The organism is Glutamicibacter sp. PAEs-4, from assembly GCF_051161755.1.
In the GTDB taxonomy this organism is placed as follows: Bacteria; Actinomycetota; Actinomycetes; order Actinomycetales; family Micrococcaceae; genus Glutamicibacter; species Glutamicibacter nicotianae.
The window spans coordinates 922747-977744 of the sequence record NZ_CP195017.1 but is presented as its reverse complement, the minus strand read 5'-3'; the positions used below and the strand labels follow the sequence as shown (position 1 = coordinate 977744).

At 62.6% G+C, this 54998-nt stretch carries 56 protein-coding genes, 1 tRNA gene and 1 riboswitch (2 of these 58 only partly in view); of the genes, 24 read left to right on the top strand and 33 right to left on the bottom strand.

Features of this window, described 5'->3' with window-relative positions:
* The 4 genes in view from bioA to bioD are tightly spaced (each overlapping or abutting the next) and all read left to right on the top strand, a layout consistent with a single transcriptional unit that may run on beyond the window.
* A protein-coding gene (gene bioA, locus ACR9WD_RS04575) for an adenosylmethionine--8-amino-7-oxononanoate transaminase (RefSeq protein WP_434922831.1) crosses the window boundary here: on the top strand, positions 1-797 show its 3' portion. 565 nt of this gene lie to the left of the window's left edge; 797 of the gene's 1362 nt are visible here — the last part of the coding sequence; its start codon lies off the left edge, out of view; its stop codon occupies positions 795-797.
* A complete protein-coding gene (locus ACR9WD_RS04570) occupies positions 790-1959 on the top strand; it encodes an aminotransferase class I/II-fold pyridoxal phosphate-dependent enzyme (protein WP_434922830.1) in 1170 nt (389 codons plus the stop codon). Before bioA ends, ACR9WD_RS04570 begins: the two co-directional genes overlap by 8 nt.
* Positions 1956-3134: a cytochrome P450 gene (locus tag ACR9WD_RS04565; protein ID WP_190264761.1), complete on the top strand. Its 1179-nt coding sequence runs from the start codon at positions 1956-1958 to the stop codon at positions 3132-3134. The genes ACR9WD_RS04570 and ACR9WD_RS04565 overlap by 4 nt, the downstream gene beginning before the upstream one ends.
* Positions 3131-3847 carry a dethiobiotin synthase gene (gene bioD, locus ACR9WD_RS04560; RefSeq protein ID WP_434922829.1) on the top strand — a complete coding sequence of 239 codons (717 nt, stop codon included), beginning with the start codon at positions 3131-3133 and terminating at the stop codon, positions 3845-3847. The genes ACR9WD_RS04565 and bioD overlap by 4 nt, the downstream gene beginning before the upstream one ends.
* Here bioD and map read toward each other — a convergent pair.
* The gene (gene map / locus ACR9WD_RS04555; protein WP_038989739.1) at positions 3844-4617 is read right to left on the bottom strand and encodes a type I methionyl aminopeptidase; all 774 of its coding nucleotides are present in this window, start codon (positions 4615-4617) and stop codon (positions 3844-3846) included. The genes bioD and map overlap by 4 nt on opposite strands.
* Before the next feature lie 46 nt (positions 4618-4663).
* Here map and ACR9WD_RS04550 point away from each other — a divergent pair, with 46 nt between their 5' ends.
* The 4 genes from ACR9WD_RS04550 to ACR9WD_RS04535 all read left to right on the top strand — a co-directional run bounded on the left by ACR9WD_RS04550 (position 4664) and on the right by ACR9WD_RS04535 (position 7304).
* The gene (locus ACR9WD_RS04550) at positions 4664-4957 is read left to right on the top strand and encodes a helix-turn-helix domain-containing protein (protein WP_058255293.1); all 294 of its coding nucleotides are present in this window, start codon (positions 4664-4666) and stop codon (positions 4955-4957) included.
* A gap of 52 nt (positions 4958-5009) precedes the next feature.
* Positions 5010-6032, top strand: coding sequence for an LLM class flavin-dependent oxidoreductase (locus ACR9WD_RS04545; RefSeq protein WP_190264759.1), 1023 nt, complete (start codon positions 5010-5012; stop codon positions 6030-6032).
* A gap of 355 nt (positions 6033-6387) precedes the next feature.
* Positions 6388-6825 carry a 6,7-dimethyl-8-ribityllumazine synthase gene (locus ACR9WD_RS04540; protein ID WP_073706713.1) on the top strand — a complete coding sequence of 146 codons (438 nt, stop codon included), beginning with the start codon at positions 6388-6390 and terminating at the stop codon, positions 6823-6825.
* A gap of 104 nt (positions 6826-6929) precedes the next feature.
* Positions 6930-7304 (top strand): PH domain-containing protein, encoded by a 375-nt coding sequence (locus tag ACR9WD_RS04535; protein WP_038989752.1) that lies wholly within the window; start codon positions 6930-6932, stop codon positions 7302-7304.
* A 9-nt stretch (positions 7305-7313) separates the two neighbouring features.
* Here ACR9WD_RS04535 and ACR9WD_RS04530 read toward each other — a convergent pair whose 3' ends face one another.
* From ACR9WD_RS04530 to ACR9WD_RS04510, 5 genes are all read right to left on the bottom strand, one after another.
* Positions 7314-8540, bottom strand: a complete 1227-nt coding sequence (locus ACR9WD_RS04530) for a glycerate kinase family protein (protein ID WP_190264758.1) — start codon at positions 8538-8540, stop codon at positions 7314-7316.
* A 57-nt stretch (positions 8541-8597) separates the two neighbouring features.
* Entirely contained in the window at positions 8598-10157 is a 1560-nt protein-coding gene (locus ACR9WD_RS04525) for an SLC13 family permease (protein ID WP_434922828.1), read from the bottom strand.
* Positions 10154-11674 carry an ATP-binding protein gene (locus tag ACR9WD_RS04520; protein WP_434922827.1) on the bottom strand — a complete coding sequence of 507 codons (1521 nt, stop codon included), beginning with the start codon at positions 11672-11674 and terminating at the stop codon, positions 10154-10156. The genes ACR9WD_RS04525 and ACR9WD_RS04520 overlap by 4 nt, the downstream gene beginning before the upstream one ends.
* Positions 11667-11894, bottom strand: coding sequence for a hypothetical protein (locus ACR9WD_RS04515; RefSeq protein WP_434922826.1), 228 nt, complete (start codon positions 11892-11894; stop codon positions 11667-11669). The genes ACR9WD_RS04520 and ACR9WD_RS04515 overlap by 8 nt, the downstream gene beginning before the upstream one ends.
* Positions 11895-12199: 305 nt before the next feature.
* The gene (locus ACR9WD_RS04510; RefSeq protein ID WP_434922825.1) at positions 12200-13009 is read right to left on the bottom strand and encodes a DUF4352 domain-containing protein; all 810 of its coding nucleotides are present in this window, start codon (positions 13007-13009) and stop codon (positions 12200-12202) included.
* A gap of 229 nt (positions 13010-13238) precedes the next feature.
* Between ACR9WD_RS04510 and ACR9WD_RS04505 the strand changes: the two genes are divergently transcribed.
* Positions 13239-14066 (top strand): hypothetical protein, encoded by an 828-nt coding sequence (locus tag ACR9WD_RS04505; protein ID WP_434922824.1) that lies wholly within the window; start codon positions 13239-13241, stop codon positions 14064-14066.
* A gap of 128 nt (positions 14067-14194) precedes the next feature.
* Here the strand turns inward: ACR9WD_RS04505 and ACR9WD_RS04500 are convergent.
* The 4 genes from ACR9WD_RS04500 to dusB all read right to left on the bottom strand — a co-directional run bounded on the left by ACR9WD_RS04500 (position 14195) and on the right by dusB (position 18777).
* Positions 14195-14267 (bottom strand) — tRNA-Asn (locus tag ACR9WD_RS04500).
* Between the two features lie 53 nt (positions 14268-14320).
* Positions 14321-16204 carry a DNA primase gene (gene dnaG / locus ACR9WD_RS04495; RefSeq protein ID WP_190264756.1) on the bottom strand — a complete coding sequence of 628 codons (1884 nt, stop codon included), beginning with the start codon at positions 16202-16204 and terminating at the stop codon, positions 14321-14323.
* 9 nt (positions 16205-16213) lie between these two features.
* On the bottom strand, positions 16214-17497 hold the full coding sequence (locus tag ACR9WD_RS04490) for a deoxyguanosinetriphosphate triphosphohydrolase (protein ID WP_149596538.1): 1284 nt from the start codon (positions 17495-17497) through the stop codon (positions 16214-16216).
* A 77-nt stretch (positions 17498-17574) separates the two neighbouring features.
* Complete coding sequence (gene dusB, locus ACR9WD_RS04485; RefSeq protein ID WP_066139460.1) at positions 17575-18777, bottom strand: tRNA dihydrouridine synthase DusB; 1203 nt, start codon at positions 18775-18777, stop codon at positions 17575-17577.
* A gap of 85 nt (positions 18778-18862) precedes the next feature.
* Between dusB and ACR9WD_RS04480 the strand changes: the two genes are divergently transcribed.
* A complete protein-coding gene (locus ACR9WD_RS04480; RefSeq protein WP_141358677.1) occupies positions 18863-19327 on the top strand; it encodes a hypothetical protein in 465 nt (154 codons plus the stop codon).
* Positions 19327-20976, top strand: coding sequence for a DUF5671 domain-containing protein (locus tag ACR9WD_RS04475; RefSeq protein WP_434922823.1), 1650 nt, complete (start codon positions 19327-19329; stop codon positions 20974-20976). Before ACR9WD_RS04480 ends, ACR9WD_RS04475 begins: the two co-directional genes overlap by 1 nt.
* Here the strand turns inward: ACR9WD_RS04475 and chrA are convergent.
* The 4 genes from chrA to ACR9WD_RS04455 all read right to left on the bottom strand — a co-directional run bounded on the left by chrA (position 20973) and on the right by ACR9WD_RS04455 (position 25651).
* Positions 20973-22178: a chromate efflux transporter gene (chrA, locus tag ACR9WD_RS04470; protein WP_434922822.1), complete on the bottom strand. Its 1206-nt coding sequence runs from the start codon at positions 22176-22178 to the stop codon at positions 20973-20975. The two genes, ACR9WD_RS04475 and chrA, sit on opposite strands and share 4 nt — an antisense overlap.
* A gap of 57 nt (positions 22179-22235) precedes the next feature.
* Positions 22236-23249, bottom strand: coding sequence for a DMT family transporter (locus ACR9WD_RS04465; RefSeq protein ID WP_434922821.1), 1014 nt, complete (start codon positions 23247-23249; stop codon positions 22236-22238).
* An 80-nt stretch (positions 23250-23329) separates the two neighbouring features.
* Positions 23330-24259: a GNAT family N-acetyltransferase gene (locus tag ACR9WD_RS04460; RefSeq protein ID WP_038989766.1), complete on the bottom strand. Its 930-nt coding sequence runs from the start codon at positions 24257-24259 to the stop codon at positions 23330-23332.
* 6 nt (positions 24260-24265) lie between these two features.
* Positions 24266-25651, bottom strand: a complete 1386-nt coding sequence (locus tag ACR9WD_RS04455; RefSeq protein WP_434922820.1) for a glycine--tRNA ligase — start codon at positions 25649-25651, stop codon at positions 24266-24268.
* A gap of 180 nt (positions 25652-25831) precedes the next feature.
* On the opposite strand from ACR9WD_RS04455, the gene ACR9WD_RS04450 reads away from it, so the two are divergent.
* Positions 25832-26062 carry an RNA-binding S4 domain-containing protein gene (locus tag ACR9WD_RS04450; RefSeq protein ID WP_073706704.1) on the top strand — a complete coding sequence of 77 codons (231 nt, stop codon included), beginning with the start codon at positions 25832-25834 and terminating at the stop codon, positions 26060-26062.
* Here the strand turns inward: ACR9WD_RS04450 and ACR9WD_RS04445 are convergent, their stop codons facing one another.
* Complete coding sequence (locus ACR9WD_RS04445) at positions 26063-26713, bottom strand: alpha/beta hydrolase (RefSeq protein WP_190264752.1); 651 nt, start codon at positions 26711-26713, stop codon at positions 26063-26065.
* A 334-nt stretch (positions 26714-27047) separates the two neighbouring features.
* Here ACR9WD_RS04445 and ACR9WD_RS04440 point away from each other — a divergent pair, with 334 nt between their 5' ends.
* Both ACR9WD_RS04440 and ACR9WD_RS04435 read left to right on the top strand, forming a co-directional pair.
* Positions 27048-27446, top strand: a complete 399-nt coding sequence (locus ACR9WD_RS04440) for an SHOCT domain-containing protein (protein WP_038989774.1) — start codon at positions 27048-27050, stop codon at positions 27444-27446.
* Positions 27447-27513: 67 nt separating this feature from the next.
* On the top strand, positions 27514-28371 hold the full coding sequence (locus ACR9WD_RS04435; RefSeq protein ID WP_038989775.1) for an SGNH/GDSL hydrolase family protein: 858 nt from the start codon (positions 27514-27516) through the stop codon (positions 28369-28371).
* An 80-nt stretch (positions 28372-28451) separates the two neighbouring features.
* On the opposite strand, the gene metX is transcribed toward ACR9WD_RS04435, so the two are convergent.
* On the bottom strand, positions 28452-29597 hold the full coding sequence (gene metX, locus ACR9WD_RS04430; RefSeq protein WP_423299743.1) for a homoserine O-acetyltransferase MetX: 1146 nt from the start codon (positions 29595-29597) through the stop codon (positions 28452-28454).
* Positions 29598-29599: 2 nt separating this feature from the next.
* Positions 29600-30943: a bifunctional o-acetylhomoserine/o-acetylserine sulfhydrylase gene (locus ACR9WD_RS04425; RefSeq protein WP_434922819.1), complete on the bottom strand. Its 1344-nt coding sequence runs from the start codon at positions 30941-30943 to the stop codon at positions 29600-29602.
* 92 nt (positions 30944-31035) lie between these two features.
* Positions 31036-31155, bottom strand: a riboswitch (SAM riboswitch).
* A 172-nt stretch (positions 31156-31327) separates the two neighbouring features.
* On the opposite strand from ACR9WD_RS04425, the gene ACR9WD_RS04420 reads away from it, so the two are divergent.
* Complete coding sequence (locus ACR9WD_RS04420; RefSeq protein WP_038989778.1) at positions 31328-31972, top strand: VOC family protein; 645 nt, start codon at positions 31328-31330, stop codon at positions 31970-31972.
* Positions 31973-32069: 97 nt separating this feature from the next.
* Here the strand turns inward: ACR9WD_RS04420 and ACR9WD_RS04415 are convergent, their stop codons facing one another.
* Positions 32070-32852 carry a CPBP family intramembrane glutamic endopeptidase gene (locus tag ACR9WD_RS04415; RefSeq protein ID WP_434922818.1) on the bottom strand — a complete coding sequence of 261 codons (783 nt, stop codon included), beginning with the start codon at positions 32850-32852 and terminating at the stop codon, positions 32070-32072.
* 96 nt (positions 32853-32948) lie between these two features.
* Here ACR9WD_RS04415 and ACR9WD_RS04410 point away from each other — a divergent pair, with 96 nt between their 5' ends.
* On the top strand, positions 32949-33794 hold the full coding sequence (locus ACR9WD_RS04410; protein WP_141358663.1) for a phosphotransferase family protein: 846 nt from the start codon (positions 32949-32951) through the stop codon (positions 33792-33794).
* A 110-nt stretch (positions 33795-33904) separates the two neighbouring features.
* Here the strand turns inward: ACR9WD_RS04410 and tpx are convergent, their stop codons facing one another.
* Positions 33905-34402 (bottom strand): thiol peroxidase, encoded by a 498-nt coding sequence (tpx, locus tag ACR9WD_RS04405; protein ID WP_066139500.1) that lies wholly within the window; start codon positions 34400-34402, stop codon positions 33905-33907.
* Positions 34403-34500: 98 nt separating this feature from the next.
* On the opposite strand from tpx, the gene ACR9WD_RS04400 reads away from it, so the two are divergent.
* The gene (locus tag ACR9WD_RS04400; protein WP_190264749.1) at positions 34501-35127 is read left to right on the top strand and encodes a class I SAM-dependent methyltransferase; all 627 of its coding nucleotides are present in this window, start codon (positions 34501-34503) and stop codon (positions 35125-35127) included.
* Between the two features lie 181 nt (positions 35128-35308).
* Here ACR9WD_RS04400 and hutI read toward each other — a convergent pair whose 3' ends face one another.
* From hutI to tdh, 7 genes are all read right to left on the bottom strand, one after another.
* Positions 35309-36508, bottom strand: a complete 1200-nt coding sequence (gene hutI, locus ACR9WD_RS04395; RefSeq protein ID WP_190264748.1) for an imidazolonepropionase — start codon at positions 36506-36508, stop codon at positions 35309-35311.
* 135 nt (positions 36509-36643) lie between these two features.
* The gene (locus ACR9WD_RS04390) at positions 36644-37591 is read right to left on the bottom strand and encodes a carbohydrate ABC transporter permease (RefSeq protein ID WP_038989785.1); all 948 of its coding nucleotides are present in this window, start codon (positions 37589-37591) and stop codon (positions 36644-36646) included.
* Positions 37588-38727, bottom strand: a complete 1140-nt coding sequence (locus ACR9WD_RS04385; RefSeq protein ID WP_038989787.1) for a carbohydrate ABC transporter permease — start codon at positions 38725-38727, stop codon at positions 37588-37590. The genes ACR9WD_RS04390 and ACR9WD_RS04385 overlap by 4 nt, the downstream gene beginning before the upstream one ends.
* Before the next feature lie 68 nt (positions 38728-38795).
* On the bottom strand, positions 38796-40154 hold the full coding sequence (locus ACR9WD_RS04380; protein ID WP_434922817.1) for an ABC transporter substrate-binding protein: 1359 nt from the start codon (positions 40152-40154) through the stop codon (positions 38796-38798).
* A gap of 134 nt (positions 40155-40288) precedes the next feature.
* A complete protein-coding gene (locus tag ACR9WD_RS04375) occupies positions 40289-41305 on the bottom strand; it encodes a LacI family DNA-binding transcriptional regulator (RefSeq protein WP_434922816.1) in 1017 nt (338 codons plus the stop codon).
* A gap of 70 nt (positions 41306-41375) precedes the next feature.
* Positions 41376-42575 (bottom strand): glycine C-acetyltransferase, encoded by a 1200-nt coding sequence (locus ACR9WD_RS04370; RefSeq protein ID WP_434922815.1) that lies wholly within the window; start codon positions 42573-42575, stop codon positions 41376-41378.
* 31 nt (positions 42576-42606) lie between these two features.
* Positions 42607-43659 (bottom strand): L-threonine 3-dehydrogenase, encoded by a 1053-nt coding sequence (gene tdh, locus ACR9WD_RS04365; protein WP_038989792.1) that lies wholly within the window; start codon positions 43657-43659, stop codon positions 42607-42609.
* Positions 43660-43793: 134 nt separating this feature from the next.
* Here tdh and ACR9WD_RS04360 point away from each other — a divergent pair, with 134 nt between their 5' ends.
* Positions 43794-44699 (top strand): LysR family transcriptional regulator, encoded by a 906-nt coding sequence (locus ACR9WD_RS04360; protein WP_073706693.1) that lies wholly within the window; start codon positions 43794-43796, stop codon positions 44697-44699.
* Positions 44700-45552: 853 nt separating this feature from the next.
* On the opposite strand, the gene ACR9WD_RS04355 is transcribed toward ACR9WD_RS04360, so the two are convergent.
* Positions 45553-46074 (bottom strand): GNAT family N-acetyltransferase, encoded by a 522-nt coding sequence (locus ACR9WD_RS04355; protein ID WP_434922814.1) that lies wholly within the window; start codon positions 46072-46074, stop codon positions 45553-45555.
* Between the two features lie 81 nt (positions 46075-46155).
* On the opposite strand from ACR9WD_RS04355, the gene ACR9WD_RS04350 reads away from it, so the two are divergent.
* Both ACR9WD_RS04350 and ACR9WD_RS04345 read left to right on the top strand, forming a co-directional pair.
* Positions 46156-47343: an MFS transporter gene (locus ACR9WD_RS04350; protein ID WP_434922813.1), complete on the top strand. Its 1188-nt coding sequence runs from the start codon at positions 46156-46158 to the stop codon at positions 47341-47343.
* Between the two features lie 92 nt (positions 47344-47435).
* Positions 47436-48044, top strand: coding sequence for a GNAT family N-acetyltransferase (locus ACR9WD_RS04345; protein WP_434922812.1), 609 nt, complete (start codon positions 47436-47438; stop codon positions 48042-48044).
* Positions 48045-48104: 60 nt separating this feature from the next.
* On the opposite strand, the gene ACR9WD_RS04340 is transcribed toward ACR9WD_RS04345, so the two are convergent.
* Positions 48105-48935, bottom strand: a complete 831-nt coding sequence (locus tag ACR9WD_RS04340) for an aldo/keto reductase (protein ID WP_073706690.1) — start codon at positions 48933-48935, stop codon at positions 48105-48107.
* A 45-nt stretch (positions 48936-48980) separates the two neighbouring features.
* Positions 48981-50162 carry an MFS transporter gene (locus ACR9WD_RS04335; protein WP_434922811.1) on the bottom strand — a complete coding sequence of 394 codons (1182 nt, stop codon included), beginning with the start codon at positions 50160-50162 and terminating at the stop codon, positions 48981-48983.
* Positions 50163-50276: 114 nt separating this feature from the next.
* On the opposite strand from ACR9WD_RS04335, the gene ACR9WD_RS04330 reads away from it, so the two are divergent.
* Together ACR9WD_RS04330 and ACR9WD_RS04325 are read left to right on the top strand one after the other, a co-directional pair.
* Complete coding sequence (locus ACR9WD_RS04330) at positions 50277-50723, top strand: MarR family winged helix-turn-helix transcriptional regulator (RefSeq protein ID WP_038989796.1); 447 nt, start codon at positions 50277-50279, stop codon at positions 50721-50723.
* A 30-nt stretch (positions 50724-50753) separates the two neighbouring features.
* Positions 50754-51437, top strand: a complete 684-nt coding sequence (locus tag ACR9WD_RS04325; protein WP_434922810.1) for an HAD family hydrolase — start codon at positions 50754-50756, stop codon at positions 51435-51437.
* A gap of 169 nt (positions 51438-51606) precedes the next feature.
* Here ACR9WD_RS04325 and ACR9WD_RS04320 read toward each other — a convergent pair whose 3' ends face one another.
* Complete coding sequence (locus ACR9WD_RS04320; protein WP_190264740.1) at positions 51607-51909, bottom strand: hypothetical protein; 303 nt, start codon at positions 51907-51909, stop codon at positions 51607-51609.
* A gap of 168 nt (positions 51910-52077) precedes the next feature.
* Positions 52078-52959, bottom strand: a complete 882-nt coding sequence (locus ACR9WD_RS04315; RefSeq protein WP_434922809.1) for an aminoglycoside phosphotransferase family protein — start codon at positions 52957-52959, stop codon at positions 52078-52080.
* 278 nt (positions 52960-53237) lie between these two features.
* Between ACR9WD_RS04315 and ACR9WD_RS04310 the strand changes: the two genes are divergently transcribed.
* Together ACR9WD_RS04310 and ACR9WD_RS04305 are read left to right on the top strand one after the other, a co-directional pair.
* Complete coding sequence (locus tag ACR9WD_RS04310; protein ID WP_190264738.1) at positions 53238-53666, top strand: hypothetical protein; 429 nt, start codon at positions 53238-53240, stop codon at positions 53664-53666.
* Between the two features lie 166 nt (positions 53667-53832).
* Positions 53833-54306 (top strand): DUF664 domain-containing protein, encoded by a 474-nt coding sequence (locus ACR9WD_RS04305; RefSeq protein WP_434922808.1) that lies wholly within the window; start codon positions 53833-53835, stop codon positions 54304-54306.
* A gap of 17 nt (positions 54307-54323) precedes the next feature.
* Here ACR9WD_RS04305 and ACR9WD_RS04300 read toward each other — a convergent pair whose 3' ends face one another.
* On the bottom strand, positions 54324-54863 hold the full coding sequence (locus ACR9WD_RS04300) for a GNAT family N-acetyltransferase (RefSeq protein ID WP_190264736.1): 540 nt from the start codon (positions 54861-54863) through the stop codon (positions 54324-54326).
* 96 nt (positions 54864-54959) lie between these two features.
* Positions 54960-54998 carry the 3' end of a GNAT family N-acetyltransferase gene (locus tag ACR9WD_RS04295; RefSeq protein WP_190264735.1) on the bottom strand. Its footprint extends 549 nt past the window's final position, so 39 of the gene's 588 nt are visible here — the last part of the coding sequence; its start codon lies off the right edge, out of view; its stop codon occupies positions 54960-54962.

The following is a 54998-nucleotide window of genomic DNA, read 5'->3' as shown; positions in this document are numbered from 1 at the left end:
GCCGCGACGCCGCCGGCGGCTGGGAGTATTCAGCCGCCGAATTGGCGCAATGGGAACAGGAAACGCACGAGCTGATCGCGGCCCACGCCACCACGCTGGCCGGGATCGTCTTCGAGCCGGTGCTGCAGGGAGCCGGCGGGATGCACATCTATCCCCCCGCGGTGCTGCGCACCCTGCGCGAGCTGGCCGACCGCCACGGCCTGGTGCTGATCGCCGACGAAATCGCCACCGGCTTCGGGCGCACCGGGCTGCTGTTCGCGGTGCAGCATGCCGGCATCGAACCGGACATCATGTGCGTGGGCAAGGCGCTGACCGGCGGGTATCTGACCCTGGCGGCGATGCTGTGCTCTTCGCGGATCGCTTCGGCCCTGTCCGGCAGCGGGGACTCGGAGGGCGCGGCATTGCTGCACGGTCCGACGTTCATGGGCAACCCGCTGGCCTGCGCGGTGGCTTGCGCTTCGCTGGATCTGCTCGCCGGGGAACCGGGCACCTCGGCAGAGCGCGCTCCGTGGCGGCAGCAGCTCGCCACCTTGGAATCCGGGTTGCGCACCCATTTGGCACCGGCCGCTGATCTGGCCTCGGTGCAGGAGGTGCGGGTGCTGGGCGGGGTGGGGGCCATTGCGCTCGCCTCCCCGGTCCAGGTGGCCGCGGTAACCGAAGCTGCCGTCCAGCGCGGGGTCTGGATCCGTCCCTTCCGGAACCTGGTCTACGTGATGCCGCCGTATATCAGCACCCCCGAACAGCTCGCGGTCCTGGGCCGCGGCGTGGTGGGCGCCGTGGAGCAGGTCCATGGCTGAGCCGGGTTGGGACTCCTGGCTGGCCACGCGCGCCACCGTGCGCCAGCGGCGGGGGCTGCAACGCAAGGACTCGTCCGCGGCGGGGCTCTTCGACTTGTCTTCCAACGACTATTTGGGGTTGTCCGGGCACCGCGATATCCGGCAGGCCGCCGCTCAGGCCGCCCTGGATTACGGCGCCGGAGCTTCGGCCAGCCGGGTGGCCGCCGGAACCCTGCCGGTGCATCGCGAGCTGGAAGCCGGGCTCTGCGACTACGCCCAGCGCCAAGCCGCCCTGGTGTTCTCCAGCGGCTACACCGCCAACCTCGGGGTGCTCGCCGCCCTCGGCGGTCCGGGGAGCCTGTTCATCCTCGACGCGCATGCCCACGCCAGCCTGATCGACGGCGCCCGGCTATCGGGTGCCGAAGTCGCCACCGCAGCGCATAACGACCTGGCTGATTTCACCCGCCTGCTGGAAGCCAACTGCAGCGCCCCAAGCCCCAAGCCCCGCGTCCTGCTGGTGGTCGAATCCGTCTATTCGGTATTCGGCGACGCCGCGCCGCTGCCCGGGCTGGCGGCACTGTGCGCCAAGTTCGACGCTTTGCTGCTGGTGGACGAAGCGCATTCGCTGGCCGCCACCGGCCAAGGCTCTGCAGTGCTGGCCGCCGGACTGGCCGGCCACGGGCGGGTAGTCTCCACGGCGACCTTGTCCAAGGCCCTGGGGTCGCAGGGCGGCGCGGTGCTCATGGGCGGGCCTGGCGCGGCGGCACTGCGCGATCATCTGGTCAACACCGCCCGCACCTTCATCTTCGATACCGCGCTATCCCCTGCCGCGGCAGCCGGAGCGCTGGCGGCCTTGCGCTTGGCCGGGCCGCAACGCCGTGGCGCACTGGCGGAGAATGCGCTGCTGATCCGCGACCAGCTGCAAGCCCACCCGGCCCTGGCCGGCCGCGTGGAAGCCGGGGCCGGAGCCGTGCTCTCGGTGAAGATGCCCAGTGCCGGCGCCGCAGCCCGGGCGGCCGAAACGCTGGCCGTCCAGGGCATCTCGGTAGCCTGCTTCCGACCGCCCAGCGTGCCCGATGGCATCTCCCGCATCCGGCTCACCGCCCATGCCCACCACGGGCACCCGGAATTGTCTGTAGCCATCCACGCGGTAGCCCGCGCCATCATCCAGGAGGATTCATGAGCTGCCCTTTCGCCACGACGGCGAGCGCTTTGGACCTGGCACCGCTCGCCGGGCCGCTGTCCGAGGCCTACCCGGACGTTGTCAACGCGCGCTATCGGAGCATCGAGGATCCGGACACCGTCCGCGCCATCCTGGCGCGGCCCGATGAGTTCTCGCCGGCCAATGCCCTGTCCACTGCGGTGGAGCCGGAACCTGCGGCGCTGCGGGTCCTTGCCCGGGCGCGCTTCGCGCTTCCCGAGGTGCTGGCCAGCGCTTCGGGCCCAGAGCATCTGGAAGTGCGCCGGATTGTCGCTGGATTCTTCAGTCCCGCCAAGGTCCGTGCCCAGCGCGAGCCGATCCTGGACCGGGTGCGCGGGATCTGCGCGGAGCTCGAGCCCAGGCTGCGCAAGGGGGAATCGGCGGATCTGGCCACCGAATTGGCAGCGGTGATCCCGGTGGAAGCCATGGCCCGGCTCACCGGGGTGCCGGTGCCCGAGCTGGGGACGCTCAAGGCCTGGAGCCGGGACTCGCTGGAGCTGTTCTGGGGTTGGCCCGATGCGCAGCGGCAGCTGGTGCTTGCCCGCAGCGCGGCGCAATACTTCGGCTGGCTGGATGATTCGGTGCACCAGGCAGTGCAACGCGACGATGGGAATCTCTACGCCGCATTGCACCGGGCCGGGGTATCCGAACCACAGATCCGCTCGCTGGCTTATTTCCTGGGCATCGCCGGACAGGAAACCACTTCGATGCTCATCCAGACGGCGTTGCATGCGGCGTTGCATGATCATCGCTGGGAAGCCCTGGCCCAGGCGGGCACGGAAGAGGCCGCGGCCCAGGGGCTGGTGCGCGAGGTGCTGGCCCGGGCCTCCTCGGTGCCGACCTGGCGGCGCATTGCCCTCAAGGACACGCGGATCGGGGACCTGGAATTCGCCACCGGGGAGCAGCTGGTGCTGCGCTTGGCCGGTGGCGAGCTCGGCGCCGCCGGCGATGATTCACTGGCTTTCGGCTACGGGATCCACCGGTGCCTGGGCGCTTCCCTGGCCAGGATGGAAACCGAGCTGGTGCTCTCCGAAACCGCACGCTGCCTGCCGCTGGCCGTCGCCGATGGGCCGCCCGTGCCCTTCGGCCATCTGCTGTCATTCCAGGCGCCACCCGCAGTGCCCATCACCTACCCTGCAGAGAGGATGCTGGAATGATCCATGCAATGACCGGAACCGATACCGAGGTCGGAAAGACCGTAGCCACCGCGGTGGTGGCCGCCCGCTCACTGTCCCACGGGCACAGCGTCGCCATCTACAAGCCGACGCAGACCGGCCTGGGCAAGTCAGAACCCGGGGACGCCCAGGATGCGGCACGCTGGCTGGGCAATCCCGGCCAGCTCTCGGCCTTCGAAGGGGTGCGCCTGCGCCACCCGATGGCACCGGTGGATGCAGCGCTGTGCGCTGGGCTGGATCCGGCTGCTGTGCTGCCCACCTTGGCCCAGCACGTGCAGCAGGTCGGCGAGCTCGATGCCACGCATGATGTGGTGATCATCGAGGGGGCCGGCGGCTTGCTTGTGGAGCTGACAGCGGCCGGGGAAACCATCGCCGATCTGGCGCAGGCCGTGGGGGCCAGCCTCGTCGTCGCCGCCCGCCCGGATCTGGGAACGCTGAACCATACGGCATTGACCCTGGAGGCCTGCAGTACCCGCGGTTTCACCCGGGGCACGTTGCTGCTGGGCAGCTATCCGGAACACCCCGAGCCGCTGCACCAACGAAATCTGGCGAATCTGCGGAACATGGCCGCCGGCCATGGCTGGGATTTTGCCGGGGCGCTGCCAGCTGGCCTGGTCCGCGATCCTAGCCGGTGCCGCGCCGCCCTGCATGAAGCGGCCGCGACACTGGCCTGGCCTTGCCCTGGATCCTGCTAGTTCTTTGGCAGGGTGAGGATCTCGGCTCCGGTATCCGTGATCGCGATGGTGTGCTCGGTATGCGCGGTGCGGCAGCCGGTGGAGCTGCGCAGAGTCCACCCATCCTTATCAGTGACCAGCTTGCTGGTGTCTTCCATGATCCAGGGTTCAAGCGCGAGCAGCAGGCCCGGGCGCAGCGTGTAGCCCCGGCCTGCACGGCCGTCATTGGACACGTGCGGGTCCTGGTGCATCGTGCTGCCGATGCCGTGGCCGCCGAATTCCAGGTTCACCGGATAACCTTCGGCGGTGAGCACCGAGCCAATAGCGAAGGAAATATCGCCAATCTTGGCTCCCGGGACCGCAGCTGCGATACCTGCGGCCAAGGCGCGCTGGGTTACCTCGATCATCTTGAGATCTTCTGCCCGCTGCTTCTCTCCCACAATGAAGCTGATGGCCGCGTCCGAAGCGATGCCGCGCAGCTTCACCGCCAAATCCAAGGTCAGCAGGTCGCCGTCGGCGAGCGCATAGTCGTACGGCAAGCCATGCAGCACCGCGTCGTTGACACCGGTGCAGATGTAGTGGCCGAAGGGACCATTGCCGAAGGCGGGGGCGTAATCGACATAGCAGGATTCCGCGCCGGCTTCCTCGATCAGTTCCTTGGTCCAGGTGTCGATTTCCAGGAGGTTGGTGCCGACCTTGACCCGGTTCTTGAGCGTTTGCAGGATGGTGCCAACAAGGCGTCCGGTGTCCCGGGCGCGGTCCAGTTCGCTGGGGGTGAGTATCTCAATCATTCCAATTATTATACCGGTCAAACTTTACCGGTACTATAATTTTTCCATGGTCAGATTGCCGCTTACTCCCCGCGAAATCGAGCAGGGAAAGAACCTTGGTGCACTGCTTCGGCGGGCGCGCGGGGAACGCACCATTCTCGATATCGCGCTCGAGGCCGGGCTTTCCCCTGAAACATTGCGGAAAATCGAGACCGGACGCGTAGCCACTCCCGCGTTCTCAACCATCGCCGCCATTGCAGCAGTGCTGGACCTTTCCCTGGACAGCATCTGGTCCAGCATGAACGACGCGGAGCCGGATAGGGCCGCAGGGCTTTCGGATAGGCGGCTGCTGCGCCGCTAGCCGTGCTGGTCCGCCGCGGAATAACGGGATGCGGCCGCTTGTTGCCCCAAGCATGAAGAACATCGGCTTTTTGTCCTTTGGCCACTGGACCGACCATCCGCAATCCGGCACCCGCTCAGCATCCGACGCACTGCTGCAGGCCATCGACCTGGCAGTCGCAGCCGAGGAGCTCGGCGCGGACGGCGCCTACTTCCGCGTGCACCACTTCGCGCAGCAATACGCTTCCCCGTTCCCGCTGCTCGCCGCCATCGGCGCACGGACCAGCCGCATTGAGATCGGCACCGGCGTGATCGACATGCGCTACGAGAACCCGTTGTACATGGCCGAGGATGCAGGTTCAGCCGACCTGATTTCCGATCGCCGGCTGCAGCTGGGCATCAGCCGCGGCTCGCCCGAGCAGGTTATCGACGGTTGGCGGCATTTCGGCTTCGAGCCCCGCGAAGGCGAATCGGATGCCGACATGGGCCGCCGCCACGCCGAGCGGCTGCTCGAAGTGCTCTCCGGCGAGGGCTTCGCCGAACCCAGCCCCAAGCCGATGTTCCCCAACCCTCCCGGCTTGCTGCGCATCGAACCGCACTCCAGCACCTTGCGCGAGCGCATCTGGTGGGGTTCGGGCTCCAATGCCACCGCAGTATGGGCGGCGAAGCTGGGAATGAACCTGCAAAGCTCCACGCTGAAGGACGATGAATCCGGCAAGCCTTTCCACGTCCAGCAGGCCGAGCAGATCGCGCTCTACCGCCAGGCCTGGAAAGATGCCGGCCATGCCCGCGAGCCACGGGTATCGGTCAGCCGCAGCATCTTCGCGCTGACCGACGAGCGCGACTGGCAGTACTTCGGCCGCGACCGCTACAGCTCCGACCAGGTGGGCAACATCGATGCGAAGACCCGTGCGGTCTTCGGCAAGTCCTACGCCGGCGAACCCGATGAGCTGGCCAAGAAGCTGGCCGAGGACGAAGCGATCGCCGCAGCCGACACGCTGCTGCTGACCGTTCCGAACCAGTTGGGCGTCGATTACAACGCGCACGTCATCGAATCGGTGCTCAAGCATGTTGCTCCGCAATTAGGTTGGCGGTAGCACAACGAAGGATGGTGCGCCAAGATTGACCGTGCCATCATAGCCACATCATGATCAGCCCGTTGCTGCAAGGCGCGGGCTGGTTTTCTGTGTGCAGGAGAGCCAGATGGCAGAGCATTCGAAGCAGTGGGTGGAGCGTGTCAAGGTGCGTTGTGACAGCTCTGTACCAGCTGGGCATGCACAGCAACGCGAATGCCATCGAATCGGTGCTCCAGCCTGTGTCTCCGCAACTGGGTTGGCACTGAAGCGGGGGAATCGTTACGCCGACTCCTTCCCCAGTTATTTCATTGAGATCTGCAGCACTAGGGTGGATCAAAAGAACAAGAAGATTTCACGCAGATCCAGGGAGTCACTCATGAGCAAGCCATTGAACATCGCCTTCATCAAGGCCAGTTGGCACGCGGATATCGTTGACCAGGCGCTTGCCGGGTTCAAGGCCGAGATGAAAGCTTCCGGGCAGGAATGCTCCATCAACGTCGTTGCCGTACCCGGTGCCTACGAAATGCCGCTTCAGGCCATGCGCCTGGCGAAGACCGGGAAGTACGATGCAGTGGTGGCCGCGGCCCTAGTGGTTGACGGCGGCATCTACCGCCACGACTTCGTGGCCCAGGCTGTGGTCGACGGGCTGATGCGCGTGCAGCTGGACACCGACGTGCCGACCTTTTCGGTCAGTCTGACCCCGCACCACTTCCACTCGAACGATGAGCACCAGGCCTTCTATTTCGAGCATTTCCTGAAAAAGGGTGCAGAAGCTGCCCGTGCAGTGCAGGCAGTGGCAGCCATCGAGCTCTAGAGTAATTCGCGGAAAATGGCGTGCCGCCTTGGCCAAGATTTCACTGGCCAATGCGGCACGCCTGTTTTTCCCAACCTGTCCCCCGCGCTCGGTACGCTCGGTGCATGATCGACTTCAATAATTCTTCCGTCTTCAAACTGGGTCCCTGGGACCTGTCGCAGGTGGCCCCTGAAATCATGCCCATGCTGGTTGCTGGCGAAGAGCTGCAAGCCGCCTTCAAGGGCGCCCGCGACTACGTGGTGTTCACCGATAAGCGGCTCATCGCCGTCAATGTGCAAGGCATGACCGGCAAGAAGCGGGACTACACCTCGTTGCCGTATTCGAAGGTCCAGTCGTTCTCGGTTGAAACGGCTGGAACCTTCGATCTGGATGCTGAACTGGATCTCTGGTTCAGCTCATTGGGCAAGGTCCGTTTGGAGTTCAAGGGCAAGGTGGATATCCGTGCCCTGTCGCAGCTGGTCGCCGGCTACGTCTTGTAGCGGACCCTTTTACCACGCCTCGCGCGGGCTCAGCCGTGCCGCGGCCATCGAGGCACCCAGGATGATGGTGCGCATGAAGCGCTCGGCCGCTTCGATGAGCAGCCGTTCCCCGTCATCCACTGCTTCCTGCAGTGTCATGGGAATGGGCATGATCGAGGCAATGGCATCGATGCCGATATCGTGCACGTCGCGGCAGCCCCGGCCCAGCGTTCCTGCCAAGGCCACTACCGGCACGCCATGCAGCGAGGCGCGCCGCGCGACTTCGGCAGGCACCTTGCCCTTGGGAGTCTGGAAGTCGATGGCGCCTTCTGCGGTGATGACCAGGTCCGCTCCGCGCAGCATCGAGTCCAGATCGATGCCGGCCAAACCCGAGTCCAGGATCGCCTCGAAGCGGGGCAGGAGCACCGCTCCCACCGCGGCCAGACCGGCACCCAGTCCGCCCGAAGCACCGGTTCCCGGGGCCAAGGCGAAATCGGTGGAGCGCGCGGCCTCCAGCGCATCGCGGCGCAGGATCGAGGCCCAGCGTTCGAAGCCTGCCGACATGCTTTCCACCTGTTCCTCGGTGGCGCCCTTCTGCGGTCCGAATACGCGCGCCACTCCGCGCGGTCCGGTCAGCACATTGTGCTGGTTCAACGCCATAGTGATTTGCACTGTCCCGGCGGCCAATGCCGGGTGCAGGCCGGAGAGATCGAGCCGGTCCACGCGGCCGAGGTAATTGCCGCCGGCTTTGACCTCACGGCCCTTGGCATCGAGGATCTGTGCTCCCAGTGCCTGCAATGCGCCCATGCCGCCATCGGAGGTGCCCGAGTCGCCGCAGCCCACCAGGATCTTCGAAGCCCCGGCATCGATCGCGGCCGCGATCAGCTCCCCCACTCCGTAACTGGTCGTGGTTCCCGGATCCCGCTGGTCGCGGGGAACCAGCCGCAGGCCTGCCGCGGCTGCCATTTCCACGACAGCAGTTCCCTCCGCCTCGCCGCCGAGCATCGCGTAGTGCGACTGGACCTGCTGGCCGACCGGACCGGTGACCGTTACCGGCACCAGCTGGCCGCCGGTAGCGCAGGCCAGGGTTTCAGCGGTGCCTTCGCCGCCATCGGCGATGGGCACGGCCTTGACTGCCGCTCCGGGCAATGCCCGGCGGACGCCGGCGCCGATGGCTGCCGCTACGGCTGCGGCGTCGAGGGATTCCTTGAAGCCCGACGGTGCGACCAGGATGCGTTGTGGAAGTGCGTGTGCCATGATTCTTTGTCCTATTCAGTGAGGATGGATGCGTTGGAAATGAAGCTTTGAAGTGAGTCAGAGGAACAGCGGCAGTCCCATGGCCGGCCAGATCCAGAAGGCGAAGGCCAAGACCAGCAGGACCATGAGCGGTCCGAGCACCGCGCTCAGGCGCAGCAGGTCTGCTGGCCGGTAGGTTTCGATGCTTTCGATCTCGGAGAACAGGTTCACCGGTTTCGCGCTGCTGGTCAGGGTGTGGCAGAAACCGGCCGCGGCGGTGGATGCCAGGGCAATAGCCACCGCATTGACCCCGACGCCCGGGGCGAGGGACACCACCAGCGGGATCAGCACCGCTGAGCGGGCCGAGCGGGACTGGATGACCAGATGCGCCGCGGCGGAGATCACCACCACCAGAATGGTGAAGACCCAAGCGGCGGCAGCTCCGAGCTGCTCTACCGGGCCAAGCACCCGGCGGGCCAGCCAGTCAGCGGCTCCGGTTCCGGCGAGCGCGGTGCCCAAGGTCAAGGTCGCTGCCATGAAGATCAGCATCGACCACGGCACCGCCTTCAAGGCCTTGGCCAAGCCGACCGAGCCGTATCCCGGACTGGCGACCAGCAACGAGCCGAGCAGGGCCACGATGGCGGGATGGAGCTGATGCAGCGGCTCGGTGCACCAGAGCACCACCACCGCCGCGACCAGCAGCGCTGCCCTGGATTGCCCTACCGTGAGCGGGCCGGTCAGCGGCACCGGCGAATGCTCCTGCAGCCGTTCGATGCCCACGGCCAGCGGCTGGGCACGATCTTCAGCGCGGGTGAACATCCACAGCACCAGTTCGGCGCACAGATGAGAGGAAACGAAAGCCAACGGCAAGCCGTAGACCAGCCAGCCAGCGAAGGAGAAACCTTCATGCCCTGAGGCCGTGAGGATCTGGCTAGTGATCAAGTGCGCTCCCGCACCCAGGTAGGATGCCACCGCCGAAAGCAGGATGACCGAGGGGAAGACCAGGGCCAGGGCCAAGACGACGCGGCGGCGATCCGCCAGGGCCTTGGCCAGGGCGATGAACACCGGAATGGCCAGGGCCGCGCGCCCGGAGGTGGAGGGCACCGCAAATGCGGTGGCAACCAGCACCCCGGTGGTCAGGTGGATCAGCTGCCGCGGGGTGTTCGCGCCCGCGGCAATCCAGGCTGCGGCACGGGTCGCCAGTCCGGTGGCGGTAATCCCCGCCGCGATCACGAAGGCGGCCAGCAGCAGCCAGATGGTGTCTTCGCCCAGCGAGGAGAACAGTTCGGCTTCGGGCAGCACCCCCATGAGCACCAGTACCACGGCTGCACCCAGGGCGATGTAGGTATCGCCAACCGGCGAGAAGATCCAGAGCCAGATGGCCACGGCGAAGACCGCCAGGGTCAGGGCTCCTTGCGCAGGCAGTGCCTGCGCTGTTCCGGCCGCCGGGCCGAAGGCTCCGTAGGCGCACCAGGCAAGGAAGGCCAGCAGGAGCAGCGCGGCGATGATCCGCGCGGCGCTCTGCCTGCTCCATCGGCTTGGTGCAGCGCCGGCCTTGCCCGGTTCGGCACTCTGGCCCATGGGCCGCTGGGCGGTGTAGCGGAATCCCGCGCGGGGCGCGGTTGGCTTGATGCTCATGACTCGCCTCCGAGGCTGCTGGCCATGGACTGGGCGAAGTCTTCCTCGCAGCTGCTTCCTTGCCCGGCGTTGGCCAGCGGCAGGGAGAATCCGAAGCTGGTCCCGCTGCCCTGTCTCGATTCCACCCAGGCCGTGCCGCCGTGGGCTTCGGCGACCGCTTTCACCACGGCCAGTCCGAGACCCATGCCGGATCCCTGCTCGCCGGTACCCGGTGCGCTGCGGTAGTTCTCCAGCAGGGCACGGGCTTCTTCCGGGTCCAAGGCCGGTCCATCATTGGCAACCCAGAAGCTGGCCATGCCATCGACTGCGGCAGAACCGATCCGGATGCTTTGGCCATCTTCGGTATGCGCGACCGCATTCTGGATCAGTTGATGCATGGCCTGGGCTACGCGCAGCGGATCCAGCCACGCCTGGGCCTTGGCGGACTCGGCGATCCTGAATCGGCGGTCCGGGTAGGCTCCCGGACGGGAAGCCGCCGCGGCGACATCCGCCGTGACTTCGCCAACGGAGATCATCTGCCGCTGGATGAAGTTCGGGGTGGAGCTTTGCGCCAGCAAGTCCAGGTCGGCAAGGGTCTGTCCCATTTGCGAAATATGGTCGTGCGCGGTGCTGATGATGGCGTTGCGTTGCTTGCGCGGAAGTTCTTCCTCATTGAGCTTCTGCAGGGCGGAGGCCAGCTGGCGTTGCGGGCTGCCCAGGTGCTCGCGGGCTTCGGAGATGAAGTGGCGTTGGGCCAGATGCGAGGCTTCAACCCGGTCGAGCATCGCGTTCAGCGTGCTGGCCAGTTGCGCCAGGTCGTCTCGTCCTTCCACCAAAACGCGGGCCGAGAGGTCTTTGGCGGAAATCGATGCGGCGGTTTCGCTCATGGTGCGGATGGGGCGCAAGATCTGGCCGGCTGCCAGCCAGGCGATTCCCGCCGTCAGGGCCAGTCCCCCGGCTGCTACGCCAAAGAGCATCGTTGCCTGCCGGTTGGCTTCTTCCTGGGCACCGCCGATGAAGTGCGCGACAACCAGGTGTGCCTGGTGGCCTTCGCCATTGGCCCCTGAGGCGTCCTTCGCCTCGGCTTTCGCCCAGCGGACCGTCCCATGGTTGCTCTCCTGGATTCCAGAGGTCTTCGCGTCATTGAGAATCCGTCCCAGGAGCGCCGGGTCTTCAGCCAGCCAGCTCCCGGCCTGGTTTGCGGCGGTTCCTGCGGCGAGCACCCGGCCGTCGGCCTGGCCGATGATCGCTTCGCCGGCCATTGGCTGCTGGCGGGCCAGATAGCGTTCCATCAATTCGCCCATGGAGGAAAATGGCCGGGCAGTCTTCGGGTCCAGCCCCTCGGCCGCGAACGTCCTGAACTCCTCGATTTCCTGCGCGATGCCCACGTTGGCTGCCTCGGCAACCTGGCCGGACATGATCGAACGCATCGAGACTGTGACCGCCAGCAGCGCCAGTGCAGTAGTGAGCACGATCCAGCCGACAATGCGCAGCCGCGCCGAAACCGTTGATCCTTGGTTTTCCTGGAGATCAGTCATGGTTTCCGCCGTCCTGCTCCTGCGATTTTGCAGCATTTGGCGCCGGGGCTAAAGAGAGCTGGACAACGATCGGCTCATGATGCGGGATGGGCGGATTGGCCTTGTCGGCAAGAGCCTGGCTGGCACCTGCCAGTCCCGCTGGCACGGCCAGCACGACGAGGATGAGAAGTATGCGACGAATCATGTTTTGAACATTAAAAAACCCTTGTGAGGGGCTCATTAGGGACTTGTTAGAAGATCATGGCTCGCCCATGAGAATTAAATGAGAGCGTTCGAAAACCCCGTGATCTCGCGCTTTCCCCGGGCTCTGAGTCGCGGAGAATTTCATGAAGATTTGTTTAATCCCGCGGATTTCCATGTTCTTGGTGCTGTAACAATTGCTGGTTGGCCTTCGGCCACTGAAGAAGGCAGGGAATCAACGAGGTCCGCGGATGGAAGGCTCTTGAGGTGCCGGCGCGAAAAAGCGGTACAAGAAAAGAGGCTCCGCCATCCTTGATTGGATGGCGGAGCCTTTGCGAATGCGGGCTACTTCGTAGCCCAGAGCACCGATTCGTCCGAGAACGAGATCGTCTCGCTCACACGGATTTTCGCATCTTCCACGGCCTCGGCCGGCACGTCGAAGACTACCTGGTAGCTTCCCTTGCCGCCCTTGGTCAAGGTAGGAACGTCCATGCCCGGCTTCGCGGGGACCGCGGTCGCGCTGGAAGTGCTGTAAATGCTGGCATCCGATCCCACGAGTTCTGGATTCAGATCCAACCAGGCATCTCCCTCTTCGTCCCCGTTGTAGACCACGGAGAGGTCAACCAGCACATACTGGCCTTCGGCCTTCTCATTGAACTCGTTGGCCTTGGCGATCTGAGCTCCGGCGTCCAGGTTCACTGCGCTGACGTTCACCGAATACTGGCCAACGGTAGCCGCCTCACCCAAGGCAAGTACCTGTGATTCATCTTCGGCCTGCTCGATGACCTCCGCCGGGGCTGCCACCTCGCCGTCCGATGCGTCGGCAATATCGTTGGCAACCTCGTCGATCGCCTTCACGTAGGCTGCCTGGGTGGCAAAGACCAGGATGATGGCCACGATGGCAATGATGCTCGATGCGATGCCCAAGCCCTTGCTGCCACGGCGCTTGGAGGCGACGACGAGCGAGATGACACCGAGCACCAGGGCAATGAAGCCGAGCACCGCGGCGATGTTGTTGACGATCGGCACCCAGCACAATGCCAAGGCAACGATGCCTACAACCAGGGCCGCGATACCGAGCCCCTTGCCAGCAGAGGTCTTGGCCTGAGGCGCCGGCGGCACCACATTCGGGTCGAGCGGATTTTGTATAGACATGAAAGTTTCCTTCGAGTGAAGACGGCGCCCAGCTGGCACCGAGTCGGCGATCGGCTCAAGCGGATGACTGCTCCAGCCGATTCGGAGTCCTTGTTGACTCTTCAAGAGCTTGTCATTGCGCACCGACAATTTAGCTTCCCGCAATTCTTTGCCTGCGATTCTGCCGAGAATTTTCGTCCGCTTGGCGGGCCGTTCGCACAACCCGGGCGATTAATTACAGAATGCAGTCATGGCCACTTCAATTGAACGTTCTCCGGGCCGCAGCACGCTGCGCTATGTGCGCCTGATGCTGCTCGTGGTGCCCCTGCTCCTCGTCGTCGCCATTGTCATCTATGGCATTGCCAACCAGCGCATCGAAGACTCGCTGAGTTCCTACTACCTGGGACCGGCACGAGACCTCTTCGTCGCAATGCTGGTGACTACCGGGGTGCTGCTGGTGGTCTATACCGGAGAAGAGCTGGAAGATTTTGCCCTGAATTTAGCAGGCTTCTACGCCATGTTCGTTGCAGTGGTCCCCACCAGGCTGGGAGAAACGCTGGCAAACCTGCCAATCGGCGAGCAGCGGCGGCTGATCTTCTCCGTGCAGGTATCGGTCATTGCGGTACTCGTCGTCAGCGTGGTTTTCATCTGGCTGGGATTCCGGACCAGCAACGCTCCGCACCGCGCGCTGTTCCAGAGCAACTTGACCAAAATCCTGGGATTGCTCAGCACCCTGCTCCTGATCGCCTTTGTCCTTCTGCTGTTGTGGCGGACCATCGAAGGCGAGCAATTCGCCGGAGTGCATGCCAGCGCCGCGTTCCTGCTGATATTCTCCATGGGCATCGCCATTGCAAGCCATCTGGATCATAGGCCGCTGTGCTCCATGGATACCAGCGGCGGCAAGAAGACCCACTATGCAATCCTCTTGGTGCTGATGCTGCTGGGGCTGATTGCCTGGCCGATTCTGCTGGCGCTGGGCATCGAAGAAGCGCTGTTCATTGTCGAATGGTTCGAGATCGGGTTGTTCTCGTACTTCTGGTACCTGGAATCCCGGCGCTTGTGGAACCTGGCGGACTGACTGCTACTGGGAAAAATTGCACCGGCATGCCCGGCCCGAGGCCCCGATGCACGGCTCGTGGATTCCGGCTTTTCAGCCGAAAATAAAAAGTTCCGGCTCGCAGATGCGAGCCGGAACTTTTCTGTAAGCTCCTCCAACTGGACTTGAACCAGTAACCCTTCGATTAACAGTCGAATGCTCTGCCAATTGAGCTATGGAGGATTGCAACGAGATATAACTTTACCCAAGAATCCCGTGATTGCAAAATCGGGATCCTAGGTCCCGCGCAAGATCCTCCGGCGCATTTCCAGTTCCATTAATTCGCGGTTGATCTGCGCATATTCTTCACCCTCAGGTTCCATTTCCGCACGCTGCAGCCGGCCGATGAGCTCGGCCTTGCGGTGTGTGATTTGAAGCTCAATCAATCCATTGATGATGTCGGCGCAGTAGCGGTTCAGGCTGTGCTCATCCGATGCCGGAATGCTGGTCACGGCAAGTTCCGAGACGAAGCTGCGCAATTGCTCCGGGACTTCGTTGCGGATCACTTCAACCCAGGAGGTCGCCGAAGCTCCTGCACTGGACGCGGCAACGATCCCGTCGTGGACAGCAGAGTGGGCCGGGGCCAGGAATCGGGCCTCGTAGAACGCCTGCCATTGCTCGTCCTTCAGCCGTTGCGGCTGCTGGATGACAACTTCCAGTGCCTGCCGTTCAAGGCGCATCACCGGGTCTCGGTGATCCGGGCGTTCGAAGGCCGGCGCGGCCGGGATGGCCGGTTCGGCTTCGCCTGGTTGCGGGCGCGGTGCCTGCAGTTCAGCGTTTTTCGGCAACCGGGCGCGCTTGATGGAGGCGCCGACCGAGCGGTTGACGTCTTCGTTGTTCATTCCCAGCCAACCGGCCAGCTCGCGGGCATACGCCGGACGAATGGCGGAGTCGCGAATCTGCGCAACAATCGGCGCGGTCTGGCGCAAGGCCTGGACGCGTCCTTCAACGGTGTTCAGATTGAATTTCTTCAGTTCGGCACGGATGGCGAATTCGAACAGCGGACGCTTGAGCTCAATGAGCTCGCGTACTGCTTCATCGCCGCGGTGCAAGCGCAGATCGCAGGGGTCGGCACCGGTTGGCTCAACGCACACATAGGTCTGGGCGATGAACCGCTGGTCTTCCTCGAACGCACGCAGCGCGGCCTTCTGCCCCGCGGCGTCGCCGTCAAAGGTGAAGACCACTTCGCCTCCGGTGCCGTCATCCTGCAGCAGGCGGCGGGCAATCTTGATGTGGTCGGTGCCGAACGCGGTACCGCAGGTGGCCACCGCGGTGGTGATGCCAGCCAGATGGCAGGCCATCACGTCGGTGTAGCCTTCCACCACGACAATCTGCCGGCTCTTGGAGATCTGCTTCTTGGCCAGGTCGATGCCGTAAAGCACCTGGGACTTCTTGTAGAGCTGGGTCTCCGGGGTGTTCAGGTACTTTGGCCCCTGGTCGTCCTCGTAGAGCTTGCGCGCACCGAAGCCGATGGTTGCCCCCGACAGGTCGCGGATCGGCCACATGACCCGTCCGCGGAACCGGTCGTAGATGCCGCGGTTGCCTTCGGAGAACATGCCGGTGAGCTTCAGCTCGTCATCGACGAAGCCCTTGGAACGCAGGTGCTTGAGCAGCGAATCCCAGCCCTTGGGCGCATAGCCTACCGAGAATTGGGCTGCGACTTCCGCGTCGAAGCCGCGGCCAGCGAGGAACTCGCGGCCCGCGGCGCCTTCATCGGTGGCCAGCTGCGCGCGGAAGAATTCCTCGGCGACCTTGTGCGCGTCGACTAGGCGCTGGCGCTTGCCGTAGTCCTCGCGGCGCGGCCCCGGTCCCCCGTCCTCGTAGTGCAGCTCGTAGTTGATCCGGGCTGCGAGCAGTTCCACCGTTTCGGTGAACGAGGAATGGTCCATTTTCTGGATGAAGGCGATGACATCGCCGGACTCGCCGCAGCCGAAGCAATGGAAGGTGCCCAGCTGCGGGCGGATATGGAAGGACGGGCTGCGTTCGTCGTGGAAAGGGCACAGCCCCTTGTACGAGCCGATGCCCGCGGATTTGAGCGTGACGTAGGATTCGACAACCTCGCGGAGGTCGGTGCGGTTGCGCACCTCGTCGATATCTTCACGCTTGATCAGCCCTGCCATGATTCCCTTCTAGAACAACTTTGCGTCAGGGGCTTCGCCCTTGACCAGATACGAGTGCCACTCGGTGGCCGACAGGTCGGTGAGCGAGGCGACCTGGTCAATCACCACGCGCAGCTGCGCGGCCTCATCAGCGGCGTCCTCCCAGTCGGCTGCGAAGATCGGCTCCAGGTTATCCCGGCCGGTCTCGAAGAGCAGCTGAACCAGTTCGGCCAGCAGCGTGCGCTGGTCCTCATAGAGCGGCTGGCGCACCTCGGAGGTCATCACGTAGCTGGCGGCGATGCCCTTCATCACGGCAATCTCATGCTCGGTTTCCTCGGGCACGATCAGGCTCGCGTTGTAGCGGGTGAGATTGCCGTCCCCGTAGCGGGCACGGGTGGCATCCATGGCGGCGGCGGCGAAACGGCCAATGAACTGGCTGGTCATGTCCTTCAGCGCGGCCATGGAACGCCGCGAGCCGTCAAAGTGGGCAACCCACTCCTCGCTGGCTTCCAGGCGGCGCAGCGCAGCATCGATATCGGCCTCGTCGGTCATCGGCAGGTACCAGTCCTTGGTCACCTGCAGCGCACGGTCGCGCTGCATATCCTGCTTGAGCCAACGCAGCTGCAGCTTGCCGCCGACAATTGCGTCTTCCACATCATGCACGGAGTAGGAAATGTCGTCAGCCAGGTCCATGACCTGGCCTTCCATGCAGACTGCTCCCGCGGTGGCCTCCGGAACATTGCGCAGCCACGCGAAAATCGTCGCGTCATCTTCATAGACGCCGAACTTCTTGGTCTTCTTGCCGTTGACTTCGGGGGCATCAGCCTTCAACCACGGGTACTTGCATGCCGCGTCCAGCGAAGCGCGCGAGAGATTCAGCCCGGCCGAATGCCCATTGTGCCTGAAGGTCTTCGTTTCCAGGCGGGTCAGCAAGCGCAGCGTCTGCGCGTTACCCTCAAACCCGCCGATGTCCTTGGCGACCTTGTCCAGGGCTTTTTCCCCATTGTGGCCGAAGGGCGGATGGCCCAGATCGTGTGCCAAGCAGGCGGTATCAACGACATCCGGATCGCAGCCCAGGGCTGCACCGAGCTCGCGGCCCACTTGGGCCACTTCCAATGAGTGCGTCAGCCGATTGCGTACGAAGTCATTCTGGTTCGGTGCCACAACCTGGGTCTTGGCACTCAAACGGCGCAATGCAGAGGAATGCAGGACGCGGGCACGGTCCCGCTCAAACGCGGTGCGGTACGACTTCTTTGCTGGTTCAGGCACCCACCGTTGCTGGTCGGCTTCGGTATATCCGGGGATCTGAGTCATGGTTCCCAGTCTAGTGAGTGATTGCCTGCATTTCGGAGTTATCCACTAGTGGCGTAGCCGTGGCCAGCGAATGGGACCTAGCCGCCGGAAATATCCAGTTCGGCGGCCTTGATCATTTCGCGGTGGGCGTCGCTCATCACGCGGTTATCCAGCCAGCCGTCGGGCACGTGGGTTTTCTTCGGGTGGCCGGCGCGGCCACGGGTGCCCTCAGCGCCCTCGCCCGGGTACGGCAGGTCCAGATCCAGCTGGTCCAGCAGTTCGCGCAGGCGGGCCAGGGATGGCACCTGGGCCAGCTGCGAGCGGATCTCGCCGCCGACCGGGTAGCCCTTGAAATACCAGGCGATGTGCTTGCGGATATCGCGCATGCCCTTGCCCTCATCCTCGAAGAACTCGGTGAGCAACTCGCCGTGGCGGTACACGGTGTCAGCCACCTTGCGCACCCCGGGACGGAAACGGTCCTCGCGGCCCTCGAAGGCAGCCTGCAGGTCGCCGAAGATCCATGGACGGCCCTGGCAGCCGCGGCCCACCATGATGCCGGCGGCACCGGTCTGCTCCACCATCTCGATGGCGTCCTCGGCGCTGAAGATGTCGCCGTTGCCCAGCACCGGCATATCATCCATGGCCTCGCGCAGGGTGGCGATGGCCGACCAGTCGGAGTGGCCGGCATAGTACTGGCCAGCGGTGCGCGCATGCAGGGTCACTGCGGCGGCGCCGTGGTCGCGGGCGATCTTGGCGGACTCCAGGTAGGTCACGTGGTCCTTGTCGATGCCGATGCGCATCTTCACGGTCAGCGGGATATCGCCCTTGGCGGCCTCGGACGTGGCTGCTTCAATGATCGAGGTGTAGAGGTCGGTCTTCCAGGGCAGCGCCGAGCCTCCGCCCTTGCGGGTGACCTTGGGGACCGGGCAGCCGAAGTTCAAATCGACGTGGTCCGCCAGGTTCTCGTCAACCACCATGCGCACGGCGGCACGCACGGTTGCCGGATCCACGCCGTAGATCTGGATGGAGCGGATCTCTTCATCGGGGTCGTGCGAAATGATGCGCAAGGATTCGGGGTTGCGTTCCACCAGCGCGCGGGCGGTGACCATTTCGGTCACGTACAGCCCGCCGCCGTATTCGCGGCACAGGCGCCGGAAGGCGCGGTTGGTCACGCCGGCCATCGGAGCAAGGACCACCGGGGTATCAATGGTCAGCTTGCCCAGCTGCAGCGGTGGCAGCTTGAGGGTCGGAGTGTTGGTGGGCGCATCAGTCAGGGTCGTCACCCATCCATTGTCTCGCATGAACGCAAATCGGGAACTGAGATCTTGATCAAACTGTGTTCGGCAGACGCTGGCTTATTGCCTCGTTATCAACCAAAATGGTGCAATGACAAGTAAATTTTCGGCGGCGCGGGTGGTTCTGCTCGCCTTGGCCGCCGTCATTGTGGCTTTGGTTATAGCCGCGCTGCTCGTGGTTTCGCTGCGCCCGGCACCACAGGCCCACGCGGAGAATACCCCCGAAGGGGTCGTGCAGCGGTATCTGATGGCCTTCGAAGCCGAGGATTTGCCTGCCATGCAAGGCTATGTCATGGAGGGCGAATCCAGGACGCTGTGCAATCCGGAGCCCTATGCCACGCAGCCGCTGGACGTGCAGCTGCTCAGCAGCACCGTGGGCACTGCGAGCGCTACCGTCCACACGAGGTTCGATTCCGGGGATGCCAGATTCCTGCCCTGGCCGGATCTCTCCTCCTACGAGGATGCCTTCGAGCTGCGCAAGGTCAACGGGACCTGGCTGATCGACCGCATGCCATGGCAGGTCGGACTGTGCACCGCCGAGGAGATGGGCTACTGATGGCCACCACTACTGCTCCAGCGCCGCTATCGCGAAGCGGCAGCGTGCTGCGTCCGGTGATCCTCCACGGACTGCTGTTCATCTTGCTGATGGTCGTGGCCACCGGCCTGGCCGCCTTGCTCACCGCGGTGTTCCATGGGTTCGATGCGCAGCAGGTCAGCACCGAACATCTGGCGATGGCCTGGGCGTTCAGCTTGGTCGGTATCCCGTTGGCCTGGTTGCTGTGGCGCTCCATCCGCAAGCGGCTGGCCCACCCGACGGCCTTCGATTCGGCGATCTGGTCCTTGCAGGCCTCGGCCGCGTATCTTGCGACACTGGCTGCCAGCAGCTGCGCCGCGTTGGCGGTGCTCTCCGGACTGGTCGCCCCTTCCATTCAGGGGGCGTGGCAGCCGACCCTGGGCACGGCTTTGGGATGGGGAGCGGTGTGCGCTTGGCAGCACCACCAGATCGTGGCTGCGCGGACCGCGCCACGGCAATTCGCGCATCTGGCCGCGGCGGTGGGGAACTACTTCAGCATGGTGCTCGTCGCGCTCTCGCTGGTGGCCACGCTCAAGGCCGCACTGGAAATCCTGGTCCGTCCGGACAACACATTGGCAGGTCCTACCGGCATGCGGCATCTGCTGGTTGCGGTGATCTGGCTGGCTGGCGCCACGGGACTGTGGTTCTGGCATTGGAAATTGCGCCGCGTGCAGAAAATGTCCGATCCCTTCAACGACATCCTGTTGATCGCTCTGGGACTGGCCGCACCGGCACTGGCGCTCCTGCTCTCGGGCGCCAAGCTGTTTTCCTGGGCGTGGCCGCAAGCGTGGACCGCCCAGGAACGCGCCGGGCTGTTCCTCGCCGGCGGTCCAGAGCTGCTGGCCATCGTGGTGGCGGCCGCGGTGATCTGGATCTACCACCAATTGCAATTGCGTTCCGGGTTGCGCTCGACTTCCATAGTGAACGCGGCGCGCCTGGTGCTTGGCGGGATCGGCCTCGCGGTGCTGGCCACCGGCTTGGGGATGGTGGTCAATGCGCTCTTCGCGGCGATCGCTGCCAGCGTCACGGTGGAATACTCGGCGGGCTTGCTGGGCCACGGCCTGGGACTGCTCATCCTCGGGGCGGCCGTGTGGGTTGCCTATTTCAAGCCGTTCAAGCCTTCGCCGGCGGATTCCCGCAGCGTCTACCTGGTCTTGTTCTTCGGAGCCAGTTCCGTGGTCGCCCTGATTTCCCTGCTGGTCCTCGGATACCGGATTTTCGAATACTACCTGGGATCCGAGACTCGCCTCGATTCCCTCCTGGACACCGTGCGTGCCCCGCTGGGCTGGCTGGTCGCAACGGCTGCCGTGGCTGGCTACCACTTCGTGCTGTGGCGTGCGGACAAGCAGTCCAAGGCCGAGGCTTCCGGCGTATCCGCGGTGGCCCACAGCTCGGTGACGCGCCGTGCCGTGATCATCGTTGGCCCAGCTGCTTCCGAGCCGATGGCCGCGCAGCTCGTAGCGCGGCCCGAGCTGTCGGTGACGTGGGTTGCTTCGGCCGGTCCGGCCTTGGACGACCGGGCCGAGGTGTCGGTGCTGGCGAGAATCGAAGAATATCTGGACTGCGAGTCCGGGCCGTTGCTGGCCATCGCCAACGACGATGGCACCGTGCAGTTCACCGATCTGGCCTAGGCCAAAAGGCCCAGCAGCACTCCCCCGAGCCCCGAGATGGCAACCACGATCCATGGTGCCGTCTTCCAGGCGGTCAGCAGGACGAAGCAGAGCAGCGCCAGCACGAACGCGGGAGCGGAAGTAATCGCCGAGGTGAAGACCGGGTCGTAGAGGGCGGCGGCCAGCACGCCGACCACTGCCGCGTTGGCGCCGCGCAGGATGGCACGTGCCGCCGGCCAGTGGCTCACCCGGTTCCAGAATGGCAGCACGCCCAGCAACAGCAGGAATCCCGGAAGGAAGATGGCCAGCAAGGCAATGGCCGAGCCGAGCACACCGCCGGGGCCTGATTCAACGAGGACGCCGAGGTAGGCGGCAAAGGTGAACAGCGGTCCGGGGACTGCCTGGGCGGCGCCGTAGCCGGTGAGGAAATCCTGCGAGCTGATCAGCCCGGGATCCACGACTGCGCTTTGGAGCAGCGGCAGCACCACATGGCCGCCGCCGAAGACCAATGCGCCGGAGCGGTAGAACGCATCGATGAACGCCAGCAGATCCCAGCCCGTAGCCCAGGCAGCCAGCGGCAACCCGACAAGCATGAGGACGAACAGCGCCAGGCAACTGATCCCCAAGGTCCGCGAGACCGGGAACCGCAGGGCCGACGCTGGACCCGAATCCGCATCACGGCACCAGAAGTACCCTGCCGCGGCGCCGAATGCAATGGCCAGCAGCTGCCCGAAGGATCCCGCCAAGAGCAGTGCAGAGGCCGCGGCCGCCACGGCGATGGCTGCACGGGTCCGGTCCGGTGCCAGGTTCCTGGCCATGCCGGACACTGCCTGAGCGATGATGGCGACCGCAACGATTTTCAGGCCGGTCAGCAGCCCGGTTCCGGCAGGGCCGGTAAACAGCGACGCACCGAAGGCGAAGACTGCGAGCAGAACCGCTGAGGGAAGGGTGAAGGCGAGGAATGCCGCCAAGGCCCCTGGCAGGCCGGCGCGGTGCAGGCCGAGGCCGAAACCTACCTGGCTGGAGGCCGGGCCGGGCAGGAATTGGCCCAGCGCGACCAGCTGGGCGTATTGCTGGTCATCAAGCCAGCGGCGCCGGTCCACCAGTTCGGTACGGAAGTATCCCAAGTGGGCGATGGGACCGCCGAAAGAAGTCAGGCCGAGCTTGAGGAAGACCTTGAAGACTTCGCTGGCCGAGCCCTTGTCCAGCTGCTGTGATTCCATGGATTCCAGCATAGGCGGAGAAAGGAAACGGACGGTGAACACCCACCGCCCGGCACGCTATTCGCGCACTTCCAGCGGCCTGCGTCCGCTGGATTCCTGTGCGCTGCGCGCCCCGGAGATCGAGGCCAGGCCAACGGCGAGCAGCGTCAGCACGGTGCCCATGACGGTGGCCGCGGTGACGGAGGAACCCGGGGCTGGGAAAAGCACATCCATGAGCAGCGAGCCGGCCAGCTGTCCGCCCACCGCCGCGAGGCTGGTGACCAGCACTCCCAGCCGCTTGAGCACCAGCGCGGTGATGCCCACGAACAGGCAGCCGAGCAGCCCGCCGATGTAGTACCACCACTGGCCGGGCAGCGGATGCAGCTTCGCGCCGGCCGGCAGCCGCACCAGCATCACCGCCGCCAGGACCAGGAACCCGACGGAGAAGTTCACCAGGGTTGCCGCCGTGGCGCCGCCATAGGCTGCCGCTTGCACGCCGTTGGCGGCGGCTTGGAAGCCCATGAGCATGCCGACGGCTGCCGAGAGCGCCATCGGCACCAGCAGCGATGCGAGCTGCGCATCCGCGCCGCGCGGGCTGACCGCCCAGATCACTCCGGCAATGGTCAGCACCACGCCGAGGATGCGCAGGGCATTGATCTTGCGCGGTTCGGCCCCGCCAAAGCCCACCCGGTCCATGAGCATGGAACCGATTGCCTGCCCGGTCACCAGGCAGACGGTGAACAGCGCCACGCCGATGAGCGGCACCGCGGCGGCCTGGCTGAAGACCACCAGTGCGCCCACCGCGCCGGCCACCAGGTACCACCGCGGGAAACTGCCCCGGGCCAGTGCTCGCGGCACCTGCCGCACCGTGTTGCGCACCCGGGGGACGGCGATCGCCAGCAGGATCAATGCCGCCAAGCCGACGCCGAAGCTGATGGTTGATGCCGCCATGGCATCTCCCAGCTTCGCGCCCAGCGCCCCGTTGATGCGCGACTGCACGCACAGCAGCAGGCCCGAAGCGATGGCAAGCAGGATGAACAGGAGCTTTCCGCCGGTGCGGACCGGCGTGGCGGGGATGGTGCTGGTGGTCAACGGGGTTCTTTCAGGGATCTGGAGGATGGCTCGGCAACGCAAGAACGGGACCCGCCTGGCGGGTCCCGTTCTGTCTGGCATTACTTCGCCGCGTCGCTGGCGAGGATATGCGTCGTGGAAATGACGGTGGCCTGCTCAACCGCTGCCAACGCGTCGATCAGCGAGGAGAGGACAAACATCGACGAGTCGACTTCCAGCTTCACTGGGTACTGGTGGATCAGCATGGCGACCATGTCGCGCACCGCTTCGGCCACCTCGTCATCGCTGAAGGCCGGATTATGGCCCACCAGCACGTCGGTCGGGGCGTTCTCGCGGGCCGGCACGTAGCTCACCGCGAAGGCCAGCGGTACGCCGCCCTCGCGCTTGGGCTTGTCGCGCAGCACCAGTGCGCCCTGCGCGCCGGTGTGCTCATCGAGCAGCATGCGCTGCGCCGAGCCTACGGTCATCTTGGCCGGATCCCAATCGGTGTGCACCGCATTGTAGAAGTCCATCACCAGCTTGGTCAGCTCGACGCTGCCGGTGGACAAGTCCTCGATCACCCGGTCGTTGGTGTCGAACACCGGCTCGGCCAGCGCTCCCGGTTCCAGCACGACATCGCGCGAGACCTGGATTTCGCCCAGGCCCAGCGACTGGCAGAAGCCGGCCGCCGCGGTGGCCGGATCTCCGGCCGTCACGGTGTAGCGGGCCTTGAGCTCCTGCGCCTGGCCTGCCGGGATCTGCTGGCGCAGCTGATGCACCAGCGCGGTGCCCACGCCGGAACGGCGCTGCTCGGCAGCCACCTCGACATAGAGCCAGAGGCGCTGCGGATGCAGCGAGGAGGCGAATACCACGCCGGCGCCGATGGCCACACCGTCAACCGTGGCCACCAGCGTGCGGGAGAACGGCGCATCGCTGTTCTCGCGCAGCATGGTGCGGTCCTGGTGGGCCTGCGGCGAACGCGGGTCCCCGAAGATCTGCAGCAGCTCCAGGTCGTCGCCGGAACGCCAGGGACGGAATTCCAGTTCGTTCATCGGGCTCTAGGCTCCGTTCAGGCGCTCGGAAAGGTAGGCGGTGACCTGGTCCAGGGACACGCGTTCCTGGGACATGGTGTCGCGTTCGCGGATCGTCACTGCCTGGTCTTCGAGGGTGTCGAAGTCCACGGTGATGCAGAACGGGGTGCCGATCTCGTCCTGGCGGCGGTAGCGGCGGCCGATGGCTCCGGCATCGTCGAAGTCGATGTTCCAGCGCTTGCGCAGCTCGTTGGCCAGGTCCTTTGCCTTCGGCGAGAGGTTCTCGTTGCGGCTCAGCGGCAGCACGGCGGCCTTGACCGGGGCCAGGCGCGGATCGAGCTTGAGCACGGTGCGCTTGTCCACCCCGCCCTTGGTGTTCGGTGCCTCGTCCTCGGTGTACGCATCGACCAGGAACGCCATCATCGAACGGGTCAGGCCGAAGGACGGCTCGATCACGTACGGGGTGTAGCGTTCCCCGGTGGCCTGGTTGAAGTAGGACAGCTCGGAGCCCGAAGCCTTGGCGTGGCTGGACAGGTCGTAGTCGGTGCGGTTGGCGACGCCCATCAGCTCGCCCCACTCCGAGCCGGCGAAACCGAAACGGTATTCGAAGTCGATGGTGCCTGCCGAGTAGTGGGCGCATTCGTCTTCGGGCACGTCGAACTGGCGCAGGTTCTCTTCCTTGATGCCCAGGTCGATGAACCATGCCCAGCAATCCTTGACCCACTGGTCGAAGAACTTCGGTGCGTCTTCCGGTGCGGTGAAGAACTCGATTTCCATCTGCTCGAACTCGCGGGTGCGGAAGATGAAGTTGCCCGGGGTGATTTCGTTGCGGAAGGCCTTGCCGATCTGGCCAATGCCGAATGGCGGCTTCTTGCGGCTGGCGGTGAGCACGTTGGCGAAGTTCACGAAGATGCCCTGCGCGGTTTCCGGACGCATGTAGGCCAGGCCAGCTTCGGAATCAACTGGGCCCAGGAAGGTCTTCATCAACCCGGAGAACATCTGCGGCTCGGTGAACTGGCCCTTGGTGCCGCAGTCGGGGCAGGCGATCTCGCTCATGCCGTCCTTGGGCGCACGGCCCTTCTTGGCTTCGAAGGCCTCGATCAGGTGGTCCTGGCGGTGGCGCTTGTGGCACTGGATGCATTCGACCAGCGGGTCGGTGAAGGTGGCTACGTGGCCCGATGCTTCCCAGACGGCCTTGGGCAGGATGATCGAGGAGTCCAGGCCCACCATGTCCTCGCGGCCGCGAACGAAGTTCTGCCACCACTCGCGCTTGATGTTTTCCTTCAGTTCGGTGCCCAGGGGCCCGTAATCCCATGCGGAACGGGAACCACCGTAGATCTCACCGGCCTGGAAAACGAATCCTCGACGCTTTGCGAGGGAAATAACCTGGTCTAGCTTGGACTGTGGCGCCATATCAACTCCAATGGGACTTACGAGGCCGCTGGTTGCGGTCCGTAGAAAAATACATACATTTCAAGGGTATCGTTTCAACGCCCTGCGCACGAAGCCGAATCAGGTAACGCTGGCGTGAACTTCCACGCCTTTGGGCCATATCCACGGTGCAGGCCGGTTATATAGGGAAGAATGGTAGCCATGAGTGCCAATGAAGCTTTTGACCTAGAAATCCGTGACGAATCCATCCGCTTGGGCCAGCTGCTCAAGCTCGCCTCGCTGGCAGAGGACGGCATCCACGCCAAGGAAATGATTTCCGAGGGAATTGTCACCGTCAACGGCGAGGTGGACACCCGCCGCGGGGCGCAGATCCGCCCCGGCGACGTGGTGTGCGTGAACGGCGAATGCGTGCGCGTCACCGCGCAGCCGTAGCTAGCCCTTCTTCAGGACGACCTTGGTGAGGAAGCCGGCAACGTCCTGGATTTCTTCGATGCACACCGAGTGGCCGATCTGCGGGTAGGTTTCGCTGGTCAACACGGTATGCCCCGGGACCCAGCCCAAGGTGTATTCGATCTTGTCCCGGGTGATTACCGGGTCAGCCAGGTCGCGGCCCCAGAACATCGGCAGCGGCTTGTCCGCCAGCTTCGCGTCATCGAAGATGTCCAAGGTCTTGGGATCCACGGCAAACCCGGAGAGACCCACGACTGCTTCAATGGCATCGCGTTGGTAGCGGGCCAGCGAGGTGGCCATGGCCATGCCCTGGGAGAAACCGAGCAGGGTGATCGACGAGTGCTGCTGGGACAGCGGTTCCAGCAGTGCCCACAGCGCTTCGACGCTTTGTGCCACCGACTCGATGGAGTAGTCGATTTCCTGGGTCAGCGGGAACCAGCTGTATCCCGGGCCTGCCGGCAGCGGTGCGCGCACGGAGAGGTAGGTGAATTCTTCGGGCAGGTGCTGCGAGAGCCCCATGAGGTCTTGCTCGTTGGAGCCGTAGCCGTGCAGGAACACCAGCAGCGGAGTTCCTAGACGGGATTCGTCGTTGCGGGAGATGATGGCTACCGGAGCCTGGTCTTGGTATGTCATAGTTCCCCAAGACTATCGAACAGCGCCGCGCCGATTCGGCGGTTCCGCAAAGCGCTGCCATCGTTTCCCCGGGTATCGCGATCTGCAGCGCCAGGATGCAGGTGAAAGTCCTGCGTGTGGCCGACGGGCGGGCCGGTGGAGCGGTTGCCAACGGCATGGAAAACCAGTTTCTCCACCTCCATAAATCCGCATGGCATGTAACAAGATAATAAAACTCCAAAATTATCTTAGGCATTCAAGCGCTTTTCGTGTTCAACTGGATTCACTGCTTCACGGCCACCTGACTTGGGGATCCCACCGGTAGAAGCTCCAACCGGCAAAGGACAATGGCACCATGGGCGAAATCGAATACAGCGAGGAAATTTCAGGACTGGCACCCGAGGATCTTGCTGAACTCGGCTACGTCGATTTGGATCCCGGCACCTCGTCGTCGCTCTTCGATACCGTCGACACGATGTTTTCATTCGGCCTTCCCTTGTTCTCCGTGCTTTTCATCGCCTTTGCCGGATTCATCATCTTCGTCATTGTGCGCAACTTCCGCAAAGCCAAGAGCGCCGGCTTCGATCCGTTGACCATGGAAACCGACCTGATGGCCAGAGCAGCGAATTCAGCTTTGCTGGCGCCGAAGAAATCCATTGAAGACAAGCTGTCCGAACTCGACTCGCTGCACTCGCGTGGAGTCATTACCCGCGACGAGTACCTGCAAGCACGCAGGGATGCCCTGGGCGGGTAGAGTGGTGCCCACCGATTCATCCTCTGGAATGATTGACTAGAAGTTACCCTTTGGTAACAATGGATTCGTGCCCAACAATATTGCTTCTGAACCGTCAAATACCGCCGACTCCCCGCTCCACCCATGGCGCCGCTATGTAGCCATCGGGGACTCGTTCACCGAAGGCATCGGCGACCCCGATCCATCGAGCGCAGGACGGCACCTAGGCTGGGCCGACCGCTTGGCCCAAGAGCTCAGCCGCACCGTCCCGGACTTCTCCTATGCCAACCTGGCCATCCGCGGCCGGCTCATCGGCCAGATCGTTGCCGAACAGCTCGATCCCTGCATCGATCTGAAGCCGGATCTGATCTCGCTGTGCGCGGGCGGCAACGACGTGCTGCGCCCGGGCGGCGATCCAGACAAGATTGCCGACATCCTCGACGACGCGGTAGCCAAGCTCACCGCCACCGGTGCCACGCTCCTGCTCTTCACCGGGCCCGATATCCGCGATACCCCGGTCCTTGGAAGCATCCGCGGCAAGGTGGCGATCTACAACGAGAACGTGCGCACCGTCGCTGCCCGGCATGATGCCATCGTTGCCGACATGTGGGCATTGCAGGAATTGCACCAGTCCCAGATGTGGGCGCCTGACCGCCTGCACTTCTCCCCCATCGGCCACCAGCGCATTGCCGCCATGGCACTGGACTCGCTGAACGTCCCGCATCAGCTGGATACCGACATCGTTCCGGTCGTGGATGAGCGCAGCTGGCGCGAAGCACGCAAGGAGGATCTGCAGTGGGCCCGCGAGCATCTGGCGCCCTGGGTGCTGCGCCGCCTGCGTCACCAGTCCTCCGGTGACGGCATCACCCCGAAACGGCCTTCCGCTACGCCGTTCGCAGATGCCAAGCCCAACGACTCGCTCGGTGCCGGCGACAGCGCCAAGTAGCAAGAAAGACTGAAGCGGTTCCGCCGATTACTGGCGGAACCGCTTCAGTCTTTAAAGGCTTGCCAAATTTCGCCCAGATTCTAGTCTCCGAAGACCAAGGTCCGAAGCACCCCATCCAGCTGCGTCGCATCGGTCAAGAATCCATCATGGCCAATCGGCGAATCGATGTAGTGCACCGGCTTCGGCTTGGCCAGCGACGAGGCCAGCTTCACCGACTGCTCGGGGAAGTACAAGCGGTCGGTGGTAACCGCGGCAACCACCACGTTGACCTTCTCCAGGCGCGCCAGGGCTGCCTCCAGGGATTCATGGCCACGAGCAACATCGTGGCTCATCAGCGCCTCGGTCAGCACCAGATAGCTGTTCGCGTCGAATCGATTCACCAGCTTGCTGGCCTGATGGTCGAGGTAGCTTTCCACCTGGTATCGCCCGCGCGGCCCGTCCAGCTGGCCCGTCGGCTTCTCGCCATCCTGCGGATTGCGCGAGAAACGGGTTTCCAGCTCGGCCTCGGAACGGTAGGTGATGTGGGCCAGGCGGCGAGCCAGGCCGAGACCGGCGTCAGGACGGGCATCGTTGCCGTAGTAATCGCCATTGCAGAAGTGCGGATCCAAGCGGATGGATTGGGTTTGCACCTGCGCAAAGGCAATTTGCTCGGCAGTCGCCTGGGCGCTAGAGGCCATCACGACCAGGTTCTTGACCTGCCCGGGGAACTCGACAGCGTATTCCAGCGCGCGGGCACCGCCCATCGAACCGCCGATGACCGCATGCCAGGATTCGATTCCCAGCTGCTTGGCCAGCCGCGCCTCGAGGCGCACCGAGTCCTTGATGGTGACGAAAGGGAATCTGGAGCCGTAAGGCAGGCCCTGCTCGTCCAAGGACGAGGGGCCGGTGGATCCATTGCAACCACCCACCATGTTGATGGACACGACGAAGTACTCATTGGTGTCAACCGTGGCGCCTGGGCCAACGAAGCCTTCCCACCAGCCGGCGCTGTGCGAATCGCCTTGCGCGACGTGGGCGTCACCGGTGAGTGCATGCATCACTAGCACAGCGTTGGAGCCATCAGCTGCTAGCTTCCCCCACGTCTCGTAGGCCAGCACCACGTCGGGAAGGTATCCACCGAATTCAAAGTGGTACTCCCCCACGGAACTACGGCGCAAAATGCCGTCTTGTCCGCCAGCGAGCTCTTCGGCGCGCAGAGTATCTTCAGTAGTCACAATGGATGGCATGCCTAGAGGGTTTCCTGCAATTCCTTGTTTTCAAGGGCCGCAACAGCTTCGAAGCCCAGCTCAAGATCGGCCAGGATGTCCTTGATATTTTCCAGCCCGACGCTCAGCCGCACCAGTCCCGGGCTCACACCGGCGGCAATCTGCTCCGCTTCGGAGAGCTGGGCGTGGGTGGTGGAGGCCGGATGGATGACCAGCGAGCGCACGTCGCCGATGTTCGCGACGTTGGAGTGCAAGACCAGTGCGTCCACGAATGCCTGTCCGGCTTCCGCGCCGCCCTCCAGCTCGAAGGCGATGATCGAGCCAGCGCCGTGATCGCTGTACTTCTGCGCGCGCTCATGCCACGGAGAGGACTGCAGGCCGGCGTAGGCGACCTTCTGCACTTCCTCGCGGTCTTCGAGCCAGTTGGCAACTTCCACTGCGTTCTGGCCGTGGCGCTCAATGCGCAGCGACAGGGTTTCCAGGCCTTGGGCGATCAAGAACGCATTGAACGGCGCCACTGATGAACCCAGATCGCGCAGCAGCTGCACGCGTGCCTTGAGGATGTAGGCCAGATTCGCGCCGAGGATGCCGTTGATGCCCAGGTCGCGGGCGAAGACCAGGCCGTTGTAAGACTCGTCCGGGGTGTTGAATCCCGGGAAGCGTTCGGCGTCCTTGGCGAAGTCGAAGTTGCCCGAGTCCACGATGACCCCGGCGATGGCATTGCCGTGGCCGCCAAGGAACTTGGTGGCCGAATGGATCACGATATCGGCGCCCCACTCGATGGGGCGGATCAGGTATGGCGTGGCCAGGGTGTTGTCCACCAGCAGCGGCACGCCGGCTTCGTGGGCGATCTCCGAGATGCCCTCGATATCCAGCACGTCCTGCCGAGGATTGGAGATGCTTTCGCCGAAGAAGGCCTTGGTGTTCGGGCACACCGCGGCACGCCATTCGTCCAGGTTGTCCGGGTCGGAGACGAAGCTGACTTCGATGCCCAAGCGCTTGAGCGTGTGCTTGAGCAGGTTCTGGGTTCCGCCGTACAGGCTCGGGCTGGCTACCAGATGGTCGCCGGCTTCGGCCAGGTTCAGGATGGCGAAGGTGGTGGCGGCCTGTCCCGAGGACAGCAGCAGCGCGCCAACGCCGCCTTCCAGATCAGCGATGCGGGTTTCCACGGCGTCGGTGGTCGGGTTGCCGATACGGGTGTAGATCGGTTCCAGTTCCTGCAACGCGAAACGGGCAGCGGCACCCTCGGCGCTCGGGAAGACAAAGGAAGTGGTTTGGAAAATCGGGAGAGCTCGCGCTCCGGTCGTCGGATCCGGGGTCTGGCCGGAATGGATCTGACGGGTTTCAAATGACCAGTTGTTGCTCATGGTTTCCTCCAAATAGCGTTCCATGACTATGGGGGTACGCCGCTGAAAAGACACCGACAGGAAGCACCGTATCGAAACGACTTCCAGGGGGTAACCCGCGCTTGTCCTTGATGCCTTGTGCATTCAAGGGCCAGGTCTTCACCCGGGGCACCCCACCGCGGTTGGAGGGTTGCCGCCCAGTAAGCCGGGGCTTGTTACTGGAACTCATGACCTGCTATCAGTTTGCCCGAAAACCGAAGATCTTTGCAACGCAGTGGACCAGGATTGGACTCAATCGGTCATATTTCGCGAATTCCGCAGATTTTCCGCAGAGTATTCGATAACATCAGCGCACTTAGGGGAGCCTAAGTAGAGACTCGCATCACATGTTGCCATGATGGGCACATGATGAGGCTAGATCACGTAAGTTATGCATGCGGCCCGGACGGGCTGCTGCCAACCGCTGAAAGAATCTCCGAGTCCCTGGGACTGGAATTCGTCAAGGGCGGCGTGCATCCACGATTCGGAACACGCAATGTCATCTTCCCGCTCAAGCATGGCCAGTACCTGGAAGTGGTTGAAGTCCTGAACCACCCGGCCAGCGACAAGGCTCCCTTCGGTCAGGCCGTGCGCGCCCGCTCGGAGCTCGGCGGCGGATGGATGGGATGGTGCGTCTCCGTGGAGGATCTATCCAGTGCCGAAGACCGCTTGGGCCGCAAGTCCGTGCCGGGGAACCGCAAGTTCCCGGATGGCCGCGAACTTACCTGGCAGCAAATCGGCATCAAGGGCCTGATCGCTGATCCGCAGGTCCCGTACCTGATTTCCTGGGATGAAGGCTCCGAGCCGTTGCATCCGTCCAAGGCGCTGGAGCCTGTCGGCGAGATCAGCCAGATCTCCATCGCCGGCTCACGCGATCGGGTGCTGGATTGGCTGGGCCAGCCGCAGAACGTCAATTTGGGCGCCGTCACCATGCAATATGAAGCGCCGAATGGCACTCCGGGCATCATGTCGGTAACCTTTGAAACCGAGTCCGGCACCGTGGTGCTGTAGGAAACTCGGAAACGAACGCAGGTAGGCGGGGACAATGGCGTCCCCACCTACCTTTTTCGTTAATGGCGTTTCAGTCGCTGGCGCAGGCCTTCGGGCACTACTGGCCGATTCCGATGGCAGGCCCAATCAGCGCGTAGCCGACGAAGCCGATAGCATCGAGCAGGAAGTGGGCGATGACCAGCGGCATCACCCGGCCGTACTTCTGGTACACCCAGCCGAAGACGATGCCCATGAGCATATTGCCGATCATCGGCCCCACGCCCTGGTAGAGGTGGTAGCTGCCGCGGAGCACTGCAGAACCGATAATGGTGCTCCACAGTCCCAGCTTCAGCTTCTTGGCATAGGTGAACAGGAAGCCGAGCATCAGCACTTCTTCGAGCACTGCATGGCGTACAGCCGACAGCAGCAGCACGGGGACGCTCCACCAATAATCACCGAGATTGGCTGCTGACAGTGCTGTGGTGACGCCCAGTGCCCGTCCGGCAGCATAGACGCCCAGCGTCCCCACGCCCATGGCCAGGAACAGCCCCGCCCCGAGCATCGTGTCCTTGCCCGGACGTCGCATGTCGAAGCCGATGTCACGGAAGGTTCGGCCGGTCGTGCGCTTCATCAGATAGAGTGCCAGCACCACGGGCACCAGCGCGAAGACAATGTCCAGAAGCTGGTAGGTGAAATCAAAGAACTCGCGTGTGCTCAGCGGGTTGTTCAGCGATGTCGTCTGATCACGCAACGGTGCCCTGGTGACTTTATCCGCAAAGCTCAGCAGCGAGTAGACCGCGCTCTGCCCCAAGGACAGGGCGAGAACCAAAATGATCTCGAACCTGAGGGTTCTGCGGGTTGCCGTCGGCTCAATTTGTTCAGCGTTCACGTTCTCGATCATAGGCCGATCTGGCTGTGCGCGTACTGAGTAGCCACGTGGCAAACCTGCGATAGCCTGAAGGTGAGACCACCAGCGAGCTGAACGAGAAGGGTACGAATGAGTCGTCCTGCCACGAGTGGAGAACTGCAAATCGCCCGCCAGCTCTGCCCCGATCTTTCGTGGGAAGATGCGGCCGTGAATGAAGGCGGACAATTCCACAAGGTGGTCATTGGCAATCCGCAGGCGGTGATTCGCATGGCGCGCACGCCAGCGGCGACCGAACAGATGCCGCGAACCGTCGAGCTGCTGTCTTTGCTGGAAAGCCAGCTCAACTATCAGATCCCGGTGGCGGTCTCCGAGATCCTGCATGTCGACGGGCTCAGCTCAGTTGCCATGTCCTTCATCCCCGGAAGCGCGCATGAGCCTCATTACGGGGATCCAAAGGTGCTGGGCCAGCTGGTGAAGGAATTGGCCGAGGTGCCGCTGGAACAGATCAGCGCTCATCTGGCCAAACCGTTTTCATTCCGTGGCGAATGGACCCAAGCCCGGCAGCAGCAATGCTTCGATGCGCTGCCCGAGGAACTTCGAGCTCCTGCAACCGCACTTTGGGATCAGCTCGATATTCTGGCGCAGGTTCCAGCGGGACTGGTGCATGGTGATTTGGCTGGCCACAACATGCACTGGATTGACGAGAAGCTGATTGGCATCTTGGATTGGGACCTCGCAGCAGCGTGGGACCCTGCCTTGAACACCGCGTACCTGAGCCTGTGGCATGGTTTGGAAATGGTGGATTTGATTGCTCCCAACTCTGAGGAAGCGCACCGGGCCAAAATCTGGTTGGGTCTCATGAGCCTTGAACGGTTATCGGATACGCTCTCGCGCTCGGACAACCCGAAGATGGGCAAGCTCATGCGCAAGATTGGTCCGCGCATCCTCACTGCAGCGCAATCAATCAATGGATAGGAAGCAATTTGGCCTGACCCGCCGATGAGCAAGCCATCTGGAGCGTAAAGAAAGCCCGCCTGAATGTTGTCAGGCGGGCTCTCATGCACCGTATCGGGTGCAATGCTTGCTTAGCTCAGGGCTGCGATAGCTGCATCGTAGTCAGGCTCGGTGGTGATCTCCGGGACGATCTGGTTGTAAACAACCTTCCCGTCCTCATCCAGCACAACAACCGAACGGGCCAGCAGGCCAGCCAGTGGTCCGTCGACCTGGGTGACTCCGTAGTCCGAACCGAAGTCGGAACGGAAGACCGAACCAGCTGTAACATTCTCGATGCCTTCGGCACCGCAGAAGCGGCCCAGTGCGAATGGCAGGTCAGCAGAAACACACACGACGGTGGTGTTCTCCAGGCCGGCAGCCAGTTCGTTGAAGCGACGCACGCTGGCAGCGCAAACGCCGGTATCAACCGACGGGAAAATGTTCAGGACAACGCGACGGCCAGCCAGCGATTCGCTGGTGACATCTGCAAGGCCGGTGTCGGTGAGAGTGAAAGCTGGAGCCTGCGAGCCAACGGCTGGCAGATCACCAATAGTCTGTACAGGGGTTCCCTTGAAAGCAGTATTAGCCATAGGTCTTGTCTATCATGAATGCCTAATTCGGAGCTATATTTTCAGCCTACTAGCGCAAACAAGTCGTTCAGACCCTGTATCCATGCAAAACTGTGGATATGGGCCCCAACTACGATTCATACGCGGCGAAAATGCGTGCTCAAACAATGGACGGGATTGATCTGGACGTAGTTGCCCGTTTCGCGGACATGCTCTGTCCTCGTAATTCACGAATTCTCGATATCGGTTGCGGGATTGGCAATACCGTCAATGCGTTGCGTCGCTGCGGACATGATGCCTATGGCGTAGATCCAACGCCCCAAGTTCTGGATGTAGCAAAAGACCTATTCGATGGAAGCTGGTTCAGACAGTTATCAGCCGACCAGCTGAGCTTGGGTACACTCAACGAGCATTCGCTGCCGGAACAGTACGACGCCATATTGATGACCGGAAATGTGCCTGCCTTCATTTCACGTGGCGAACTGCGAAGCGTATTCGATTTTGCCGATCGGGTGATCCGTTCAAATGGCGTACTCATCGTTGGGACCACCAGCAACGCCATTGGCGGCCCCACGGACCAGACCGATCTTCTCAACGGAACCTCGCTGCAGCTCGTACACCGATTTGCGGACTGGCATTTAGGCTCCTACGGTTCAGACTCTCTGTGGTCCGTGAGTGTGTATGCGCGGACTGCGCAACGGTCCGGGTTCGGGATGCCTGACGGAATATTCGTCTTGCCTTCCTAATGTCGTAATTCCCTTCGAAACTCTAGCCGCTACCGGATTGGGCACAAGCTCTGCAACTCCGGAAATCGTTTCCTGAAATCGAACGGTACTTCGTAGCCAACTACATTAAAAATCGAGATGATCGCTCTATCCCACCGGATGGCCGGATCATGTCTCCTTTGGAAGAACAGCTTCCGAGGAATCACGTAAGTCGATCAACTAGTTCGCCCGCCCGATACACGCTATGCGTCAGGTTCATTCCGGGGCGGTACGCCAGGTGCGCCGCAACCGGAGCGTCAAGCACATGCAGATCTGCGCGCTTGCCGACCTCGATGGATCCCACCTGGTCGGCAACCCCGAGTGCAAGCGCCCCTCCGTAGGTTGCCGCCTCGATGGCTTCAGCCAGGGACAGGTTCATCTGGAGCACCGCCGTAGCAACGCAGAAGTTCATGTTGCTCGTGTAGCTGGTCCCCGGATTGCAGTTGCTCGCCAGCGCGATTCGCACGCCTGCATCAAGCAGTTCGCGGCCCGGTGCAAGCGGCTGCCGGGTGGACAGGTCGCAGGCGGGCAAGCAGGTAGCTACCGTGCCCGGCTTGCCCGAACGCGCCGAGGCATCCCAACCGGCCCAGCTGTCGGCGAGCGCCTTGAAGTCCCCTTCATCCAGGTAATTCACGTGGTCTACCGAATGGCTGCCGAATTCTACGGCCAGCTTCACTCCCGGGCCGGGGCCCAACTGGTTTCCATGGACCTTGGTCGCCAGCCCTTTGCGCTGTGCGGCTTCCAGAACCCGGCGCGATTGATCCTCGGTGAATGCACCGCGTTCGCAGAAGACGTCGACGAAGTCGACGTTGCCTGCCACCGCATCAAGCATCGGTCCGGTGACCAAATCCGTATAGGCCTCGGCATCCCAACCAGCCGGAACCAGGTGGGCGCCAAGGAAGGTCAGTGAATCCACCAGCGGCTTGCCGAGCACGGAATGCCGGGTCTCTTCTTCCAGTGTCAACCCGTAGCCGGTCTTGGTCTCCATCCAGGTGGTGCCCATGGCCAGGGCTTCACGGCGGCGTTCGGCCACAACGCCGGCCAGCTCCGTGTCGGAGAGCTGCCCGGTGGCCGAGGTGGTGACCGCGATGCCTCCGGCGGCGTAGGTCTGGCCTGCCATGCGGGCCACGAATTCTTCGGCGCGGTCGCCGCCGAAAATCAGATGGCTGTGGGAATCAACCCAGCCGGGCAGCACCGCACGGCCGCCCAAATCGATCTCGTGCGCCGTTGCTGGCGCCAGCGCCATGTGGCCGACCCATGCAACAATCCCATCTTCGATTAGCACCGCGGCGTCTTCCAGCACGCTGCCTTTCGCGTCAACCGTCGTCAGCTGTCCGATGTTGGTAAGCAACAAGGTTGCCATGAGCGCTCCGCCTTCGTGGTAATTCCAATCCTTCAGGCACGAGCCTACCTATGGCTTGCCGCCTGCGGGGGAGAACAAAAGGGTGCCCGTCTGAAATTTCAGACGGGCACCCTTGTGCCTTGTTTCAGGGCAGGTTTATCCCTTGGTGGCGCCTGCCAGCAAGCCGCGCACGAAGAACCGCTGCAGCGCGAAGAACACCGCCAGCGGAATGATCATCGAGATGAAAGCACCTGCGGTAAGCAGCTCCCAGGATTGCCCATAGGTACCCGAGAGGTCCTGGAGCGCCTTGGTAATCGGCAATTCCCCACCCGAGGTGAACACGGTTGCCACCAGCAGGTCATTCCAGACCCAGAGGAACTGGAAGATTCCGAAGGAAGCAATGGCCGGCATCGACAAGGGCAGGACGATTTTCGAGAAGATCTTCCCGTGCCCGGCTCCGTCAACGCGCGCGGCCTCGATGACCTCATCCGGGATCTCCGAAATGAAGTTGTGCAGCATGAAGATCGCCAAGGGCAAGGCGAAGATCGTGTGCGCAATCCAGACCTTGGCGTAGGCGCCATCCAATCCGTTGACGCCCAAGCCTGGCAGGATATACAGCCCGCCAATTTTCACCCCGTCCGAGAAGAGCTGGAGCAGCGGCACCAGCGCCATCTGGATCGGAACGATCTGCAGGGCGAAAATGAGCACGAAGAGCGTATTGCGTCCCTTGAAGTTGATCCAAGCGAACGCGTAGGCAGCCAAGCTGGCAATCAGGATCGGCACAATCGCCGCCGGAATGGTGATGACCAGCGAATTCAGGAAGGCCTTGGACAGCGGAAGGCTGTCGCCGGAGGCGAAGGCCTGCACATAGTTGTCCAGCGTGAACGACGGGTTGGACAGGGCCGTCCACCAGCCCGTGGTCTTGATGTCATCAGCCTGCCTGAAGGAGGAGACGAACAACCCGAAGGTGGGGATGGTCCACACTGCGGCAATGATGAACGCCGCAATGGTGGCGCCGCGGGAGGTCGTGGCCTTGCGCAGTTTCCCGCTGGATTTCTCGGTGGCCGCCATCAGGCGCCGAGTGGATTCGCCGACGGTGCTCATCGCATGACCCCCTGCTTCTTATGCTGCCTGACGTTGTAGATGATGATCGGCAGCACCAGGATGAACAGGATGACGGCCAGGGCCGAGCTGTAGCCGGTGCGGGCCCCAAGCTGGAACTGGCGCACCATTTCGTAGGCCAGAACCGTCGTATCCGATCGTCCGCCGGTCATCGAGGAGACGATGTCGAAGACCTTGAGCGAGGCAATGGAAATCGTGGTCAAGACAACGATGACCGTGGAGCGGATCCCCGGCAGGGTGACATTGGCGAAGCGCTGCCACGGGCTGGCTCCGTCCAGGGCCGCCGCCTCCAGCTGCTCTGCGGGCACGCCCTTGATGGCAGCGGAGAGGATCACCATGGCGAATCCCGCCTGTGTCCAGATCAGGATGACCACCAGGAATAACGTGTTCCACGGTTCGAGCCCGAGCCAGTCGACCGGCTTGGCGCCGAATGCCGTGATGATCGCATTGAGCACGCCGATCTGGTCGCCTTGGCGAATGTCGTAGAAGAATTTGAAGATGATCGATGCGCCCACGAAGGAAATCGCCATGGGCATGAACACGAGCAGCTTGAAGAACTTCTCGCCGCGGCTCTTGTCGATGAACACCGCATAGGCCAAGCCGATGATGGTGGAAACCACCGGCGCCACCAGAACCCAGACCAGGGTGTTGAGCAGGGCTGTCAGGCCATCGGGACTGGTGAATACCCAGCGGAAGTTCCCCAGGCCCACGAAGCCCGACCCGTCATTGGCCATGAAGGCGCTGATGGCGGTGCGGATCGTCGGGTAGATCAACCCGATGGCGAGCAGCAGCATGGCCGGAGCCAGGAACCCTGTCAGCTGCAGCAGCGAGCCGGCACCGTGCCGCGAGCGCCGGTCCGCGAAGAACAGCACCGCGCCGAGCACGGCGGCCAGCGCGGCCACCCACATCACCGAGTTGTACAGCCCCAGGACCAGCAGGATCGCTGCCGGAACCACGACCGCGGCGAGGAAGCGCACCACGGCGAATGCGCGTCCGCCATTGGTTGCTATCTCGACAAAGCCGAGGATCGCCGCGATCAGGATCGCGAAGGCAAGCAGCACCACCGGCACCTGGATCAGCGGCGGGACGCCGGCAAGCCATTGGAAGAATTCGGTCATGGTCTCAGGCTCCTGTCTTCTCGCCAACGGCCGGGATTCCCGGCCGTTGGCGGCTTGCAAGTTGGTGGCTAGGAGTCATAACCGGACTGGATGTTCTCCAGCACTTCCTCGGTCGGCTTGCCGTCGATCCAGTCCACCAGTCCCTTCCAGAAGGAGTCGGAACCCACGCTCTTGGGCATCAGATCAGACCCGTCGAAGCGGAAGGTGGTGTTCGGATCCTGCAGCAGTTCAACGGCGGAGCGCAGCAGGTCGCTGCTGGCGTTCGCTGGATCGAGCCCGGAGTTGGCCGAGATCACGCCGCCGAGCGAGACCCTGCTATTGGCCCAATCCGCGCTGGCCAGGTATTCCTGGACCTTGGCGGTCTCTTCATCGTTGGAGAAAGCTGCGACGAATTCGCCGCCACCGACGATGGATACCGGGTCATCGGCCTTGGCTGGAGGTGCGACGAAGGCCCAGACATCTCCGTCAGGTGCCACGGTGGCCTTCTCGCCATCGGCATTCTTGGAATCGAGGACATAGCCTTCCAGGAAGGAGGCCTGGTGGGTCAGCGGGCAGGTTCCCTTGGCCACTGCCGTACCGACATCGCCGAAGGCGGTGGCGTTGATCGACTTCACATCGCCATATCCGGCGTTGACTTGTTCGGGGTCGAGCAGGATCTTCCCGACGGACTCGAAGGCGCTGGTGATTTCAGGCGAGGTGAATTCCAGGTCTCCGGAAACCCACTTGTCGTAGGCCTCGGGCCCGGACTGGCGCAGCACCGCGTCCTCGATCCAGTCGGTGCCCGGCCACCCCGATGCCTCGCCTGATGCGAATCCGGCACACCAAGCCGGTTCATCGGTCTTCTGCGAGATTTCGGTGCCCAGGGCGATCATCTCATCCCAGGTTTCAGGCACGCTCACGCCCCACTGCTCGAACTGCTTGGGCGAATACCAGATGTAGCCCTTGACGCTGGCCATCAGCGGCACCCCGTACTGCACGCCATCGACCTTGCCGTAGTTCTGCCAGTCCTCGGACCAGTTGCTCTGCAGCTGTGCCTGCACTGCTTCGGGCAGCTGCTGCACCTTGCCCTGTGCCACGGTGGCGTGCAGCAGGCCGGGCTGCGGGAAGACTGCCAAATCCGGGGTGTCGCCGCCCTGGACCTTGATCCCGATCTGGGATTCGAAGTTCTTGTCTCCGGTGTAGCGGATCTTGATGCCGTTTTCCTCGGACCACTTGGCCCACGACTTTTCCAGCAGTTCCGCCTCGATGCCGGTGACCGGGCCATAGATGTCCACGACACCGTCGGCTTCGCCCACCTGGGCTGCGCCGCCTCCGGAGGCGTTGGGGTCATTTGGGTCTGCCCCGCCGGAGCAGCCGGCCAGGAGCATGCCGATAGCTGCCATCGAGATAACCGGCGCGAGCTTCAGCCTGCGTTGTGCTTTCTTCATGATGCCCTCCACGTTGACTAGTACCTTGCCGAGTGAAGCGGCCTGGCACGAATGATCCTCTCTATAGTGACGCAGGTCATCGACGCGCGTCAACACCTATGGAAGAAGATCGTCCAGAGATTGTCGTGGGATGCTCAGCGCGGAGCCGGGCCGGTGCTGTCGCGGACCGTCATCAGCGGCGCGATAAGCTGCTGCACGGCACACTGGGAACGGCCTTCGATTTTCTGCACCAGTGCGTCCACCGCCGCATGGGAGACCGCCTCGCCCGGTGGGGCGACCGTGGTCAGTGCCGGGGCTACCATTTCGGCCGAGCGATCGCCGACACCCAATGCAATTACCGAGAGGTCTTCTGGGATGCGCAACGACGCCATGCCAGCGGCGTTGACGAAACCCGCAGTGGCGAATTCCTTGAGCGCCAGCACCGCCGTGGGGCGCGGGTGCAGGTCCCGGTAGGCATCCAACGCCGTCCGTCCGCCGCGCGCGTTGTTTTCCACCGGGACTTCCTGCATCGACATGCCGCGGAGGCGCACGGCTTCAGAGATGGCGCGGGTCGTGCGGATGGCCGGACCGTTACCGGCCTCCTGGTCTTCCACGGAGACGTTGATGTACATGATGGATTGGTGGCCGAGATTCGCCAGGTAGTCCACCGCGATGCGCCCGGCCTCGGCGAAATCATTATCGACATAGGACAGGTCGGCATTGTCATCGGGACGGCCAATGGAAGCGAAAGGTATGCCCGCGCGCCGCAGGACATCGAAGCGCGGGTCATTGATCGACACTTCCATCAGCAGCACCCCGGCCACCAGCTTCTGCCCGACCAAGCTTTCCAATCCCATGACATCGGTCATCGGATTGGACCATAAGAGCATGTGGTAGCCCAGCGCGCGGGCACGCTCCATGGCGGCGGTGACGTATTCGAACTCGGTGGAGGAATAGCCGTCCACGCTGGTGGGAAAGTGCAGGGCAAGGATCCCCCGGCGGGATCCGGCCAGGCCCTGGGCAAAGGCATCCGGGGTGTAGTTCAGCTCCCGCATGGCCGCCACGACTCTGGCCTTGGTCGCCTCGGAAATGGTGCGTCGGCCGCTGATCACGTAGGACACGGTACTGGGAGATACACCGGCCAAGCGCGCCACATCATCCCTGGTAGCCATGAGTCCTCCGCCTTTGGTTATGCCAACTCGTCATCCCTATTGAAACACGGCGCCGGGCCAACCGAGCTGGTCAGCGGCTGGCAACGAAGGCCTGCACGCAAGCCTCGATGTCCTCGGCCGAATGCGCGGCGGAGAGCTGCACGCGGATGCGCGCGGCGCCCTTGGGCACCACCGGGAAGCTGAAGGCAGTCACGAAGACGCCCTGGTCCAGCATCTTGCCTGCCACCTCTGCGGCCTTGACCGCGTCGCCGAACATCACCGGGATGATGGCGTGCTCGCCGTCGAGCAGCTCGAAGCCCTCTTCGGTCATGCGGCGGCGGAAGTGCGCGGCGTTCTCGAAGAGCTTCTCGCGCAGGTCCCCGGAATCCACCACCAGGTCCAGCGCCTTGAGGGTCGCGGCGACAATCGACGGGGCCAGCGAGTTGGAGAACAGGTACGGGCGGGCCTTCTGGCGCAGCATCGCGACGATTTCGCCGCGGCCGGAGACGTAGCCGCCCGAGGCTCCTCCCAGGGCCTTGCCGAAGGTGCCGGTGTAGATGTCCACGCGGTCCGAGACCCCTGCATGCTCGGGAGTGCCGGCACCGGTGGCGCCCATGAAGCCCACCGCGTGGGAGTCGTCGACCATGACCAGCGCGTTGTACTTGTCGGCCAAATCGCAGATGGCTTCGAGCGGTGCCAGGTAGCCGTCCATGGAGAAGACGCCGTCGGTGACGATGATGGTGCGGCGTGCACCGGCCCCGTCGTTGAGCTGCGCGGCGGCCTGCAGCTGGGTTTCCAAATCGGCCATGTCCTGGTTGGCATAGCGGAAGCGCGCGGCCTTGGACAGGCGGATGCCGTCGATGATAGATGCGTGGTTCAGCGCATCGGAGATGATGGCGTCTTCCTTGCCGAACAGCGACTCGAAAACGCCGCCGTTGGCATCGAAGCAGCTGGAGAACAGGATGGTGTCGTCGGTGCCCAGGAACTTCGAGAGCCGGGATTCCAATTCCAGGTGCAGGTCCTGGGTGCCGCAGATGAAGCGGACCGAGGCCATGCCGAAGCCGCGCTCGTCCATGGCGGACTTGGCGGCGTCGATGATCTGCTGGTTATCGGCCAGCCCCAGGTAGTTGTTGGCGCAGAAATTCAGCACCTTCCGTGCATCGTCACCCAGCGAGCCGGCCAGGATGGACGCGGACTGGGCCGAGTCGATGTGGCGTTCTGCCTTGAACAGGCCGGAGGACTTCAGCTCGTCCAGTTCGGCGGCAAGCTGGTCTTTGAGATCCGTGTACATTGCAAATACTCCTTGTTGATCCGGGAAATTCTTAGCCTGGGAAAACGGTCCAGTCGAGCACGACCTTGCCGCCGTGGCCGCTGCGGGCAGCTTCGAAGCCCTGCTGCCATTCGGTGGCCGGCAGGAAGTCGGTCACCACCGAGGCAATGCGCTCGCGCATCACTTCCGAGGAGGTGAGCATGGCGCTCATGGCGTACCAGGTCTCGAACATCTCGCGGCCGTAGATGCCGCGCAGGGTCAGCATGTGGGTGACCACCTTGCCCCAGTTGATATCGATGGAGGTGCTGGGCAGCCCGAGCATGCAGATCTTGCCGCCGTGGTTCATGTTCTCGATCATTTCCGGCAAGGCGGTCTTGTGCCCGGACATTTCCATGCCGTAGTCGAAGCCTTCGACCATGCCCAGCTGCTGCTGCGCTTCCCTGATGCGGGTGTTCGCGACGTTCACGGCCAGGTCGATGCCCATGCTCTGGGCCAGTTCCAGGCGCTGCTCGGAGACATCGGTGATGGCGATGTTGCGGGCGCCGACGTGGCGGGCCACTGCTGCGGCCATCAGGCCGATGGGGCCTGCACCGGTGATCAGCACATCCTCGCCGACCATCGGGAATTGCAGCGCGGTGTGCACGGCATTGCCGAAAGGGTCGAAGATGGCGCCGAGCAGCGGGGTGATGCGCTCGTCGCGGTGGATGTAGACGTTGCTTTCCGGGATGACCACGTATTCGGCGAAGGCGCCATCGCGCTGGACACCGACCGAGTCGACGTTGATGCACATCTGCTTGCGGCCGGCGCGGCAGTTGCGGCACAGCCCGCACACGACATGCCCTTCGCCGGAGACGCGGTCGCCGACCTTGACACCGTGGACGAAGCTGCCGACCTCCACGACCTCGCCATAGAATTCGTGTCCGGGAACCAGCGGGGTGTTGATCATGGCCTTGGCGGCATCGTCGTAGGCTTCGATGTGCAGGTCGGTGCCGCAGATGCCAGCGGTCATGACGCGGATCTTCACGTCGTGCGCGCCGGTTTCCGGTTCTGGGCGATCAACGAGTTCCAGTCCCGCGTGCGGGCCGGACTTGTACAGTGCTTTCATGCTGGTTCCTTAGGATTGGGCACCTGCTGTGCGCAAGACAGACATGGGGTCGCTTCAAGTGTCGCACCCAACAGCTCGAGGTAACACCTTAGAAGATCACTGATTTACTGATCCAACGATTTAGTATTTACTTCATGGAATTGCATCAGTTGAGGATTCTGCGTGAACTCGCGGATCTGGGCAGCGTTAATGCTGTAGCCAAGGCCCTTTTCGTCTCGCCTTCGGCGGTCTCGCAGCATTTGGCGCAATTGCAACGCAACTTCCCTGCGCCCCTGACCCAGAAGGACGGACGCAGGCTGGTGCTGACTGCAGAGGGAAAATTGCTGGCGTCCGCAGCGGCCTCGGTCGCTTCGACCCTGGCAGAGGTCTCAGCGAGAATCCGCACCCAGGAACAGGAACGGGACACCCCCATCCGGATCGCAGGATTCCACTCCATCGGGCAGACCATCTTCGCCCCGCTGCTGACCTACCCGGAAGGCCAGTTGCCACCACTGCGCTTTTCCGACGAAGACGTCTCTCAGCAAGATTTTCCTGCCCTGACCTCGACGTACGATTTGGTACTGGCGCACCGGATGCCGCATACGGCCCCGTGGCCAGAAGACCGGATCAGCGTCATACCACTGGCTTTCGAACCGTTGGACGTCGCAATCCACCGGGACCATCCGCTGGCCGAATTCAAGGAGCTCTCCCCCGAGCAGGTCATCGACGAGCCCTGGGTCGTTTCGCGTTCGGGCTATTCGCCGGCAGACGTCCTGGAAACCATTGCCGCACTGGCCGGCCAAGCTCCGCGAATCGAGCACCGGGTCAATGACTACGCCACCGCCGGAGCCCTAGTTGAAGCCAGCGGCTGCCTCGGGATCCTGCCTCGCTATACAGCACGGAAGTCACTGGACAACACAGTGACTTTACGACCAATCAAAGGCCTATCAGCCGGTCGACAAATCGACGTTCTGGTTCGTGCGGAGCACCTCCACAGAGAACCAGTCATGGACGTCATCGAGGCGATCCGGCAGGCCATCCAGGGGCTTGTCGGTGCCTAGCCGGTCACGAGCGCGCAAACCCTTGAAACACCGCATAGCAGATCTGGGATAGCCGGGTTCGCGAGGAATGCCCCAAAGATTGCCAACCCGGAATTCCCGGTCTTTGGCTGGGGTTGCCGCTTCCTGGGACGATGCTCACGAACCTCCGCTTGGGTGCCTTGAATCTGGCCATTGCACCCAGCTGCGCGCTAGAGCGATTCGGCGTGAGCACCACGGGCACGGCGGTAATCTCATCGACGTCATTCTGGCAGCATGACTAAGTGAGCGCGTCCATTTCACTCGCCGCTTCAATTTTGCCGCCCTCAATGAGAACACTGGACGATGTGGATTTTCGCAGGGGCATCACCGCCCCTTCAGGATTCTCACCACCACGCCCATAGGGTCGACTGGTTCGCTATTGCCCAGGTCGGCAACCGCCAGCACTTCATCACGGGCATGAGCAGAGCGGGTGATCCTGGTCTTTGGCTACCGTCCGTTCACCCTGCCCCGTACGATGACGCAATAGCTGCTGCACATAGAGCAATACCGGTCTGTTGCAATCTTCCCTACGGAGCGCTAGTCACCGCGGCCGGGCGTGCCGACAGCGGCATCGGCATAAGGACTTGGACAGTCGAAACCCGAGACTGGCAGTTCATGAACAAGTCCATCACGTTGTCCTGTGCCTTCCACAACGCATGCCCGGGACACCGTTCCGATGTATACGCAATGGCATGGGTTTGCGCCGGACTCGCTGCACTTGCTCACGTCGATTGCCGCAGCATGCGGACTCGGGATTCGCATGGCCTATCCCGTCTCGAATCAGATAGGAACGGTCGCTAATTCTCCGAGATCGCTCCCTGCATTCTCTTTCGCGTTAGCCGATTACTTTCTGCAATCCGGAACGGGCCAACGAACGCGACATGAAGATGCTGTGCGGGTCCTCGCCATAGTGGCCGAACGGCATGCAAGGCTCGAACCCGTTCACGGCATAGAGTTTTCTTGCCGGAGCGAAAAACTCTGCGGCTCCCGTTTCCAACGAGATCCGTTTGATGCCTCGTTGGGTGGCATCGGCGATAGCGTGCTCTAATATCCGCGATGCGAATCCTTGCCCGCGTAGCCCGGGGTGAGTGCGCATGCTCTTGAGTTCTTCATGCCCCGGCACCAATGGAGCCAATGCGCAGGTGACCGCGAGCTGGCCCGCGGCCGTCCCCACCCACAACCTGACGTCCTGACGTTTCAGCGCATCGAAGTCCAGCGCGTGCTGGGACTCAGGAGGCGACTGGGGTGCCATGTCGGCCCGATGAGCGGCAAGGAAAGCAGGCAATCGGGGATCATCGAAATCTGCACGGCGTATGGTCAGTGTCATGGTTCCCACGATATCCATGAGTCGTTTCACGATGATTTCCAGCAGCTAACGTAGCGATATATTCATGCGTTTCTTCTCGTCGCGCCAAGCCACCGTGGTTAGGCTGGGGGCGTGGTTGATCAGAAACGCGGCATGGGTCCGCTGTACTTGGCAGGATTCACGACGGCTTTCGGCGCCCATGGCATCGCGGCGGCACTGGGCACCGAAACCGATAATCTCGGCCTGACTTTTGCCGCCCTTGGCCTCATCCTGGCGACCTACGACATCGCCGAGGTCATCTTGAAACCGGTCTTCGGCGCACTGAGCGACCGGATCGGGGTGAAGCCGGTAATCGTGGGCGGGCTGCTGGTATTTGCGGCGGCCTCGCTGCTCGGCGCCTTCGCTGCTTCCCCGCTGCTGCTCGCCATGGCGCGTTTGGCTCAGGGAGCCGCAGCGGCAGGCTTCTCCCCCGCTTCCTCTTCCGCCGTAGCCCGGATGGTCGGGCCGTCCTTGGCCGGACGCTACTTCGGCAAATATGGTTCCTGGAAGGGGCTCGGGTATGCCGGCGGTCCGCTACTGGGAGCGGCCCTCATCACCTGGGCTGGCCTGCCAGCGCTCTTCCTGGTTCTGGCAGTGCTCTCGCTGGGCGCAACGCTGTGGACCGCCCTGCACATGCCTTCCATACCGGTCCTGCCCAAGCAGCGTGCCACGCTAGCTGACGTGGTGAAGCAATCCACCGCACCAGCCTTCCTTGGCCCGGTGCTCCTGTTGGCTGCTGCCACCGCGATCCTGGGAGCCGCGGTGGGCTTCATCCCGCTGCTCGCAGCCCGCCTCGGCGCCGACCCGATCCTCGGCATGGGAGCCGTCAGCATCCTGGCCGTCATCTCGGCCGTGGTGCAGCCGCGGATCGGGCGGATCCACGATGCCGCCCCGCAACGGGCCAATACCCTGATGCTGGCTGGTGCGGTCCTGCTGATTGCAGCGGTGGTGCTGTTCGCGGCTGTTCCGTCACTGCTGGTGATCTTGTTGGGCGCGGCGGCAATCGGCCTGGGAGTCGGCCTGATTACCCCGCTCGGATTCGCACGCTTGGCCGCTACCACGCCTCCAGAGCGCATGGGCCGCACCATGGGCAGCGCCGAGCTCGGACGCGAAGTGGGAGATGCCGGCGGACCGATCCTCGTGGGTCTGGTGGCCGGTGCGGCTACCCTGCCGCTGGGCCTGGGAGCACTGGCTGTTGCCTGCGCTGTGGCGGCGGCAGGCGGTGCCAGCATGATGCGTTCCACGGCTTCATCCGCGGAACGTCCGCAGAGCGCCGGCTAATCGGTTCCCGGATCCTGCAATGCCATCCCACCGCAGAAACTGGCGGAAGCGCAGGGGTGCCGCGATGGTATTTCGGCGCGCACAGTATTCGCATGAATGCCCTTGAGCCACTCACCCTGCGTGGTGCCCATGTCACTCTTGAACCGTTGTCCATGGAACACCACGACGGTCTGGTGCAGGCTGCCAGCGACGGCGAGTTGTGGAACCTCTGGTACACCTCGGTGCCACGTCCTGAGAACATGCGCGAAGAAATCCGCAGGCGCCTTGCGTTGCAGGCGGAAGGGTCGATGCTGGCCTTCACCACCCGGCTCAATGATCCCGTCAGCGGACTGCCAGGCCGGATCATCGGGATGACCACCTACTGCGGCATTGACCTCGTGCTGCCCCGGGTGGAGATCGGCTACACCTGGAACTCCGCCAGCAGCCACGGTTCAGGCACCAATGCCGAAAGCAAGCGCCTGCTGCTGGACCATGCCTTCGAAACGCTGGATTGCGAGGTCGTGGTGTTCTGCACGCACTGGATGAATTTCCGTTCACGCATGGCCATCAGCCGCTTGGGTGCCAAGCAGGACGGCGTGCTGGGCGCCCATTCGCGGATGTCGGACGGGTCCCTGCGGGACACCGTGGTGTTCTCAATTCTGAAAGCCGAATGGCCGCAGGTGCGCAACGAACTGGATCGCCGCATGGCCTCCAGGCCCTGAATGCAGCATGTGCAGCCGCCCGCCCCATGCGCAGGACGGACGGCCTGGTGGAAACTGCCGCTAGCCGTTGAACGTCTCCGGGTGCGGGCCGGTGCGCCCTTCGCTATCCAGTGCGTCAATGGATGCCAATTCCGCGACGGACAGCTCGAAGCCGAACAGATCCAGGTTCGCGGCAATGCGTGACGGGGTCACCGACTTCGGGATGACCACCCGGCCCTGCTGCAGGTGCCAGCGCAGGATCACCTGGGCGGCGGTCACCTGATGGGCCTGCGCGATCTCCAGGATGGTCTCGTCGGCGAGCAGCGCTCCCTGAGCGAGCGGGCTCCAGGCTTCGGTGGCAATTCCGTGCTGCCCGTTGGCGGCAATCACCTCGCGGTTCTGCAACGCCGGATGCAATTCCACCTGGTTCACGGCAGGAACGATAGTTCCCTCGGCGATCAGCTTGTCCAGGTGATCCGGCTGGAAGTTCGACACGCCAATGGCACGGACCTTGTTCTCTGCGTACAGCTTTTCAAAGGCCTTCCACGTCTCAACGTAGAGGTCCTTTTCGGGAGCTGGCCAATGGATCAAGAACAGGTCCAGGTAGTCCAGGCCCAAGCGCCGCAGGCTTGCGTCAAAGGCTTCAAGTGTCTGTTCGTACCCCATGTCGGCGATCCAGACCTTGGAGGTGATGAACAGTTCTTCGCGAGCAATGCCCGACTCGGCCAAAGCCTTGCCGACGCCCTCTTCGTTGCCGTAAATCGCGGCGGTATCGATGCTGCGGTAGCCAGCCTTGAGAGCCGACCTCACTGCGTCGGTGGTTTCCTGGTTGGGGACCTGGAAGACTCCAAATCCTACTTGGGGCATTTCAACGCCGTTGTTCAGGGTGATGGTTGGAATGGCGGTAACCATGCCTAGCTCCTAAAAATTGGTTGTGGGAGAGGGGAAAACTGCGGATTAGCCGACTGCGACCAGCTGGGGCGATGCGGCTGAAGCCTTCTTGGCCAAGATCATGGCCAGAACGATAACGAGCAACGCAACGAGGGTGATCAGTGCACCAATCCAGATCGGAGAGGTGTATCCGAGTCCTGCCGCGATGCCGAGTCCTCCGGCCCATGCACCTAGGGCGTTGCCAACATTGAAGGCACCGATGTTGGCGCCTGAGGCCAAGGTGGGCGCGTCTCCGGCGTAGTGCATGATGCGGCTTTGCAGTCCTGGAACGGTGCCGAAACCGAAACCGCCCATGAACAGCAAAGCGAGTACGGTGGCGACCTGATTGCCTGCAAAGAATCCGAAGAGGACAAGCACCACCAGCAGCGCGGAGATGAAGAAGAGCAGTGTGCGGTCGATGCTCTTATCGGCCATGCGCCCGCCGATCCAGTTGCCTGCGAAGAGGCCAACTCCGAAGAGCATCAGCAGCCAAGGCACGGTGGTTGCGTTGAATCCGGTAATTTCGGTCAAGGTGTAGGCGATGTAGGTGAAGGCACCGAACATGCCGCCGTAGCCCAGGATGGTGACGCCCAGGGACAGCCAGACCTGCAGCGAGGTGAATGCGCCAATTTCCTGGCGCAGCGAGATTCCCTCGGCGACGTGCCTGATGGCCGGAACCAGTGCAAGAATCCCAACGAGCGCCAGAACGCCGATGCCGGAGATTGCCCAGAAGGTCGAGCGCCACCCTGAGTGCTGGCCGAGCAGGGTTCCAAAGGGTACGCCCAAAACGTTGGCTGCGGTCAGGCCAGTGAACATGATGGCAATGGCGCCGGCCTGCTTGTTGGCCGGCACCATGTCGGCAGCTACAACCGAGCCGATGCCGAAGAAGGCACCATGGCACAAGGCGGCAATCACCCTGCCGAGCATGGCCACTTCATAAGTTGAAGCGATTGCGGTGAGCGAGTTGCCAACGATAAACAAGACCAGCAGGCCGACAAGCACCGGCTTGCGCGGCAAGCGGATGGTTGCCGCTGTAAGCCCCAATGCACCAACCACAACGCTGAGTGCGTATCCGGAAATGAGCCAACCAGCTGCTGCCTCGCTGACGGCGAAGTCGGCGGCCACATCTGGCAACAAGCCCATGATGACAAATTCAGTAAGCCCGATGCCGAAGGCACCGATGGCTAACGCAATAAGGCCGAGCGGCATAGCGATACTCCTGATAGACTGGATAGATTAGTTGCACACGCTTGTTATTGCGCGATATCCAATATCGTTGCACACGCAAGTAACCGGCGCAAGCAAGTATTTCTTGGAGGAACCATGGGAATCGCAGATGATGCTGTCGAAATCCGTGCTCGCGGATGGCGCACTTTGGCGTCATTGCACGGATTAATCGATGCCGCACTGGAAAAGGATCTGACTGCCCAGGTAGGCCTTTCTGTGGTCGAGTACACATTATTGGACGCCTTAAATCGGCAGGATGGGTGGCATATGCGCATGGCTCAGCTCGCCCGCGCCACCGCCTTGAGCCCGAGTGCAACCACGCGCTTGGTCACCCGGCTCGAAGACCGCAACCTGCTTTCGCGAGTTCTGTGCGCCGATGACCGTCGTGGAATCTATACCGAGCTGACCCCCGCAGGCCACGAGCTGTATCAAAAAGCCAAGCCCATTCACGATGCCACGTTGGAACGCGTACTGAAACAGGCCGAAGAACAGCCTGAGCTGGCTCCGCTGGCCCGCATTCTTCACGAATTCTCCGCAGTCTAGCGAATCGCACATTTGAAGGAAGAGCCAGCCATGTCCTTGTCGCGTCCAAAATTCTCCGCCGCCCTGTTCGATTGCGATGGCGTGTTGGTCGATTCCGAATCCATCACCAACGCAGTGCTCCGCGAAATGCTCATTGAGTTGGGATGGAACATCAGCCAGGAAGAATGCATCAGCATCTTCATCGGCAAGGCCCTGAAAGACCAGTGGGAACCCATTTTTGTGAATACGGGTGTACGAATTGATGAGCAGTGGATCGCTGGCTTCAGGCAGCGTCGAGATATTGCCCTACGTGAAGGCTTGCAGGCCATACCTGGTGCTCTGGATGCGGTGAAGCACATCTCTGCCAGCTACAACGGCAGAGTTGCATGCGCTACGGGCGCTGACCGCGGAAAAGTCGAGATGCAGTTGTCCCTGACGAAGATGGCACCATTCTTCGGCGAGCATGTTTACAGCGGCATGGAGTGCGCGCAGAGCAAACCTGCTCCGGATGTCTATCTGGCAGCGGCTGCTGGCTTGGGAATCGATCCGAGCCAGGCAGCGGTCATCGAGGACACTGTCACCGGCGTAACTGCAGGCGTCGCGGCCGGAGCTACGGTCTTCGGCTACTGCCCAGGCGGACCTATCAGCAGCACCACGGAAAAGCTCTTGGCCGCGGGGGCCATCGCCGTGTTCACGGACATGGCTCAGTTGCCAGGACTTCTCACCCAGAATTAACTGAGTTCATGCCTCCCAGACCCGGACATCACTTCAACTCAGCCCCACGGTTCTCGAGCGAAGTTGTTGCTGCGGCACGAGCGCCAGCTCAACCACGCGAACGGAATCGAGCACTCGGCTCAAAATCACGTTCTTGATAACTGGTCAAGGCTTGGCTCTGTAGCCGTTGTCAGTTATCTATTTCTATTCTCATACTTGCCCCGTGCATGGTCCCGCGTGAACCAGTGAATGTATGAAGAGTTGCTGTCAATTCCGAAAATGCGTACTGTTGGCCACCGGTAAACCCTCTCGGCATTCGAATGCCGTTCAAACCAGCAAGTTCGTGTTCCGTAACCCGCCAATTCACGACGGCCGTGCCGTTGTCGTCGAAATTGGGGTATTCAATATAGATACCCCATGGTGTTACCCGTGCGTCATATCCGTGTTCACCCACCAAGTAATCAACGTACTTTTGGCGCTTGCTGGTCTCCATGAATCAAGTCTAAGGAAACACTCCTGCGGCGTTACCGAAGACCTCCGATTATGAATCCTACGATTGACGTTGAAATCGTTCTATCGTCAAAAGGACCGATCAGGATTCCTTAGGTCATTTGGAACTCAGCTGACGGACTGAGACAGGTCGGATGGATCTGGAGTGCGCCTACACGGAACTACCCAAGAGTGAGTTCAGGGTCTCCCGCCCAACTATGCCCAGAAGATCGTCGGCGCCTAGATTTGCGGTCATCATGGCGTAGCGCAGACCCCAGCCTCGCGCTCGCCTCCACGTTGGGCTTCCCACTGCGATGCCGTATGCCTCGAAGGCTTGGCCGATGCCCGCGGAACTGAAATGCATCCAGCACATGCCTAGATCTGATGCCGGGTCGCCGACGCATAAGTCACCGTAGTCAATCAGAGAAACGGTCAGGGATGGCTCTTCGCCGTCTACAACAGTGTTGGATGGATGCGGATCTCCGTGCAACCACACTGGGCTGCCCCCGTACACCTCCGCATCCAGCGCTTCCTGCCAAAGTTCCAATGCCGCGCTCTGCAGTGGCAGATCCAATGTCGAGATTTGCTCTCGAGTCCGCTCATCAACTTGGGACAACGCGCAGCCTCGGAAATCGCTTCGTGGCTCCTTCGAGTTTGCGGGTTGATGGAGAGCCTTCAGCAAACCAGCGAACTCCTGCGCGTATTCATCGCGTTCCTTTCGATTGAGCCGAGCTGCACTTATACCCGGAACGTACGGGCAGATCGAAAAGGTAAAGGGGTAGCTGGAAGTAGGTTGCCCTTCAAAGATCGCCAGGTCGATGTCTACCCCGGAGTCTTGCGCGAGTTGTGGAAGCCAGCGCCGTTCCTTGACTCCGATGTCCTCCCCCAGCTGTCGGCGGGGCAAGCGAATCAGCAAGGTATCTCCGAGACGATAGACTTCGTTATCCCAACCGGTAGCCAAGTAATTGATTTCTTCATGGGCCCAATGCGGAGCTTGTACCGCAATCAACTCGCGCACCATTGCCAGATCAATGGACACTTCAGCATCGGGCATGGCAGTCTTCTTAGCCGGTGGCAGGTTCATCGCTCAATCGTAATCGCCCTCATTCGTGGACCTCAACCTTGCACTGCTAGCCACGCTGCCCGAAATGGCGCACAGTCAAGCGCGAATCGAATGCAATCAGAACACTGGTGGAAAGACAGCATTCCAATCCACGCAGGTTTTCGGAGAGCAGGGGTCCATGCAACTGGTCAGATGCCCAGGGTGAGTGGGGCTGGGAGGCGGGCAATGCTGAAACTGTCTGGCAGCAGCGCCACAACCTCGATCCGGTCATGCGAATAAGGCAATTCGCGCTCGCCGCTGGCGAGATCGTTCTGGACGCGGTGGCCAACATCCAGCGTCCAGTCCAGTCCTTTATCGTTGGCTGCACCTCGCTGCTCGGCCGGGCGGGCATCGGACTTAGTGCCGTGGAGACGATGTTCGTCAGCAATCCGCTGTCGGGCGCAACCATGCCGTGGCAATTCCTGGCGGCACCATGGGGTGCGATGGGGCAGCACATGGTTCCAGGTGCTTCAAGTTCTCTCATTCGATCACTCAGCTACTTCCCCGAGACCTCCACCGCCCAGCAGCGGTGGATGCTGGGCGTGTGGACACTGGGCGGCATGGTGCTGGCCTTGATTGGGCACTTCTGCTCCAAGGAATCCATGCACGTCCCGGAAAGCACGTTGGAGGCTCCTCATGCCGGGAAGCACGCCTCCTAGCAAGGTTGCGCAGAAGTGCGTTGATTTCCTGATGAAGTGATTGGCTGCTCAGCAAATTTCCAGGGTATGGAAAAAGATCTTCTTCCATGCCCTGGAGCTGCTCGACAGCCCCTGCCGAATTTGAAGCTCGACAGAGACTCCGGACAGCCTGAGCTAGAATCAGGACATGAATTCATCGGTGCCTGGCCAGCGAGTCCTAGTTCAGCTTCTGCTTGAGAAATTCGACCAGCTTGTCGATACCGTTCATGACATTCCCGATGAGTTGGTCAACTTCACGTTGCCGGCCCAGGCCAGCAACTCCCCTGTTCAGATCCTGGTGCACTGTTGCGGAATGATGCGGCGCTGGTCTTCAACAGTGAACCTGGGCGTTGCCGTTCCCCGCGATAGGGATGCCGAATTCAGCGCGCAGATGGAGAAGCAGGACGCGTTGAAGTTGGCTGACGCAACCAGAACGGCATTCATCGCGGATCTTTCCCACACCCAGATGCACCTGCCTCCGGCTGCCACCCCTCCGGGCCGCGAGAGTGAATACTGGATGGCCACCTGCGAGGGCGTCCTGCTGCACGTATTCGAGGAGCTCTGCCAGCACTTGGGGCATCTGGAAATCACCCGGGACGTGCGGGTCCTCCCCGCTTCTTGAAACCCTGGGTGTAGAACTCAGATTTGCACATCGTTCCAGTCGAAGGCGGTCGTTTCTCCTGACTCCCAGTCCTGGCGGAGAATGGCGTAGGCGACCGAAGCCAATCGTAAGCCGTCTTCAGCTGGCCAGCCCATCCGGTAGTGGGCTTCCTTGAGGAAGCCGGACTTCAGGAACACCTTGCGCATCGCAATGTTGTCTTCCCGGGTTTGCCCTTCGAAGCGCACAGTCTCCGGGTTCTCCTTGAAGACCTTGGTGCACAGTTCCTTCAGTATCCGCGTACCCAATCCTTGCCCCCGATAAGCCTCCGCAAGGCGGAGGTCGAACATCGGGGTGTCGTCTTCCAGATCTTCAAGAACAACCATGCCCAGGCAATCGCCATTGCCCATGATCCAGAAACCTTGGCTCTCGCTGTTCCAATATCTTCCGCCATCAACCAGTGCCCGCAGCTCCGTCTGCGTCCAGTCTCGACGGACATGGAAGGGGAACTTGTTGCCGAGCAGAAATGCGACAATGCCATCGCTGTCTTCAGGACCCAACGGCGTGAACGAGATATTCATGGCCCAAGCCTATCCGAAACGGCGTTGCCTTCGGCCGACCACCGTGGCAACTTCGTATTGCTCGATGCCAGGGGACCCGGAGCGGCACAGGGATGGCTATGCGGCTTTCCTGTTCATAGAAACGTAGCGCGAAAA

Bases quoted from the DNA above. Each gene is read 5' to 3' on its own strand.
- ACR9WD_RS04570 (WP_434922830.1), top strand. From the start codon at position 790: ATGGCTGAGCCGGGTTGGGACTCCTGGCTGGCCACGCGCGCCACCGTG.
- ACR9WD_RS04565 (WP_190264761.1), top strand. From the start codon at position 1,956: ATGAGCTGCCCTTTCGCCACGACGGCGAGCGCTTTGGACCTGGCACCG.
- bioD (WP_434922829.1), top strand. From the start codon at position 3,131: ATGATCCATGCAATGACCGGAACCGATACCGAGGTCGGAAAGACCGTA.
- map (WP_038989739.1), bottom strand. From the start codon at position 4,617: ATGATTGAGATACTCACCCCCAGCGAACTGGACCGCGCCCGGGACACC.
- ACR9WD_RS04550 (WP_058255293.1), top strand. From the start codon at position 4,664: ATGGTCAGATTGCCGCTTACTCCCCGCGAAATCGAGCAGGGAAAGAAC.
- ACR9WD_RS04545 (WP_190264759.1), top strand. From the start codon at position 5,010: ATGAAGAACATCGGCTTTTTGTCCTTTGGCCACTGGACCGACCATCCG.
- ACR9WD_RS04540 (WP_073706713.1), top strand. From the start codon at position 6,388: ATGAGCAAGCCATTGAACATCGCCTTCATCAAGGCCAGTTGGCACGCG.
- ACR9WD_RS04535 (WP_038989752.1), top strand. From the start codon at position 6,930: ATGATCGACTTCAATAATTCTTCCGTCTTCAAACTGGGTCCCTGGGAC.
- ACR9WD_RS04530 (WP_190264758.1), bottom strand. From the start codon at position 8,540: ATGGCACACGCACTTCCACAACGCATCCTGGTCGCACCGTCGGGCTTC.
- ACR9WD_RS04525 (WP_434922828.1), bottom strand. From the start codon at position 10,157: ATGAGCATCAAGCCAACCGCGCCCCGCGCGGGATTCCGCTACACCGCC.
- ACR9WD_RS04520 (WP_434922827.1), bottom strand. From the start codon at position 11,674: ATGACTGATCTCCAGGAAAACCAAGGATCAACGGTTTCGGCGCGGCTG.
- ACR9WD_RS04515 (WP_434922826.1), bottom strand. From the start codon at position 11,894: ATGAGCCCCTCACAAGGGTTTTTTAATGTTCAAAACATGATTCGTCGC.
- ACR9WD_RS04510 (WP_434922825.1), bottom strand. From the start codon at position 13,009: ATGTCTATACAAAATCCGCTCGACCCGAATGTGGTGCCGCCGGCGCCT.
- ACR9WD_RS04505 (WP_434922824.1), top strand. From the start codon at position 13,239: ATGGCCACTTCAATTGAACGTTCTCCGGGCCGCAGCACGCTGCGCTAT.
- dnaG (WP_190264756.1), bottom strand. From the start codon at position 16,204: ATGGCAGGGCTGATCAAGCGTGAAGATATCGACGAGGTGCGCAACCGC.
- ACR9WD_RS04490 (WP_149596538.1), bottom strand. From the start codon at position 17,497: ATGACTCAGATCCCCGGATATACCGAAGCCGACCAGCAACGGTGGGTG.
- dusB (WP_066139460.1), bottom strand. From the start codon at position 18,777: ATGCGAGACAATGGATGGGTGACGACCCTGACTGATGCGCCCACCAAC.
- ACR9WD_RS04480 (WP_141358677.1), top strand. From the start codon at position 18,863: ATGACAAGTAAATTTTCGGCGGCGCGGGTGGTTCTGCTCGCCTTGGCC.
- ACR9WD_RS04475 (WP_434922823.1), top strand. From the start codon at position 19,327: ATGGCCACCACTACTGCTCCAGCGCCGCTATCGCGAAGCGGCAGCGTG.
- chrA (WP_434922822.1), bottom strand. From the start codon at position 22,178: ATGGAATCACAGCAGCTGGACAAGGGCTCGGCCAGCGAAGTCTTCAAG.
- ACR9WD_RS04460 (WP_038989766.1), bottom strand. From the start codon at position 24,259: ATGAACGAACTGGAATTCCGTCCCTGGCGTTCCGGCGACGACCTGGAG.
- ACR9WD_RS04455 (WP_434922820.1), bottom strand. From the start codon at position 25,651: ATGGCGCCACAGTCCAAGCTAGACCAGGTTATTTCCCTCGCAAAGCGT.
- ACR9WD_RS04450 (WP_073706704.1), top strand. From the start codon at position 25,832: ATGAGTGCCAATGAAGCTTTTGACCTAGAAATCCGTGACGAATCCATC.
- ACR9WD_RS04445 (WP_190264752.1), bottom strand. From the start codon at position 26,713: ATGACATACCAAGACCAGGCTCCGGTAGCCATCATCTCCCGCAACGAC.
- ACR9WD_RS04440 (WP_038989774.1), top strand. From the start codon at position 27,048: ATGGGCGAAATCGAATACAGCGAGGAAATTTCAGGACTGGCACCCGAG.
- metX (WP_423299743.1), bottom strand. From the start codon at position 29,597: ATGCCATCCATTGTGACTACTGAAGATACTCTGCGCGCCGAAGAGCTC.
- ACR9WD_RS04425 (WP_434922819.1), bottom strand. From the start codon at position 30,943: ATGAGCAACAACTGGTCATTTGAAACCCGTCAGATCCATTCCGGCCAG.
- ACR9WD_RS04420 (WP_038989778.1), top strand. From the start codon at position 31,328: ATGATGAGGCTAGATCACGTAAGTTATGCATGCGGCCCGGACGGGCTG.
- ACR9WD_RS04415 (WP_434922818.1), bottom strand. From the start codon at position 32,852: ATGATCGAGAACGTGAACGCTGAACAAATTGAGCCGACGGCAACCCGC.
- ACR9WD_RS04410 (WP_141358663.1), top strand. From the start codon at position 32,949: ATGAGTCGTCCTGCCACGAGTGGAGAACTGCAAATCGCCCGCCAGCTC.
- tpx (WP_066139500.1), bottom strand. From the start codon at position 34,402: ATGGCTAATACTGCTTTCAAGGGAACCCCTGTACAGACTATTGGTGAT.
- ACR9WD_RS04400 (WP_190264749.1), top strand. From the start codon at position 34,501: ATGGGCCCCAACTACGATTCATACGCGGCGAAAATGCGTGCTCAAACA.
- hutI (WP_190264748.1), bottom strand. From the start codon at position 36,508: ATGGCAACCTTGTTGCTTACCAACATCGGACAGCTGACGACGGTTGAC.
- ACR9WD_RS04390 (WP_038989785.1), bottom strand. From the start codon at position 37,591: ATGAGCACCGTCGGCGAATCCACTCGGCGCCTGATGGCGGCCACCGAG.
- ACR9WD_RS04385 (WP_038989787.1), bottom strand. From the start codon at position 38,727: ATGACCGAATTCTTCCAATGGCTTGCCGGCGTCCCGCCGCTGATCCAG.
- ACR9WD_RS04380 (WP_434922817.1), bottom strand. From the start codon at position 40,154: ATGAAGAAAGCACAACGCAGGCTGAAGCTCGCGCCGGTTATCTCGATG.
- ACR9WD_RS04375 (WP_434922816.1), bottom strand. From the start codon at position 41,305: ATGGCTACCAGGGATGATGTGGCGCGCTTGGCCGGTGTATCTCCCAGT.
- ACR9WD_RS04370 (WP_434922815.1), bottom strand. From the start codon at position 42,575: ATGTACACGGATCTCAAAGACCAGCTTGCCGCCGAACTGGACGAGCTG.
- tdh (WP_038989792.1), bottom strand. From the start codon at position 43,659: ATGAAAGCACTGTACAAGTCCGGCCCGCACGCGGGACTGGAACTCGTT.
- ACR9WD_RS04360 (WP_073706693.1), top strand. From the start codon at position 43,794: ATGGAATTGCATCAGTTGAGGATTCTGCGTGAACTCGCGGATCTGGGC.
- ACR9WD_RS04345 (WP_434922812.1), top strand. From the start codon at position 47,436: ATGAATGCCCTTGAGCCACTCACCCTGCGTGGTGCCCATGTCACTCTT.
- ACR9WD_RS04340 (WP_073706690.1), bottom strand. From the start codon at position 48,935: ATGGTTACCGCCATTCCAACCATCACCCTGAACAACGGCGTTGAAATG.
- ACR9WD_RS04335 (WP_434922811.1), bottom strand. From the start codon at position 50,162: ATGCCGCTCGGCCTTATTGCGTTAGCCATCGGTGCCTTCGGCATCGGG.
- ACR9WD_RS04330 (WP_038989796.1), top strand. From the start codon at position 50,277: ATGGGAATCGCAGATGATGCTGTCGAAATCCGTGCTCGCGGATGGCGC.
- ACR9WD_RS04325 (WP_434922810.1), top strand. From the start codon at position 50,754: ATGTCCTTGTCGCGTCCAAAATTCTCCGCCGCCCTGTTCGATTGCGAT.
- ACR9WD_RS04320 (WP_190264740.1), bottom strand. From the start codon at position 51,909: ATGGAGACCAGCAAGCGCCAAAAGTACGTTGATTACTTGGTGGGTGAA.
- ACR9WD_RS04315 (WP_434922809.1), bottom strand. From the start codon at position 52,959: ATGCCCGATGCTGAAGTGTCCATTGATCTGGCAATGGTGCGCGAGTTG.
- ACR9WD_RS04310 (WP_190264738.1), top strand. From the start codon at position 53,238: ATGCGAATAAGGCAATTCGCGCTCGCCGCTGGCGAGATCGTTCTGGAC.
- ACR9WD_RS04305 (WP_434922808.1), top strand. From the start codon at position 53,833: ATGAATTCATCGGTGCCTGGCCAGCGAGTCCTAGTTCAGCTTCTGCTT.
- ACR9WD_RS04300 (WP_190264736.1), bottom strand. From the start codon at position 54,863: ATGAATATCTCGTTCACGCCGTTGGGTCCTGAAGACAGCGATGGCATT.